The organism is Pseudovibrio sp. POLY-S9 (assembly GCF_001431305.1).
Lineage (GTDB): Bacteria > Pseudomonadota > Alphaproteobacteria > Rhizobiales > Stappiaceae > Pseudovibrio.
In genome coordinates, this window is sequence record NZ_LCWX01000238.1 from 57,741 (window position 1) to 104,873 (window position 47,133).

46 protein-coding genes and 1 tRNA gene are annotated in these 47,133 nt (G+C 51.9%); 17 read left to right on the plus strand and 30 right to left on the minus strand.

What is annotated here, in order from left to right; genetic code table 11:
* Positions 1 to 211 precede the first annotated feature (211 nt).
* Positions 212 to 1,147, plus strand: a complete 936-nt coding sequence (locus tag PPL9_RS26140) for a sugar kinase (RefSeq protein WP_057465457.1) — start codon at positions 212 to 214, stop codon at positions 1,145 to 1,147.
* Between the two features lie 45 nt (positions 1,148 to 1,192).
* Here the strand turns inward: PPL9_RS26140 and PPL9_RS26145 are convergent, their stop codons facing one another.
* Positions 1,193 to 1,885, minus strand: a complete 693-nt coding sequence (locus tag PPL9_RS26145) for a FadR/GntR family transcriptional regulator (protein ID WP_057465458.1) — start codon at positions 1,883 to 1,885, stop codon at positions 1,193 to 1,195.
* 550 nt (positions 1,886 to 2,435) lie between these two features.
* On the opposite strand from PPL9_RS26145, the gene PPL9_RS26150 reads away from it, so the two are divergent.
* Entirely contained in the window at positions 2,436 to 3,380 is a 945-nt protein-coding gene (locus PPL9_RS26150) for a 2-hydroxyacid dehydrogenase (protein ID WP_057465459.1), read from the plus strand.
* A gap of 118 nt (positions 3,381 to 3,498) precedes the next feature.
* On the plus strand, positions 3,499 to 4,521 hold the full coding sequence (locus PPL9_RS26155) for a LacI family DNA-binding transcriptional regulator (RefSeq protein WP_082597125.1): 1,023 nt from the start codon (positions 3,499 to 3,501) through the stop codon (positions 4,519 to 4,521).
* A 6-nt stretch (positions 4,522 to 4,527) separates the two neighbouring features.
* On the opposite strand, the gene PPL9_RS26160 is transcribed toward PPL9_RS26155, so the two are convergent.
* The 6 genes from PPL9_RS26160 to PPL9_RS26185 all read right to left on the minus strand — a co-directional run bounded on the left by PPL9_RS26160 (position 4,528) and on the right by PPL9_RS26185 (position 13,706).
* The gene (locus PPL9_RS26160) at positions 4,528 to 5,493 is read right to left on the minus strand and encodes an aldo/keto reductase (RefSeq protein WP_057465461.1); all 966 of its coding nucleotides are present in this window, start codon (positions 5,491 to 5,493) and stop codon (positions 4,528 to 4,530) included.
* Between the two features lie 127 nt (positions 5,494 to 5,620).
* Entirely contained in the window at positions 5,621 to 7,987 is a 2,367-nt protein-coding gene (locus PPL9_RS26165) for a HEAT repeat domain-containing protein (protein WP_057465462.1), read from the minus strand.
* 195 nt (positions 7,988 to 8,182) lie between these two features.
* Entirely contained in the window at positions 8,183 to 10,858 is a 2,676-nt protein-coding gene (locus PPL9_RS26170; protein ID WP_057465463.1) for an arsenate reductase (azurin) large subunit, read from the minus strand.
* Between the two features lie 10 nt (positions 10,859 to 10,868).
* The gene (locus tag PPL9_RS26175) at positions 10,869 to 11,465 is read right to left on the minus strand and encodes an arsenate reductase (azurin) small subunit (protein ID WP_193757822.1); all 597 of its coding nucleotides are present in this window, start codon (positions 11,463 to 11,465) and stop codon (positions 10,869 to 10,871) included.
* 12 nt (positions 11,466 to 11,477) lie between these two features.
* Positions 11,478 to 12,620, minus strand: a complete 1,143-nt coding sequence (locus PPL9_RS26180) for a cytochrome c peroxidase (protein ID WP_057465464.1) — start codon at positions 12,618 to 12,620, stop codon at positions 11,478 to 11,480.
* A gap of 12 nt (positions 12,621 to 12,632) precedes the next feature.
* Positions 12,633 to 13,706: a cytochrome c peroxidase gene (locus PPL9_RS26185; RefSeq protein ID WP_057465465.1), complete on the minus strand. Its 1,074-nt coding sequence runs from the start codon at positions 13,704 to 13,706 to the stop codon at positions 12,633 to 12,635.
* 273 nt (positions 13,707 to 13,979) lie between these two features.
* On the opposite strand from PPL9_RS26185, the gene PPL9_RS26190 reads away from it, so the two are divergent.
* Positions 13,980 to 14,747: a helix-turn-helix domain-containing protein gene (locus tag PPL9_RS26190; RefSeq protein ID WP_208986925.1), complete on the plus strand. Its 768-nt coding sequence runs from the start codon at positions 13,980 to 13,982 to the stop codon at positions 14,745 to 14,747.
* Positions 14,748 to 14,801: 54 nt separating this feature from the next.
* Here PPL9_RS26190 and PPL9_RS26195 read toward each other — a convergent pair whose 3' ends face one another.
* From PPL9_RS26195 to PPL9_RS26205, 4 genes are all read right to left on the minus strand, one after another.
* Positions 14,802 to 15,659, minus strand: a complete 858-nt coding sequence (locus tag PPL9_RS26195) for an ABC transporter six-transmembrane domain-containing protein (protein WP_057465467.1) — start codon at positions 15,657 to 15,659, stop codon at positions 14,802 to 14,804.
* Positions 15,660 to 15,740: 81 nt separating this feature from the next.
* The gene (locus PPL9_RS26200; RefSeq protein WP_208989646.1) at positions 15,741 to 16,535 is read right to left on the minus strand and encodes a DNA alkylation repair protein; all 795 of its coding nucleotides are present in this window, start codon (positions 16,533 to 16,535) and stop codon (positions 15,741 to 15,743) included.
* A gap of 17 nt (positions 16,536 to 16,552) precedes the next feature.
* A complete protein-coding gene (locus tag PPL9_RS33780; protein ID WP_208989647.1) occupies positions 16,553 to 16,888 on the minus strand; it encodes a hypothetical protein in 336 nt (111 codons plus the stop codon).
* On the minus strand, positions 16,881 to 17,210 hold the full coding sequence (locus tag PPL9_RS26205; protein ID WP_152986834.1) for a hypothetical protein: 330 nt from the start codon (positions 17,208 to 17,210) through the stop codon (positions 16,881 to 16,883). Before PPL9_RS26205 ends, PPL9_RS33780 begins: the two co-directional genes overlap by 8 nt.
* 72 nt (positions 17,211 to 17,282) lie before the next feature.
* Here PPL9_RS26205 and PPL9_RS26210 point away from each other — a divergent pair, with 72 nt between their 5' ends.
* The 3 genes from PPL9_RS26210 to PPL9_RS26220 all read left to right on the plus strand — a co-directional run bounded on the left by PPL9_RS26210 (position 17,283) and on the right by PPL9_RS26220 (position 21,590).
* Entirely contained in the window at positions 17,283 to 18,041 is a 759-nt protein-coding gene (locus PPL9_RS26210) for a WYL domain-containing protein (protein WP_057465469.1), read from the plus strand.
* Between the two features lie 112 nt (positions 18,042 to 18,153).
* Positions 18,154 to 20,376 carry an esterase-like activity of phytase family protein gene (locus tag PPL9_RS26215; protein WP_057465470.1) on the plus strand — a complete coding sequence of 741 codons (2,223 nt, stop codon included), beginning with the start codon at positions 18,154 to 18,156 and terminating at the stop codon, positions 20,374 to 20,376.
* Between the two features lie 323 nt (positions 20,377 to 20,699).
* Complete coding sequence (locus PPL9_RS26220; RefSeq protein ID WP_057465471.1) at positions 20,700 to 21,590, plus strand: hypothetical protein; 891 nt, start codon at positions 20,700 to 20,702, stop codon at positions 21,588 to 21,590.
* A 71-nt stretch (positions 21,591 to 21,661) separates the two neighbouring features.
* On the opposite strand, the gene PPL9_RS26225 is transcribed toward PPL9_RS26220, so the two are convergent.
* Together PPL9_RS26225 and PPL9_RS26230 are read right to left on the minus strand one after the other, a co-directional pair.
* Complete coding sequence (locus PPL9_RS26225) at positions 21,662 to 22,519, minus strand: alpha/beta hydrolase (RefSeq protein WP_057465472.1); 858 nt, start codon at positions 22,517 to 22,519, stop codon at positions 21,662 to 21,664.
* A gap of 192 nt (positions 22,520 to 22,711) precedes the next feature.
* On the minus strand, positions 22,712 to 23,185 hold the full coding sequence (locus PPL9_RS26230; RefSeq protein WP_057465473.1) for an ester cyclase: 474 nt from the start codon (positions 23,183 to 23,185) through the stop codon (positions 22,712 to 22,714).
* Between the two features lie 109 nt (positions 23,186 to 23,294).
* On the opposite strand from PPL9_RS26230, the gene PPL9_RS26235 reads away from it, so the two are divergent.
* Positions 23,295 to 23,651 carry a helix-turn-helix domain-containing protein gene (locus PPL9_RS26235; protein ID WP_057465474.1) on the plus strand — a complete coding sequence of 119 codons (357 nt, stop codon included), beginning with the start codon at positions 23,295 to 23,297 and terminating at the stop codon, positions 23,649 to 23,651.
* Here the strand turns inward: PPL9_RS26235 and PPL9_RS26240 are convergent.
* The 11 genes from PPL9_RS26240 to PPL9_RS26285 form a co-directional block, all read right to left on the minus strand.
* Positions 23,648 to 23,854 carry a hypothetical protein gene (locus PPL9_RS26240; RefSeq protein ID WP_152986835.1) on the minus strand — a complete coding sequence of 69 codons (207 nt, stop codon included), beginning with the start codon at positions 23,852 to 23,854 and terminating at the stop codon, positions 23,648 to 23,650. The genes PPL9_RS26235 and PPL9_RS26240 overlap by 4 nt on opposite strands.
* Positions 23,855 to 24,008: 154 nt before the next feature.
* Entirely contained in the window at positions 24,009 to 26,162 is a 2,154-nt protein-coding gene (locus tag PPL9_RS26245; protein WP_057465476.1) for a 3-hydroxyacyl-CoA dehydrogenase NAD-binding domain-containing protein, read from the minus strand.
* Positions 26,163 to 26,297: 135 nt separating this feature from the next.
* On the minus strand, positions 26,298 to 26,684 hold the full coding sequence (locus tag PPL9_RS26250) for a hypothetical protein (protein WP_057465500.1): 387 nt from the start codon (positions 26,682 to 26,684) through the stop codon (positions 26,298 to 26,300).
* Between the two features lie 227 nt (positions 26,685 to 26,911).
* Positions 26,912 to 27,493, minus strand: a complete 582-nt coding sequence (locus tag PPL9_RS26255; protein WP_057465477.1) for a Fic family protein — start codon at positions 27,491 to 27,493, stop codon at positions 26,912 to 26,914.
* Positions 27,493 to 27,708, minus strand: coding sequence for a hypothetical protein (locus PPL9_RS32135; protein ID WP_152986836.1), 216 nt, complete (start codon positions 27,706 to 27,708; stop codon positions 27,493 to 27,495). Before PPL9_RS32135 ends, PPL9_RS26255 begins: the two co-directional genes overlap by 1 nt.
* Before the next feature lie 251 nt (positions 27,709 to 27,959).
* Complete coding sequence (locus tag PPL9_RS26260) at positions 27,960 to 29,678, minus strand: ABC transporter substrate-binding protein (RefSeq protein WP_057465478.1); 1,719 nt, start codon at positions 29,676 to 29,678, stop codon at positions 27,960 to 27,962.
* A 74-nt stretch (positions 29,679 to 29,752) separates the two neighbouring features.
* Positions 29,753 to 30,034 (minus strand): DUF2160 family membrane protein, encoded by a 282-nt coding sequence (locus tag PPL9_RS26265; RefSeq protein ID WP_057465479.1) that lies wholly within the window; start codon positions 30,032 to 30,034, stop codon positions 29,753 to 29,755.
* A 13-nt stretch (positions 30,035 to 30,047) separates the two neighbouring features.
* Positions 30,048 to 30,800: a carbohydrate ABC transporter permease gene (locus PPL9_RS26270; protein ID WP_244273484.1), complete on the minus strand. Its 753-nt coding sequence runs from the start codon at positions 30,798 to 30,800 to the stop codon at positions 30,048 to 30,050.
* A gap of 149 nt (positions 30,801 to 30,949) precedes the next feature.
* Positions 30,950 to 31,837: a sugar ABC transporter permease gene (locus PPL9_RS26275; RefSeq protein ID WP_057465481.1), complete on the minus strand. Its 888-nt coding sequence runs from the start codon at positions 31,835 to 31,837 to the stop codon at positions 30,950 to 30,952.
* Positions 31,838 to 31,840: 3 nt separating this feature from the next.
* A complete protein-coding gene (locus PPL9_RS26280) occupies positions 31,841 to 32,920 on the minus strand; it encodes an ABC transporter ATP-binding protein (RefSeq protein ID WP_057465482.1) in 1,080 nt (359 codons plus the stop codon).
* A 10-nt stretch (positions 32,921 to 32,930) separates the two neighbouring features.
* The gene (locus tag PPL9_RS26285; RefSeq protein ID WP_057465501.1) at positions 32,931 to 34,013 is read right to left on the minus strand and encodes an ABC transporter ATP-binding protein; all 1,083 of its coding nucleotides are present in this window, start codon (positions 34,011 to 34,013) and stop codon (positions 32,931 to 32,933) included.
* 779 nt (positions 34,014 to 34,792) lie between these two features.
* On the opposite strand from PPL9_RS26285, the gene PPL9_RS26290 reads away from it, so the two are divergent.
* The 3 genes from PPL9_RS26290 (at position 34,793) to PPL9_RS26300 (ending at position 37,302) form a co-directional block, all read left to right on the plus strand.
* Positions 34,793 to 35,557, plus strand: coding sequence for a sugar phosphate isomerase/epimerase (locus tag PPL9_RS26290; RefSeq protein ID WP_057465483.1), 765 nt, complete (start codon positions 34,793 to 34,795; stop codon positions 35,555 to 35,557).
* 84 nt (positions 35,558 to 35,641) lie between these two features.
* The gene (locus PPL9_RS26295) at positions 35,642 to 36,673 is read left to right on the plus strand and encodes a hypothetical protein (RefSeq protein WP_057465484.1); all 1,032 of its coding nucleotides are present in this window, start codon (positions 35,642 to 35,644) and stop codon (positions 36,671 to 36,673) included.
* A 242-nt stretch (positions 36,674 to 36,915) separates the two neighbouring features.
* Positions 36,916 to 37,302 (plus strand): hypothetical protein, encoded by a 387-nt coding sequence (locus tag PPL9_RS26300; protein WP_057465485.1) that lies wholly within the window; start codon positions 36,916 to 36,918, stop codon positions 37,300 to 37,302.
* 36 nt (positions 37,303 to 37,338) lie between these two features.
* Here the strand turns inward: PPL9_RS26300 and PPL9_RS26305 are convergent, their stop codons facing one another.
* From PPL9_RS26305 to PPL9_RS26315, 3 genes are all read right to left on the minus strand, one after another.
* Positions 37,339 to 37,872: a methylated-DNA--[protein]-cysteine S-methyltransferase gene (locus PPL9_RS26305; RefSeq protein WP_057465502.1), complete on the minus strand. Its 534-nt coding sequence runs from the start codon at positions 37,870 to 37,872 to the stop codon at positions 37,339 to 37,341.
* Between the two features lie 109 nt (positions 37,873 to 37,981).
* On the minus strand, positions 37,982 to 38,827 hold the full coding sequence (locus tag PPL9_RS26310) for a fumarylacetoacetate hydrolase family protein (RefSeq protein WP_057465486.1): 846 nt from the start codon (positions 38,825 to 38,827) through the stop codon (positions 37,982 to 37,984).
* Positions 38,828 to 38,842: 15 nt separating this feature from the next.
* The gene (locus PPL9_RS26315) at positions 38,843 to 39,580 is read right to left on the minus strand and encodes an SDR family oxidoreductase (protein WP_057465487.1); all 738 of its coding nucleotides are present in this window, start codon (positions 39,578 to 39,580) and stop codon (positions 38,843 to 38,845) included.
* A 267-nt stretch (positions 39,581 to 39,847) separates the two neighbouring features.
* Between PPL9_RS26315 and PPL9_RS26320 the strand changes: the two genes are divergently transcribed.
* Genes PPL9_RS26320 through PPL9_RS26335 form a run of 4 tightly spaced genes read left to right on the plus strand, consistent with a single transcriptional unit; the run spans position 39,848 to position 44,059 of the window.
* Entirely contained in the window at positions 39,848 to 40,645 is a 798-nt protein-coding gene (locus PPL9_RS26320) for an IclR family transcriptional regulator (protein WP_057465488.1), read from the plus strand.
* A gap of 10 nt (positions 40,646 to 40,655) precedes the next feature.
* Complete coding sequence (locus PPL9_RS26325; protein ID WP_057465489.1) at positions 40,656 to 41,696, plus strand: aldo/keto reductase; 1,041 nt, start codon at positions 40,656 to 40,658, stop codon at positions 41,694 to 41,696.
* Positions 41,689 to 42,534: an amidohydrolase family protein gene (locus PPL9_RS26330; RefSeq protein ID WP_057465490.1), complete on the plus strand. Its 846-nt coding sequence runs from the start codon at positions 41,689 to 41,691 to the stop codon at positions 42,532 to 42,534. Before PPL9_RS26325 ends, PPL9_RS26330 begins: the two co-directional genes overlap by 8 nt.
* 1 nt (position 42,535) lies before the next feature.
* Complete coding sequence (locus PPL9_RS26335) at positions 42,536 to 44,059, plus strand: altronate dehydratase family protein (RefSeq protein WP_057465491.1); 1,524 nt, start codon at positions 42,536 to 42,538, stop codon at positions 44,057 to 44,059.
* An 8-nt stretch (positions 44,060 to 44,067) separates the two neighbouring features.
* Here the strand turns inward: PPL9_RS26335 and PPL9_RS26340 are convergent, their stop codons facing one another.
* Positions 44,068 to 44,928 carry an AraC family transcriptional regulator gene (locus PPL9_RS26340; protein WP_057465492.1) on the minus strand — a complete coding sequence of 287 codons (861 nt, stop codon included), beginning with the start codon at positions 44,926 to 44,928 and terminating at the stop codon, positions 44,068 to 44,070.
* A 117-nt stretch (positions 44,929 to 45,045) separates the two neighbouring features.
* Between PPL9_RS26340 and PPL9_RS26345 the strand changes: the two genes are divergently transcribed.
* Positions 45,046 to 45,981: a phytanoyl-CoA dioxygenase family protein gene (locus tag PPL9_RS26345; protein ID WP_057465493.1), complete on the plus strand. Its 936-nt coding sequence runs from the start codon at positions 45,046 to 45,048 to the stop codon at positions 45,979 to 45,981.
* A gap of 58 nt (positions 45,982 to 46,039) precedes the next feature.
* Here PPL9_RS26345 and PPL9_RS26350 read toward each other — a convergent pair whose 3' ends face one another.
* Complete coding sequence (locus PPL9_RS26350; protein ID WP_057465494.1) at positions 46,040 to 46,423, minus strand: VOC family protein; 384 nt, start codon at positions 46,421 to 46,423, stop codon at positions 46,040 to 46,042.
* A gap of 86 nt (positions 46,424 to 46,509) precedes the next feature.
* Here PPL9_RS26350 and soxR point away from each other — a divergent pair, with 86 nt between their 5' ends.
* On the plus strand, positions 46,510 to 46,974 hold the full coding sequence (soxR, locus tag PPL9_RS26355) for a redox-sensitive transcriptional activator SoxR (protein ID WP_057465495.1): 465 nt from the start codon (positions 46,510 to 46,512) through the stop codon (positions 46,972 to 46,974).
* Between the two features lie 81 nt (positions 46,975 to 47,055).
* Here soxR and PPL9_RS26360 read toward each other — a convergent pair.
* Positions 47,056 to 47,132 (minus strand) — tRNA-Met (locus PPL9_RS26360).
* Between the last annotated feature and the right edge of the window lies 1 nt (position 47,133).

Consider the following 47,133-nt stretch of genomic DNA (forward strand, 5'->3'; position numbering starts at 1 on the left):
AGAATTTCAATAAAATCAAAGAAAATAAGTGTAAGCAGCTAATTGCAAAATACCCTGAAATATCGGAAAATGGTCTACCAATTAGCTGCCACAAAACTCCCAGCGTCAGAATCTTTCCAGCATCATAGCAATCGCTCCGCTCGCAGGAAACTGAAAGGACTGGCCAATAGTGACGCATGCTGCCTGATACACTTTGAACAATGAGGACAAAATGACCGCAGAAATCATCAGCTTTGGGGAGCCATTGTTCGAGTTCAATCAGGTTAAAGAGTATAGCGGAGAAGGACCGGATTACCTGTCAGGCTTCGGGGGCGATGCCTCCAACTTCGCATGCTGTGCAGCACGTCAGGGTGCAAACGTCGCCATCCTGACCCATCTGGGCGATGATGTCTTCGGCAACAAGTTCATCGGTCTATGGGAGAAGGAGGGCGTTAAAACGCACCTTGTCGAGCGCAATCCGATTGCTCCGACAGGCATCTATTTCATCTCCCACGACGAGCAAGGCCATCATTTCAGTTTCGCCCGCAAAGGCTCTGCAGCATCGCAGGTCACACCAGACCAGCTGCCGGCTGATGCCATTCGTGCGGCCAAACTCTTCCACGTCACAGCCATCACGCAGGCCATTTCCACCAGCTCATGCGACAGTGTTTTCAAAGGCATCGAGATCGCCAAAGAAGGTGACACACTCACCTCATTTGACACCAACCTGCGCCTGAAACTCTGGGATCTGAACCGCGCTCGCGGCATCATTCACGAAACCGCACGCCTCGTTGACTTCATCATGCCAAGCGTCGATGAAGCTGAAGTACTGACCGGCCTCTCCGATCCGGACAAAATCTGCGACTTCTACCTCAATCTGGGTTCAAAGAACGTCATTCTCAAGCTAGGCAAAGAGGGCGCGATGTACGCAACAGCCTCTGAGAGAAAGCGCGTTGCAGGCAATCCGGTAGAAGCCATTGATGCCACTGGTGCTGGTGACTGCTTCTCCGGCTCTTTCTTCACCAATGTGGTGGCTGGCAAGTCGCTGGAAGACAGCCTCAAATACGCCAACGCAGCCGCAGCACTCACAACGCAAGGCTATGGCGCAGTCGCCCCAATCCCGACACGCAATCAGGTCGAGGCCTTCATGCAGGCCCGCAGTATTTGATAGTGAGATTGTGAGAGGGCTCGCAACAATTAAAGCGAGCCTTTTCTATTTGAACTGATCACCAAAGAAGCCAATGTGATTTCGCATCTCACGACGTGCACCTTCAACATCACGTGCTCTGATCGCGTCTAGAATAGCCTTATGCTCTTCAATCCCGTGCCGACGCGCAAACTCAGGCAGCAACGGGTACAGCCCCTTGCTCATGTTCATACCAACAAGGATTTGCGGCTTCATGACTTCATAAACAGCCGCTGCATATTCATTCTTGGCAGCTTTCACCACTGCAGAATGAAAACGCATATCACCATCAATGGTGCCGACAGAGTCCAGCCCATCGCTGTGGATCTGCGCTAACGCAGCATCCAGCTCTGCCATCTCTTCATCTGTCCAGCGCTCAGCAGCCAACGCCGCCATCTCGCCTTCAAAGGCCATTCGGGTTTCCTGACATTGAATAACATCACCAATGCCGGAAATCGCAAATTCTCCGAGTGTGGGCGCAAAAGGCGTTGGAGTGACGTGCTCCTTGATGACAAAGCTGCCAGAGCCACGCACAGTCTTGATGTAGCCCTCTTTACGCAGGCGCTCCATCGCACCGCGTACGACAGGACGTGAGACGCCATACCGCTCGCACAGCGCATTTTCTGTCGGAAGCTTAAGACCTTCCGGAAATTCTCCGGAGTCGACAGCATCTTTCATCTTGTCGTAAACCGCATTCGAGAGGTTTGCTGGACGGGCCACCACTCACACTCCAATTATTCTTGTTTTTTAAGCTGTTTGCAGCCTTGGAAGTTTATTAATTTACAACAGCCGCCCTAAGCTAACAAGTTTGCCACCCTAAACCGGACTCTTTGACGCCTAGCCTCTTAAGATGAATAAAATAGCTAATAAAATCAACTAGATATAAGAGTTCCAAAGGCCACTCCATAAGCGAACAACCATGTTCTCTAACCAGACTGCGACATTATGTAGTCTACTTATTTACAGCGCATCTTTCTAATATATCTGAGAGGGATTGTGGGATCTCTCCAAGGTTGGGGGTGTTATTATGCGTCGACTTCCTTTTAAGACTGTTCGGTGTGCGGCAACTGACTTCTGTGGCACCGTCGCTGTAACGAGTATTCTGGTAGGCATTCTCTATCTGATTTTCACGTTCACATGAGTCCGGCGGGTTTCCTGACACGTTGAAACGCAGGCATCTGTGGGGCAGTCGACACTCCCCACTGGCGAACGTCTGCAACTTGATGCATTCTTGACTTTGATGCTCAAGTAATCTTCAGATGACTGTCTTATGATCGATGTTCTTCAACTAAGCCCTTATGCGCCCAATGAAATCAACGAGGAGCTGGAAAAATGCGCCCCGCTTGCTCGCTATTGGGAACTTCAACAAGACGAAGAGCTGAGAGCTCGGACCTTGCCGAACATCCGCATCGTCGCAACCAAGGGCGATGTTGGCCTCTCCAGTGAGCTGATGGCAGAAATGCCCAACCTTGAGCTCATTGCAGTCTATGGCGCAGGTTACGATAAAGTTGACCTGAAACAGGCCCGCGATAGAAACATCATCATCACAACCACACCAGACGCCTTGACCGAAGCCGTGGCCGATCACGTCGTGGCCCTTGCTCTGGCATCCTCTCGCCGAATTGCAGAGGGAGACCGCTTTATCCGCAATGGGGACTGGCTCAACGGCAAATTAGGTATCGGCTACAGCCTGCGAGGTAAAACACTCGGCATCTTTGGATATGGACGCATTGGCAGAAAAGCTGCCAAAATTTTAGGCGACACATTTGGTATGCAAATTTTGTACTGTGATCGCAACGCAGACCCGAAACAAGATAAACAATGCCGGTCCTCTCCGTTGGAGTTGGCAAGCGAATCCGACGTGCTTGTCATTGCTGCATCTGGCAGCCCGGACACAAAAAATATTATAGATATTAATATATTAGAAGCTCTGGGCCCGAGCGGGCTTTTGATCAATATCGCCCGTGGTTCATTAGTAAACACTCAACATTTGATCACTGCACTTGAGAACAGAACACTCGGGGCCGCAGCATTGGATGTATTTCCAGATGAGCCCAATGTTCCCAATGAGCTGATCGCGTCCCCCTACACAACCCTGACCCCTCACCTCGCGAGTGCCACACTCGAAACAAGACGAGAAATGGGACGCCAAGTGATTAAAAATATTTCATCTTACAGGAAAAATGGAGAAGTATTTAACCGGCTAATTTTCTAACCTATACGTAACCCAAATAACATTTACATAGAAAAAACAAAAATATAGCTCACATGCACACGATTCAGGTGTTATTGTCGCTTGATAATTCAACTTACTTTATAAATAAAGCAAATTCATGCCTTTAAGAAAATCCAAAGTTACTGTGTCCGATATTGCGAAAGCAGCGGGAGTATCCGTTGCGACTGTCTCGAATACCATAAATGACACAGGTCGAATGACCGATGAAACCAAAGCTCGCGTAAAGAAAGCTATGCAAGAGCTGGGGTTTGTCAGAGATTACAACGCCGCCAAACTCCGGTCAGGCCGTTCGCGACTGGTCGGCGTTCTCGTGCCGGATATTTCAATTCCATTTTACGCTGAGTTCTGCACTTCACTGGAAGCTGCTCTCTCAGAGCACGGCTACCTGCCCGTTATCGCCAATGTCGGCGAAGACACCAAGCGTCAGCAAACCATGCTTGAAGAAGTCATCGGCCACGGCGTCGCAGGCATCGCAATCAGCCCGAGCGCAGGCACGAAAAGAAGTGACTTCGAGATCGCCAACACGCGCAGAATTCCCGTGGTCACCTTCTGCCGGGAAATTGAAGGTCTGGCGATGGACTACATTGGCTCCAACAATTATCAGGCTGCCCAGCTGGCCACGAAGCATCTGCTTGAGCAAGGCCATCGCAAATTCGCAATGATTGCAGGCCTGCAGGAAACCATGCCGGGCCGAGAACGCAAACGCGGCTTCTACGACGCCTTAAAAGCAGCGGGCATTCCTGAATCTGACATCCATGTTGAAGTATGCGGCTTTGATCGTGAATGCGGACGCATAAAAGCGCAGCAGCTTGTCTCAAACAAGGCTGAGTTCACCGCCCTGCTCTGCCACAATGATCTAGTCTCAGTGGGCGCAGCTGCAGAACTCAAGAAAGCAGGTCGGAACATCGGTGAAGACCTGGCCGTAGTTGGCTTCGACAACCTGCCGGAAGGTGAAGCATGGACTCCAGCACTGACCTCGGTTGAAAGCTACCCACGCACCATCGGAAAGGACGTTGCCAACTTACTCATCAAACGCCTTGATGGAGAACCGACACCAACCACCACAGAACGGGTAGAGCCGCATTTATTGGTACGCGACTCCTCCAGTTTTAAGGTCTAAGACCCCTTATTCAGGACGCGGCTCGTCCCAAAGGTTTTCCCAGGAGTACGGGCTGCCGGACAAGAAGTACTCATCGCCCGGAATAAAGCGATGGTTCTTGTCCAGATGCGCGATGCGAGACATGTCATGCTCATCAAGATCGCATTCAAGCGCTGCCAGGTTCTGCGCCAGACGTTCAGGATTACCTGACTTTGGCACAACGATAACATCGTTCTGGATCGCCCATTCCAGCACCACCTGAGATGTCGTCGCGCCATGCTTCTCGGCAATCTCTTCAATGACAGGATGAGCAAGAACAACATCCTGCTTCTGCGCGTCCGTCAGATCCGCTGGAACACCACGTCCAAGCGGAGAGTATGCGGTCAGCGCAATGTTGTTGTGCAGGCAATATGAGCGAAGATCATTCTGCTGAAGGAAAGGATGCAACTCCACCTGATTAACAGCCGGAACAACCCGCGCTTCCATAATCAAATCTTCCAGCTTTTGCGTGCTGAAGTTGGAAACACCAATTGTGTTCGCCAGACCATCATCAAAGCACTCTTCCAGCGCTCGCCATGTATCCATCAGCGGCACATCTTCAAGCGAAAAATAATCTTCTGAACTGGTAGGCTTCTTCACGCCCGTCTTCAGCGCCACAGGCCAGTGCATGAGGTAAAGGTCAAGATAATCCAGCTGAAGGTCCGCAAGCGTCTTTTCCAGCGCGCCTCTCACATCTTCAGGCTTATGAAAGCTGTTCCATAGCTTGGAAGTGATGAAGAGTTCGCTGCGCTTGATGCCCTCTTCCTTCATGGCATCAGCAATCGCCTGCCCAATCTCAGCTTCATTGTCGTACATCATCGCGCAATCGATGTGGCGATACCCAGCAGTCAACGCCGCACGAAGTGCAGGATAGGTCTTACCCTCTCCAAAGTTCACCGTACCAAGGCCCAGCATTGGCATCTTGTAACCGGTAGAAAGTGTCTTGGATCGCATGATGCCCCCTCCAAAAAAGAAAACCTGCCAGCGAACGCCAGCAGGTTTCCTTACAACGTATTCCGCACCAGATAAATACCGATGCCCATCACGAGATTTGGTTTCGCCTCATTTGAGAGCAGAAACCTCAAGCCACGTATTTGTTCAGCACTTCAAGAGCCGCCAGCTTGCGGGAAAGATCTCCATCCAGCCACTGCTCCATAGCACCAAGAACACTCTCCTGAGCATAGCAGCGCAAACACGTTGCAGCTCCTGGAATAAGAACGCCATTTTCCATCTGCGCAGCTTCGAAAATCTCATCCAGATTACTGGTATCTGAGTTTGCACTCACAAGCTCCAGCGCAGTCACTCGCAGGCGGCGACGCGGGCTTTTGAGATAGCTACGCACATCAATGTTAGTGTCAGGGTTTCCGGCCAAAACTTTCAGCGCTGAGGCAGAAACAGCGTCAGTTTTGTCCTTCAGGGCTGCCGTCACAACCTTCTCAGCTTCTGGATTTGAGGAGGTGCCAAGCAGCTCAACACGCATTGCACGCACAGCCACATCATTCTCTGGCGGCAAAGCAAGGATACGCTCGATGGCTTCCTCAGAAAGCTCAAGCCCATTCTCAACCAGATGAACGAGACTCTGACTAGCCGCGAACCGAACCTGCATCTGACGATCAGACAAAGCAGACACCAGCGCATCAATCAGTTCAGGCCGCTTCGCATCACCACATATGCGCAAGGCCAGCAAACGAATGTCCAAAGCAGGATCATCCGGACGACCTGGCACAACGCGCTTCTTCTCAATCAGCTCATTCGCAAGCTCAAGAAAGTGCATGTCTTTCTTGCCAAGATCGACAGGCTCTTCAGCCAGTTTCTCAATCTCGTCTTCAGTGTTCAGGATCGCACCGAGTGTTGAACCAGGGAAGGCAACAACATTGTCAGGCAGGTCTTCCACACTCTCAATAGCGCCCTCTGGCACGTCTTCAGCAACTACAGGATCAGCACCAGCAGTGACCTTAGCAACCAGCTCTTCAGCAGAAGGCTCTTCGGCAACAACCTCTTCCTCAGCGACCACTTCATTCGGCGCCTGAGGCTCAATCACATTGCCTTCACGATCAATCTGAATGCGCGGCTGCTTGCCATCACCCTTGCCATTGCTACCCAGATCAGACGGATCTTTTTCTTTTGCGCCGTCGAGAATATCCTGATCATGCGCTTCAGGCATCAGCTTACCCGAAACCGCCCAAACCAGCTGTACAGCAGCATTGTCCGCAAAATCGCCCTCACCTTCAGCCAGCTTGGCCAGAGAGTTCAGGGCAGCAAGACGGATTTCCTGTTCTGCGCTTGTCACCTGTTCTTGCAAAACAGCAAGTCCATCAACGCTCGGCTTCTCGCCGTGAAGCACGATAAACGCTTTCAACACTGCTTCTTCCTGACGGTGGACAGCAATCTCACTCAACAGAGCGGTCGCAGCTTCACTCTCAACCTTCGCAAGGACAGGCACAAGCGCGGCAACAAAAGCATCACTCGCACTGCGCAAAGAGCGTTCAATCCGCTCAATCAGCGCATCTGGTTTGGTGATATCAGAAGAAGCCATCCTCCCAAGCGCCATAATACGCAGGGTCTCCTCCTCGTCTTCAAAAGCAACCTTTTCAAGCTTTGAGTAGGAGAGTTTACCAGATGCTTTCAGTGCCAGACGACGCATTTGCGGCTCGCTGTCAGCCAGCAATACAGCCAGATCCGCTTCCTCACCACGAGCCATCAGCACTTCAGCCGCAGCAACCCGCACATCAGGATCAGCATCTGCAAACAGCACACGCAGGATCTCACCAACCCGCTCATCATTCGCAGAGGAGAGCGCACGCGCCGTATGCTCACGCACACGAGCAGACGCATCCGTCGCCAGTGAGGCCAGTTCAAGCAACCCGGCAACGCCCATCTCAGAAAGCGCCATGGTCACTTCCGGCCAAACTTCCTGACCGAATGGATCGCGGGCAGCTTCCAACAAAGCAGCAGCAGATGCTTCACATTTCAACGTGCCCAGCGCCAGAATGGACTTGCGCTGCACATCCAGCCAATCATCCCATTCAGCGCCGTAACCGTCCCATGCAACATCATCTTCGCAACGGTCTTTAGCCAGCTTTGTCAGCCATTCTTCCGCAACTGTCCCGCCAACAATTGCAAGTCCGTCAACGGCAGAAAGCTTCACTTCCAACACCGGATCGTTCTGCAAACTCCACAGCAGAACATCAGCATCCAGGCCTTTGCCTGCGCTGATCAGAGCTTCAACCGCATCACTGCGGACGTCTTCATCTTCGTCTCGCAGCGCTTCAGCAAGCGCAGCATGAGCAGTCGAAGTGCCAAATTTTCCAAGAATTTGAGCGGACAAACACTTTTCGCGCTCTTCGCCGTTTGCAAGCAACTCACACAAGATTTTCACGAGCTTATCAGTAGCTTCGGTCTGCTCCACTGCAAAATCCTGATCTAAATGCCTGATGGAAACCGTCATGATTGGCTTTTCTCCTCAAGCGTATTCCCGAGTAGTGGACTCCGGTGTTCGGGCAAGAATACGCAAAACAAAAACTTAAAGCAGATTGAAAACAAACTGACTTAAGGCCCACTTCTGCAAAAAAGCTCAACTCGCGAGCCCCTTGGCACAAGCGGGAAAAGAACTGGCGGGATAGCCCCGCCAGCTCCTGATTTCTTATGCAATATCGCGACGTGCGAAAGACATAGACCGGAAACTATCCTTATATGGGCTCGTGCCGATCTTCTTGATGCGACCAACACCCATCTTGTAGTTGTAGTTACCGCTGATCCAGTCCACCACGCGGCCAGACAGAGCATTTGCTGGCTGTGCAGTGTGCAGGAAGTCCATGTAAAGCATGCCCTTCTTCAGCGCCGGGGTAACAATTGCTACCGCAGTAATCGCGCCTTCAGTCAGCTCGATATGGCCTTCATCCATTAGTTTGGTAAAGGTGAAGTCATCGCCTTCAATGCCCACTGTGGTGTCTGTCTGAACCGGAATACGGTCAGAGAAGAGCATCACGTAGTCACCGTTCTCGATACCGCGCTCTTTCGCATCATCTGGGTGGATTTCAACCCAGTTTTCAGGCCAGCGCTGCACGATGTAAGGACGACGGCGGTCATCATAACCAGACTGCCAACGCTCGTTGATACGACCGGAAGTCACCCAAAGCTCATCATCCTTCGGCTTCATCCATGCCCAATAATCGGAGAACAGGCTCCATGGGCTCTTCTGGATGTTGCACTTACCAGTTTGAGAGTTGAAGTGAGTGAGCTTCTTGTTGTAGCGGTTGGAACCGGTTGGACCAGTCGCTGACAGTTCACGGGTCGTGTCATGCAAGCGCTGGGTACCCTCAAGGGTTCCATCTTCAAGCATAACAACTGGGCCCTGAATACCGTCAGTACCGAACTCAGCAAACTTCTCGTGAAGAGTCTTGCCTTCCTTCTGAGCAGCAACCTTCAACATAAAGAAGTCTTTACGGCTGCCACGTGAGAAGCGGGCTGCTTCTTCAAGCACTTCGTTGGAGTCTTTCCAATCGTAGCCTTTGAAGCCCATTTTCTTCGCGAGGTTCGCAACAATCCACCAGTCAGGTTTCGCTTCACCCGGTGCATCGTAGAATTTTGGATACAGACGCAGACGACGCTCACCGTTTGCACGGGTGAATGTGTCCTCACCCCAACCAGCAGCTGGGAAGACGATGTCTGCGAAACGTGCACCAATTGGATCTACGAGGTAGATATCCTGGTTCACAACAACCATGCCACCGCTATCTACACGCTTTTTCAGAGTGTCGATGATGGTCTGCTTGTCGTAAGAGCGCACCTGATTTGGGTTCTGAACAGTCAGCTCTTCAAACTTTGCAGCAAGAGACTGGGAACCACACATGGACTGAATCCAGGTGTTGCCAATCACGTGAGCAAAGCGGGTGTGACCACTCATCAGATACCGGTCGGTATCCATGGCGCGGCGACGACGGCCTGGCAGTTTCTCAGGAGACTTGTTGCGTGGGTAAGACCCACCCTTCAAACCACCACGCTGGTGACCACCAGCACGGCCAATGACCTGCCCCGGACGACCGCCACAGCCCGTGATAATACCAAGAGACGAAATCGCATTGGTGTTACCGGTGTTGTTGGACCAGTAGAAGCCTTTCTCGATCATGATGGAGGTCTTAGGACGGGATCCATCATCACGAGGCTTAGCCATCCACTCAGCAGCCTTGTAGATTTTCTCTACATCGATCTGAGCGGTTTCAGCAGCAGCTGTTGGTTCAAACTCATCCTGAGCCATCAGCCATTTAACGAAGTCGTCGTAGCCTTTGGTCTGGAATTTGCCCCAGGTCGTACGCCACTGCCATGGAGTGTTACGAGTACCCTGACCGAAGCCTGAGGAGCTCTCCCACTTGTTGTTGACCCAATCGCGGATCCATTCAGCGTCCTGCCAACCATTTTCGATGATCACACGAGCAATCGCGTTCACAACGAGAAGGTCAGTACCTGGCTGGATGTCGAGCCACAGACCACCATTCTTCTCCGCATAAGCCACACCAGCAGTACGGCGCGGGATCATGAAGATTGTCTTTTGACCGTTCTGGATGGCTGGCATAATCCAGTCAGTAAACAAAATGGTCTTGGACTCGTATGGGTCGGTACCGCAGATCATCAGAGTCTCGGCATCTTTCCAGTCCTGATAAGAAGGACCGAAGTTGTCGAAACCAGCATCACGGAAGCCCGGAGTGGACGTCACATCAGATGGAGTGTCGTGGAATGTGAAGTTCGCAGTGCTAACAGAGCGCAAAGCATACTTGGAAATCGCGTAGGTGTTTTCCATGTAGCCGTAGGAGAATGTTTTCACGCAGAAAGCGTTCTCACCATGCTTCTTGATAACGTGCTTACCAACTTCCGCAGCAATTTCCAGAGCCAGATCCCAGGTGACCGGCATCAACGTGCCGAACATGCGGATCATAGGTGACTTCAGACGATCGCGAGTTGGGGTCTGAGGGTTGTAAACCTTCTTCGCCAGCGCACCACCACGGATAGAAGAGTTACCATTGATGTTTACATGCTTGGTATCTTTATCCGGAATGATGATCACATGGTGAGGTTCGCCCTTGTGCAGCACAACGTTGTATTGGTTTGGAGCAACCCATGGGCCCAGCGGATCAACCGGGAAGTCGACGCCAAAGGCGTTTTCAGCGGCTTTTTCACCACCTACTTTTCCAGCCTTAACAGGCCAGCGATAGATCTTATAACCACACGCTACGATGCAATAATCACAAGCAGTGGAAAGAACATCAGCATCTACCGGAGGCAGCGGAATGTTTGTTCCAGGAATGTAGTAGGGAGTTGACATGATTTACTCCTCACCCTTTGAGATTGTCGTAGCGGCCATAGATCAGCCCGAACATACCAACAGCGTAAACGTCGTCGCCGTCCAGCTCGAGAAGAACCTGAGGCAAGCTCTGGTAAGCCTGGCCGGAGATGAAGATACCGTGACGGGTTAGGTCAAAGGTGGTCAGATGCAGTGGGCATGGACCCAGAGCCTTATCACCTTTCTGATAGGTACCCTGCAGCGGACCACCCTGGTGAGTACAGGTATAGTTAAACGCTACAATGTCCTTGTCAGAGCCAATACCGCCACCAGCTTCCTTGCCCAACTTAACAATCATGGACTCGCAATAAGCGCCTTCGTCCGGATAGTTAAAGTCGAGCGGTTCGTCTTCTTTCAGCTCAGAGAGCTTACAAATGAACTTGCGCTCATAAGTGGAGACCATCGCAGGCACCTTCGCAGAGGAAGGGCCAGATTTGAGAGCCACCATAACGGTGAAGGTAGAAATACCGGAAGTCAGCAGGAACTGACGGCGTGTCATTACACAACGCTTGCCAGTTTTTGCAATTTCCTCAGGGCCGTTCACGACCTCAATCATCTCAGGAGAGACGGACTTAGGTTGATGTGTCATCTCCATCTCCTCTTAATTCGTTACAGCCGGAAGCGGTTCATACTCAGGAAGATCAGGTGTTTCCATGAGAAGACGCTCGCCAGTGAAGCTTTCTACGAAGGCCACCAGATCAGCTTTCTCTTTGTCGGTCAGACCGAGAGGCTTAATCAGGTCGGTTTTCGTTGCAGCCCAGTCGTTAGTGCCACCACCTTGGTTGTAGAATTCTACGACGTCTTCCAGAGTTTCCAGCATGCCGTTGTGCATGTAAGGAGCGGTGTACTTGGTGTAACGCAGAGAAGGCACACGGAACTTGCCGAGATCAGCATTCTGCTTGGTCACGAAGTAAAGGCCCGGATCGTCCTTCCACTTGCGGTATTTCTCTTCCGTGGAGCCTTTTGCAAAAAGCTCGAAGCGGAAGGTGATTTGCGCAAGTTCATCGTCTTCCCAACCGTCATAAGCTGGAACGCCGAGGTTGTAGTACTTCTGGTTGGAGATCAGAGCACCATCATGACAGGTAGAACAACCAGCCTTGCCGGTGAACAGTTCCATACCGCGCTTCTGCTGATCACTCAGAGCATCATCATCACCGAGCATGTACAGATCAAACGGAGTATCACGCTGAACGATTGACCGCTCAAACGCAGCAATCGCCATATAAGCGTCACGCATCAGAGGGTATTCAGTACCGAACACATCGTTGAAGCGCTCACGATACTCAGGAATAAACGCAAGGCGCGCTTCCATCATGTCGTCTTCACCGTTACCGGCAACACCACCACGAGCAGCTGTACGGGCTTCTGCTTCCAAGGATTTGGAAACACCAGTCCAGAACAGGTTGCCGTAGTATGCAGTGTTCACGATCGTTGGTGAGTTACGCCAGTGAACTGTACCCGGATAGCCCAGAGAGATCTTGTCAGGGAAATCCCAGCCAAGCTCTGGTAAATGACATGCCGAACATGGCATCGCACCGTTACCGGACAGACGTGGATCGAAGAACAGGAGCTTGCCCAGCTCAACCTTTTCAGGTGTCATTGGGTTATCTGGTGGAGAAGGAGGCTCACCCAAAGGAGCCAGTTCTGCCGGGCGTTTTTCAGCCGCTTGAACACCAGCTGCAACTGCAACAATGGAAACACCAGCAAGTGCAATCACACTAATGTTTTTTTTGAATGTTGTCATTTTAGCAGCCCCCTAGTTCTTCTTGTTTTTCCAGTCTTCGATCAACTCGTAAGAGTAGTCGTCGGCTGTCCAAACATATTCAGGAGTATCGAAGCTGTCGCCAGACAAGGTCTTCAGGAACGCGACCAGATTGGCCTTTTCGCTGTTCTTCAGATTGAGAGGCTTCAGACGTGAGTCTTTGTTGACATCATCACCGCCACCCTCGTTGTAGAATTCTACAACGTCTTCAAGTGTCGCCAGCATGCCGTTGTGCATGTAAGGCGCAGTGTATGTCAGCTCACGGAGAGTTGGGGTCAGGAAGGAACGTTTGTTCTCTTCTTTATGATCCCGGATGAATGCACCCTGGTCTTCACGCAGGTTCATGTAGTTGTTAACGCCCATGAACTTCGCGTAAGTCACATAGGTGATGTGACGCAGTGGATCAGACCAGATATCAGGGTTGTTAGGAACACCGATATTGTGTGGCTGATCATCTGTGAAGCGGTTGCCGGTGTGACAGGAAGAACACCCTGCTTTGCCCATGAAGAGTTCATAACCGCGTCGTTCAGAAACGGTCAGCTCACCACGGTCAAACGCGGAACCTTGAGATGTAATGGATTTAAGGAATGCTTCTAAAGCACCGCGAGCACCACCGTTAGATGGTTCACCCTTACCCGCAGCTTTAAACATTTCAACGTAAACAGGATCTTGCTTCATGCGTTCCTGCATGATGCGCATATCCATGTTCATGATGTAGGTCTCTGTGATCATACCACGAGAGACATCGTTCAGGTTTGTACCTAAACGGCCATCATGCATCCAGGCTGCCCGGTGTCCGACATTCGCCAGTGTTGGCGTATTACGGAAACCTTCTGTACCTGTATATGCAGTAGAAAGCTTTTCGCCGTCTGTGAACCCCTTAGCTGGATCATGACATGTTGAACAGCTAAGGTTGGTGTCACCAGACAAACGGCTATCATAAAATAAGCGTTTTCCCAGTTCTACAAGAGCAGGTTTCTGCTCTATCTTTGCAACAGGCCCTAAATCTGTTGCGAATGCCGCAGTGCTTGTCATCAAAGCAATCGACATACTGACGAGAAGGCGCATTGTTACCCCCAGTTTGGCTGGGATGATACTAACAAGATTCGTTGTCAGGCAGCATCGATCCCCGAATACGCAGTATTTCTGCATGGAGCTGAACTGTTTTCATTGATTGCAATCAGTAGTTGGATTTAGGAGTTCTAAAGAATGATATTTTTTCACTCTCATCCGGTAACAAAATGTTGAATAAAAGTAATCCTTAGAATATTGATTTATATCAATGTCCTTGACTACAGGGGACTTTACGCCAAATCACGTAATAAGCGGGGAGCTTAACGCATGTCGGGGACAACCCCTCCAAAGATAGCGTCATCACCTGACCATCTTTCGTTTGAATGTGTTCAGGAATCCTGCGGTTTTAAGGGCGAGGAATGCCTCTGTCGCCCGATGCATCATCATTTCGAAAAAGCAGAATTACGTGCCGCCAGAACCATCGAGCTGAACGAAGGTGATCAACTGGCGCCAGAAGACTTTCCGGAACCTGTTGTTTTCGCAGTTCTCAATGGTGTGATCGCTGTTGAGAGCCACTTAAGTGACGGACGCCGCTCCCTACTCACGCTTCGCTTCCCGGGTGAGTATCTGGACATGAACCGTGCAGACCGTCACGCATCTGGTGAAGTGGTCGCACTTGCACCAACTTTAGTGAAGCTGGTTCCACGCAATGTCTTCGAAGAATTGCTGCTGCTGGATTCCAACCTGCGCCGCATCTACTGGCGCCGCGCGACGGATATCATGCACCAGCAGTTCGACCATTCCTCTGATCTGGGCAAAAAAACCCCAACAGAGCGCATGGCCTCCTTTATCTTTGAGCTACGCAACCGCATGAGCATTCCACGCTTTGTGGAAGAGTTCGCTCTGCCAATCTCCAGGCAATCCATTGCGGATTATCTTGGCCTGCGCGCTGAGACTGTAAGCCGTGTTCTGAAGAGCTTGGAGAAGGAAGGCGCTGTAAAGCTCATCGGCAAGCACAAGATTGCCGTTCTGGACTTCAAAGGCCTGCGCAAAATAGCAAATGGCGCACGTCCGCGCCTGTCAAACCATCGCTGATCTGATCACACGATTGTAAGGGCTGGTCACAGCGCCAGCTCTTCCTGCCCCAGCTTACTCTTCTTCTACATTATTTATTCGCGTAGTGATCTCATTCAGGCGTGTCAGGCTTTGCATCGTCATAGGCAGCATAATAGCCGCCTCCACGAACTCCCACGAGTAAGCCACGATAGAAAAGATCATGCCTGTACTCATGTCGGGTAGCCCAGCCGCCAGGATCAGATTGATCACAATAAACGCGATCTGAAACAGGAAAATCACGCCATAAACAATGGCCTCCGTGTCAGAAAGACGAACTTCATGCATCCTTAGCGCACGCAGATGCCTCCAGACACCACGCCGACTCCCTCGCTCAAGCGCATGCACCTGGTTCTCTGTCTCTGCATTTAGGGCGGAATTAAGTAAATAAAACCGGCTGTTAAACGCCGAGTAAGTAAGCAGCATCAGAACGACGACAGTAAACGCCGACGCTGACAGCCACAAATGGAAGCTAGTAAGCACCACCAGAGCGACAATAATCTGGATAACAGCTGAAAGTACTTCAGGTACTTCCCCTTCCAGATAGTCCACCAGCTCTCTGCTCATGTTCAGCCGCGCTGCTCGTTTCGAAACCGGCTTATTCTGATGCCTCTGATCCAGTTCCGCCCCTAAGTGGAGCCGGATTGTGCCGTAGGCGCGGGTATCATAAATCCGGCGCGCAACCGCGATCACCGTCAGCCCCACAAGAACACCGCCCATTACAATGACATTGTCGAACACCCCTTGAAGCAGGTCATCAATGGCAAATCCGATGAGCAACGGGATCAGTGCCATCAAAAAATTCTCTGCAAGAACACCTGCCCATGTAAGACAAATCCGATAAGGAAATGTCTTCACAAGGGTAGAAAGTCCAAGATGTCCTTCTAAACGCATGATGCCCTCAACACACAAACAATAGATTGTCATTTTAGATAATCTATTGTCGCACGGTGTCAAGGCCTGCTCATTCGGCAGTTAAGCAACCACCTCTTCAACACCAACCAATTCAAAGGACCCAATCGGCGTCTCAACTCCGTTCAGCAACACTGCCAGCCGATGTTCTCCCTCGTAATACCGACGTGTTGTGATTGGCCGAATACTGTGTTTGCCTGAAATACGCAGCGTCTGCCCAGCGCTCAACTCGCCTCTCCGCCACTTGAACACCTTTGGGGCCTGTGTCCCGTTCGCTTTGCGATGGTAGATAACAAAGTCCAGCATAAACGGAACTGCCTTCTCAGAGGCATTGCTTATCTCCGCAGAAAAGGTCAGTCCCGATCCATAAACCACCCGATCAGTATCCAACACACTGCGCACCACACACGTATGCTCTGCATCATACCCAAGCACAGCAAGGCTCGGCAGATGGGCCGCCTTCACATTGCTCCGCAACGCATGCCGCACCAACCGCAATCTACGCTCGGTTGGTTGCTCGAGCCAGCGTCCACAAACCTCTGCAGTTAAATCAGGGTGATCCTTGGAAATGTCATTCAGATGATTTGCAACAGACCGGCGCACATACTCAGTCTCATCATCTTTAAGCTTCTCCAACAATGGCAGGCACTTATCTGGGGCTTCAATAAAGCCCTTCAATCGCTGTCCCCATGGCAACCTTGGCCGTGTTCCCTCAGAAACAAGCCGCCGCACATGCGCACATTCATCCTCAGCCCACTCAGCAAGAAGCGTCATTGCCTCCTCTTCATAGCGTTCAATAAACGGACGAATAGCAAACTCAGCTGAAAAGCGACGCGTCATCTCTTTCATAGCAGCCATCGAGAGCTCAAACTTCTCTAGGCATAAAGCAGCACGCAATCGGAAAATGGCATTGTGACGAAGCCAGAAAGCCCGCTTCCATCATTCTCCCAGACTGGCTCATCCTCCATAGCCAACGGAGCCGAGAGCGTCGTCATCATAATCCGCAGCGCTTCGCTATAATCCTCAGGGAGATAACGGCGCAAGCAACGCGCCAGATGGAGCGAACGCTCTTTCAGCTCCAGTTCACTCAAACCATCCAGCGCTTCAGCTGTGAAACCAGAAGCAAGAAATGAGGGATGAACCCCTGCCAAAGCAGAGGCCATCCGTTCAATAGATGCTTGATTGAAAACCTCTTTAAAAGGCTCAGCCATAAGTACCCATCACACTAAAGAATTCCATTGCACCAGCTTTGCGCGGCTGATGTTCACGGCTCATATCAATCAAAGAAAAATACGCCTGTCCGGCTTCATGTTGACCAGCGGCGGCAAAAGCCTTTTCGCTTGCACTGCTATCCGCCCAAACAACAATATCAGCATAAGCACCATCTTCATGCTTCACCAATGAACGGCGAATAAACCCTTTATGCTCATTCAAAAACTCCGCCTGAAACCGCTCAGAAGCAGCAACAAGATCACTTTCACTCTTGCCCTCAGCAAGATGAAAGGGTGCAAACTCAATCACTTGGTTGGTCATCATTATTTTCCTTCAATATTCGGATGACCTGTTTGTATGGACATATATGTCATTTAATGACACATTTCTTTAATGAGCAATGAAACAAGCCGAGCAACCAGAGCAACAGCCTTAAAACGCCTTGATAGGCTTGAGCAAATTGAAGCATTGCTCAAATCTGGTGAGTGCCCCACAACGCATGATCTGGCAAAAGAGCTCGGCATTTCCCAAAGAACTTTGTTCCGGGATCTGGAACTGCTCCGCGAGCGAGGTTTACCTATTGAGGCAGATAAAGGTCGCGGAGGCGGCATCCGCCTTCAATCTCGCTGGGGTGTCGGCCGCCTCAAGCTGGAATACAAGGAAGCGATCGACCTCCTCATCAGCCTCGCCATCGCAGAGAACATGCGCTCCCCTCTGCTGCTGGCCAACCTCAAACCGATCCGCCGCAAGTTGATTGCATCCTTCTCTCCAGAGCTCCGCTCCCGTGTCGACACATTGAAGTCCCGCATCTGGATTGGCGAAACGGCCTCTCTTCATGTCTATGGATCTTTTGAAGAATTTGACAGCGAAGCAATAAGCCCTGTCAACGAAGCCTTCTTGATGAGCAGGTGCATCCATATTCAATACAGCGATCAGAACGGCAACCTTTCTCACCGAACCATCGAGCCACACTACCTTTTTCTGAGTTACCCGGTTTGGTACATTATGGCCTGGGATCACCTTCGCAGCGCCGTCCGCACCTTCCGTCTCGATCGCATAAAATCCGCCCAAATGCACGACAAAGGCTTCGCCCTAAAGCCCAAAAAGCCCTTCATAGACGCCATCGACGGCATCGAGCCCGCAACGCCTTAGTCGTTGATGTACCTTAGTCATCAAAGCTTCAACAAACATTCATAGGCCTGCCATGCGGTGCCCCTAACCAGAAAACACTTAACCGCAAAACTATTCTGACAGGGGATTTTTCATGCGCGTTCTTCGCACTTCACTCTTGGGCGGCATTTCCGTTGCTATGTTGGCAGCTGGCCTTTCTGCTGCAAATGCATCTGAAGCAAAGTTCTTTAAACGCATCGCGACCATGCCGGTTTACGAAACACTGGCGGAAGGCGTAGACCGTAAATCCGAAACCGTCGCAGAAATCATTGCTGCATCTGAAGACGGCAAAACCCTTGCTTTCACCGATGGCCCTCAGGAAGCAATCGTCTTCCTTGATGCAGCCAACCCAGCACAGCCAAAGCCAGCAGGGCGCACAGCACTGGGCGGCGAGCCAACTTCTGTTGCAATCTCAGGCAATTACACATTCGCAGGCGTCAACACTTCTGAGAGCTACACCGCTCCATCTGGCTATGTAGCCGTTATCAACACTGCAACAAAACAGATTTCAGCAAAGTGTGATGTAAAAGGACAGCCAGACTCCGTTGCAGTGTCCAAAGACGGCAAGTTCCTTACGATCGCCATTGAAAACGAGCGTGACGAAGACCTGAACGATGGTGCTCTACCGCAGATGCCTGCAGGTTTCCTCACCATCTTCGATCTGGACCAGAACGGCATGCCGAAAAACTGCGATACCGTGCGTATCGTGGAAATGACAGGCCTTGCAGCTGAAGGCGGAGATGATCCGGAACCAGAGTTTGCTTCCATCAACGGCAACAACCAAGCCGTTGTTACACTTCAGGAAAACAACCACCTCGCAATCGTTGACCTAGCTTCCGGCAAGATCACCAGCCACTTTTCCGCTGGTACCGCGACAGCACAAAACGTGCCGGTCAGGAAAGCTCGCGCCTCTGATGCGTCTGGATCAAAGATAGATATTCCCCGTGAACCGGATGCTGTGGCCTGGATTGATGATAATCGCTTTGTGACGGCAAATGAGGGGGATTACAAAGGCGGGTCTCGTGGGTTCACCATCTGGAACAAGGACGGCGCCATCGAGTTTGACAGTGGCAACCAGATGGAACATCTGGGCATGTCGCACGGGCATTACCCGGCCAAGCGTGCACACAAGAAGGGCACTGAGCCAGAGGGTGTAACCGTTGGTAAGTTCGGCGGCGAGACCCTGATCTTCGTGAACTCCGAGCGCGGAAACTTCGTAGCAGTGTACCGCGACACCGGCACCGAACCAGAATTCGTTCAGTTCCTGCCAACGCACATCGGCCCGGAAGGCCTGCTGGCGATCCCATCCCGCAATCTCTTCGTTGTTGCCAACGAGAAGGATAACGTGAAGGACAAAGTCCGCGCCCATGTCGGTCTTTATGAGTTTGGCGCGACCTCTGCTGAGTACCCGCAGCTGGTTTCCAACATCGACCCGGAAACCAACGCACCCATTGGCTGGGGCGCAATCTCCGGCATGGTCGCAGACAAAACCGATGCCAACAAACTCTATGCCGTCTCAGACAGCTTCTACGACAACGCCCGCATCTTCACGTTGGATGTTTCCAAACAGCCCGTTGAAATCACAGGCCACATGGATCTGACCGGCGGCACCGCCAAGAAGTACGACCTCGAAGGCATCGCCCTGCGCAAAGACGGCGGCTTCTGGTTGGCATCAGAAGGCAACGCGAAGAAGGAAATGGAGCACTTCCTGCTTCAAGCCTCTGCGCATGGTGTCATCGAAAAAGAGATCAAACTACCAGAGAGCCTCATCGCACAGGCAAAACGCTTCTCTCTGGAAGGCGTAACTGAGTTTGAGATGAACGGCAAAACTCTCGTGGCCGTTGCTGTACAGCGTGAGTGGAACGACGATCCAAAGGGCATGACCAAGATCGGCATCTACAACCCTGCTGATGAGAGCTGGGGCTTTGTGCACTACCCGCTGGATGCACCACGCAGCGCAGCCGGTGGCTGGGTCGGTCTTTCCGAAATCACATCTCTTGGCAACGGCAAGTTCGCAGTCGTAGAGCGTGACAACAAAGGCGGCAAGGAAGCAGCCATCAAGCAGGTTACTGTGATCTCTCTGGAAGGTGTCACCCCTGCCCCGCATGGCATTGAGCTGCCAGTGCTGACCAAGAAGGTTACTCTCGATCTTCTCCCAGCCATGTCCGCAACCAACGGCTGGACACCGGACAAGGTTGAAGGTCTGGCAATCACCAAAGATGGTCGCATCCTCATCTCCACCGACAATGATGGCGTGGACGATGCAAACGGCGAAACCCTCTTCTTCTCCATGGGTGATGCAACTCAGCTGAACTAGCCGATTGAAATTTAAGAGACAACAAAGCCCGGTCGAGCAATCTGCCGGGCTTTGTGCTGTCTCAAGGCAACAACGCAAAGCCGACGAACCTACTCAAAGCCAGTAGATATTACTACCTACAAACAATCTATGCGTGCTGTATCAAACAATACAGCCATCAACCAAACTAAATCACAACAATACAACCACCAATTACTATTGATTCTCAATAAACACGGTGGCCTCATGCCCATATCTAATGTAAATACAACACAAACAACTGTTCAAATTGAAAACAACGCAAGCCTCGCGCAAGTTAATACTAAAGCACACAATCCTCAAGCTTGAATGATTCCGCCTTAAAGGCAGAACCGGAACACAAAACAGGCTTCTACTACGCACCCTTCGCATCTGAGGATGTCTTACTTTTCGCAGCAGGCACCAATCAAGCCCGCAACACCGCTGGCAAGGAACCACGCCATATTATCGTGGCAAATGATGCTGCTAAAACCAAACTGGAAACGCTCAAGCAGCAGCTGGTAGAAAAGAACCAGGCTCAGGCCAGTGACATTCGCGAAAAGGCAAATGCAGTCATCTCGGAGTTGAACCTTGAGGGATTTGAGCTTCTGGATTTTGTATCATCAGATGCCTACACAGACATGCTGAAGCTGGCACAAAACTATTCCTTTGAAGCAGATGTTCTGCAGCAGGCAAACATTATCAGCAATGAGAAAACCGGCATTCTGGGCACGCTGAAAAGCGGTGAGAACAAAATCTACGTACTCGGCCACGGCGCTAACGGCTCTAACGAAATCTCCAGCAAACGAAGCGCCAGTGAGGAAGGCTATGAAACAGTTTCCTCAAAAGGGCTGGCTGAGCAACTCTCAAAAGGCGGTCTGGATAAATCATTCACCGATATACGCGTCGAAAGCTGCTACAGCGCAGATGCAACCGCACCAGAGTCATTTGATCCGGAAGAACTGAAACTTTCCTCCGAACCTGGCTTCATAGATGCACCAGAGGATCCAGAACTCGACGGGACCAAAGTTTTCCCTTTTGCGCAGTCCTTAGCGAATGAACTCAAGAGTGCTGGCTTTGAAAGCCCGGAAGTTGCCGGTTATCACGGCGCGGGAAAAGCCTACTCAGAAGATGCCCATAGATACCAGACACTCCACACAGACGATGCACCAGTGGCCAGAAGCTCTGATGTGCGGCAGATATTTATTCCGGTCTGAACCTACAGCTTTACAGAAGCCATCAGCCTAAGCGCATAAAGCCCAGCAAAACTCTTGGCCGGGCTTATTGCTTAGCCTTTACATTTTGCCAGCCTGCTCAAGATAGCATCAGCTTGAGTCCAGAGGATCGCACTCCCCTCCTCTGCAATCTGATGGAGCTCAGAGCAGCTCAGGCGCGTGGCAAGGCTACTGCCAAAATCAGGCGAATGCACCGGGCTCGTATCCTTGAGGCCATACCATAACTGCACCTCCTGCTTGATGTTCTCAACGTTGAATGACCAGCGCCCCATCGCAAGCCGCGTATCACGGGCATAGCCGGCTGCCCCCTGAGCAAAGCCCGAGGCAAGCGCATCACAATAAAGAGGTGCAAACGATGCTGAGGCATAAAACGCGCGGTCTTCTTCCCCGCTCATCCCCTCAATCATCTGCCACAGCCAGTCTGCTGTCGCCATGCCTGCAATGTCAGCCTCAAGACGGTCCGGATCATCGCAAGCCAAAGAAACCATACCCTTCAACTCATCAGGAAGCTTGGCAAACATATCGGGGAAAGCCAGCTCATCCTGACCGGACACAATCGCAACCCCATCAACAAGACCAGAAGCTGCCAGTGCCAATGCAAAGGGCGCCCCCTGCGAAAAGCCAATCGCAAACGCCTGATCGGCCTTCACAAAATCAAGCAGTTCTTTGATATCCTCTGCCCAGCTTTCAAAGCTTTTCTCAGGATCTGCACCGGACTTCCCCAATCCCGGACGATCAACAGAGAGGACACGCAGACCCAGATCCTTTGCGGTTTGCTCTCCAAACGGAATGGCAGAGGCCATTCCTGCACCCTGACACACAATCACGGGTCGCCCCTCAGCATCGCCCCATTCACTCCATGCAAGGGTGCGGTCACCGGGTAGATTTATTGTTCCTTCTTGCAGCTTCACAAACGTATTCCTCAATGCAAATTCAAAAACTAAATCAACAATCTAATTAGGCAGATGATCTCTTCCTGCCCTTAAAGCTGCATCTAACAAAACGGGTAATCACTGCAAGATCAAGCCAGCAAACAGATTTTTTCCCAGCCGCGTAGACGCCTCCTAAAAAGAAAGCCCGGGGAAACTCCCGGGCCTTATCGCTTAGTTCTTCGTAGCAAGCTGGGCGCTCAGCGAACTAAGTTCCTCAATATGCCAGAACTCGTGGATCTTGCCGTTCTCAATGCGATAAACCTCAAAACCGGCAATATCAAAGGCATTCCCATTAGCTTCAGCACCAAACAGCCCATCAGTGTTGGTGCCTTTGTAACGCCAATAGATCAGAACTTTGTCATCACCGATTGGCTCAACCATACCAAGCTCATGGCGGGAGTCCGGTGCGCCTGCTGCCAGGGCTGTATAGGTCCCCACTGCAAACTGCTTGGCGTTTTGTCCCTCACGGCCATTATGGTCCACCATGTCATCGGCATAAAAAGCTGCCAGTTTATCCGCATCAAACGGGCGACTGTCCGCAACCTCATAGAATTTGCTCAAAAGATCAGTCGCTTCAGTGGCACCAGCAACTGCGGTTGAAAGGGCAAGAGCTGCAGTAGCTACAGCAAGCTTCACTTTGTTCATCGGTGTGTTTCCCTTGTTTTCATTAGGCAAACCCCATATGAAAGCAAAGAAGCAGAACGTCTAGTACGCACTATTTTAGCAGCTAGTATATAAAAGGGTACTGCCCACCATGAGCGATGACAGCAAAGACACAGCCAGAGCATTCATCGGCTATGAAACCTGCCCTGTGCGCCGTACCTTGACTGTTTTGAGCGGTAAATGGAAGCCATTGATAATATACGAGCTTCTGCCTGCACCCTGCCGTTTCAACGAGCTGAAACGCAGACTGCCCGGTGTTTCTCAACGCTTATTGACAGCACAACTCCGCTCTCTGGAAGAGGATGGAATTGTCGACCGTAAAGTCATGGAAGTTGTACCACCGCATGTGGAATACTCCCTTTCAGAAAAGGGCAGATCCCTGCAGCCGGTCCTTCAGGCAATGGAAACCTGGGGCGAGAACGAGGTCAAAAACTTCCCGATCTCTTAATCCTTGCGCTCATAGTGATAGGTGATCTTGGGCTTGTTCTTGCCGAACAGGATCTTCAGGATCACAATGGGGATAGTGATGGCAATAACGGCCAGCATCAGGCCGGAAGCAAATCCGATAATGAGGAGGATAAATGCCAGTAAAGCCATCGCGAACAAAATCGCAATCACCCGCCCGGTTATATATTCCAGAAAATTCAGCATCACCATCTCCAACGGGCATATCTTCCAAAACCGGCGCCGGTTTTCGGTTCAGGATACGCAAATAAACATCCAAAACAGCACCGTTGCTATGTGCGCTGTTTTAGAGCTACCCAAAGGGTACACCACTAGAAGATGGCGATGCAACTGAAGAGAATCAAGCGTTCTCGTGCTTTTTCGCTGCCGGGTTATTCCCCCGCTCAGCATTCAGGTCAGCAAATGTTTTGCCAGAGGCAACCAGCTCCTCAAGCAGCTTCGCAGGCTGCCAGAAGTAAGCATCTTCCTGCGCATACACCTTGATATTATTGAGGATTTCCTCAAGCCCAATCTCATCCGCATACTGCATCGGGCCACCACGCCAACGCGGGAGGCCATAGCCGTAGATCAGCGTCATATCCACGTCCAGCGGCCGCAAGGCAATGCCTTCCTCAACCACCTTTGCAGCCTCATTCACCATGGCTGCCATGTACCGATCAAGGATCTGCTCTTTTGAAAGGTTTTGTGCGTTGATATGTTTTTCTTTGCGTTCCTCTGTCAAAATCTCGAGAACAGCAGGGTTTGGCGTGCCTTTCCGCGCACCTTCCTCATAAACGTAATAGCCCTTGCTGGTTTTCTGCCCAAACCAGCCTTGCTCACACATGCGGTCTGCAAATGTGAAATAGCGTTCACGTGGATCACGGGTTGGTGCTTTCCGCTTACGGGTTGCCCAGCCGATATCCAGACCTGCCAAATCAGCGACTGCATATGGCCCCATCGGGAAGCCGAACTCCAGCATCACCTCGTCCACCTCAAACGGCGATGATCCATCCACCACAACTGCATCAGCAGCTGCACGATAAGTCGCCAGAATGCGGTTGCCGATGAAGCCATCACAAACACCAGCCCGAACAGCAACCTTGCGCATGATCTTGCCAAGCTGGAAACCAGTCGCAATCACATCTGGAGCAGTCTTGTCCGCAACCACCACTTCCAGTAGTTTCATGATGTGCGCTGGAGAGAAGAAATGCAGCCCAATCACATCCTGCGGGCGCTTGGTAACAGCGGCAATAGCATTCACATCCAGATAAGAGGTATTGGTCGCCAGAACAGCACCGTCCTTACAAACCTCGTCTAGTTTCTGGAACACCTGCTTCTTCACAGTGATGTCTTCAAACACCGCCTCAACAACCAGATCCACGTCAGAGAGCGAGGCATAGTCCGTGCTCAAAGACAAGGCTTCAGCAAAGATCCGCTGTTCCTGCTCTGCTGAAAGCTTGCCCTTCTTAACGGCACCACCAGTATTCTTGGCAATCGTCGCTTTCGCGCGGCCTAGAGCCTCATCATCCCGCTCAATCAAGGTAACAGAAAGCCCGTTCATCAGCGCACTGGTCGCTATGCCAGCGCCCATAGTACCACCGCCGATCACGCCGATAGATTTCAACTCGCGTGGAGCAATGCCTTCAATTTCAGGAAGCTTGCCAAGAGCCCGATCCGCAAAGAACGCATGTGATAAAGCGCGGTGTTGAGCCGAGTTCTTCAGCTCCATAAACATCTCACGCTCTTTCGCCATGCCATCTGCAAAGCTGGTTTGACTGGCAACTTCAATGGCTTCAACGCATACCACTGGCGACCTCTGACCACGTGCCCGCTTGGCAACCGCAGCCTTGGCATCCTCAAACACTTTCGGCTCAACAGCCGCAGCAACCAACTCAGAGCAACGGCACAGCGGCGTTCCGTTGTCGATCACAGACCGCGCGAACGCGAGGCCTGCTGCAACCGCATCAGCCTTTTCGCTCACCTCATCCAGAATGCCAGCTGCTTTGGCAGCATCAGCACCAAGCTGCGCACCGCTCGGGATCATCTCCAGCGCTTTCTCGTAGCCCGCCAAACGCGGCAAGCGCTGCGTGCCGCCAGCGCCCGGAATGATACCCAGATGCACTTCCGGCAAACCAACCTTGGCGCCCTTTACCCCAACGCGGAAATGACAACCCAGCGCAACCTCAAGCCCGCCGCCCAGCGCAACACCATGAATGGCAGCAATCACAGGCTTGGAGCAGGCTTCAATGCCATCAATCACATCAGGCAGATGCGGCTCAGTGGCCGGGCGCTTAAACTCACGAATGTCCGCCCCCGCGATGAACACCTTGCCAGCGCCAACAATCACCACAGCCTTCGCCGCATCGTCTTCTTCAAACTGCTTGATACGCGCAACCAAATCCTGCCGGATCGCCAGAGACAACGCATTCACCGGCGCATTGCTCACGGTCATAACCGCAACATCACCACGCAACTCATAGGAAACCTGACCAGATGATTTAAATGAAGAAGACACTCGAAACTCCCTAAGGCAAAGCGCACTCCCGCGCTGCACAATTACTCGCAATTCCACGTAGTTTAACAGGGCACAGCAGGAATTCTAGTTGTAAAATACAATTCTAATATGCGGAATTTAAGAAGAGAAACTCGCCTACAGCGGCTCATCCAATCCATTAGGCAAGGAGATCCAGAGCACAGTTTGGGCATCTGGAGAATGGCGCGAAAGGTGGCCTTTGCCATGCGTATCCTCAATAAGCACAAACTCCCCAGCGCCGACTGTTCGAACTTCCCCGTCACTGGTTTCATACTCAACGGACCCATCAAGCCTCACAGTCAAAATCCGATCAGGCACACTATGCCATTCCACCTGTCTCATACCTGCTGGAATGTGAGAGAAACGGACGCGCGAAGCCGGATAACTGGCACTCACATCAAACGGAGTTGCATCAGGATGCACCGACACTTTCTGCGTCAGTATCTCAGCCTCACCAAAATGCGACTCCCCATCCGGCGTTGCGTAAATCCGTAGACACTTCACAGCAGCAGCCCCTTCAATCTGACCAAGATATCGCAAAATCTACCTACCATGCCGCAACCAGAAGACGAAACAAGTACTCCAGATAATACAATCCCCCTTCATAGCGACATCTCGGCATACCTTTTCAGGATGTCTCGCTTGGATTTTAAGGGGGAAGCATTCAAACGCAGCACATCGCTAAAAAACGAAACTGGTATGGTGTCTCCCAGGAAGCGAGAAGAATATATCTACGCCATCAATGCCATAATTGCTTGGATAAGCGGTCCATTGTTGCCGTAAAAACTAGCAACCATAGCTGCCATGAACTGATCAGCTTGAATTTGCTCCACGTCCATCGGAAAACCTGAAATTTCAAAGAGAATGCTCAGTAAGGTTAGCTGACAACGTCCATTTCCCTCTCGAAAGGGATGAACGGCATTTATTTCTGCAACATAATAAGCTGCACGCTTCGCAAATGTTATCGGGTCCTCAATCAGCGTGAGGTGATTTTCAGATGCCAGTTGAGCAAAAATCTTGACCATTTCCTGCTCAATAAACTCAGGATAGCAAAACCAGCTATCGCCTTTTCCTGTCCGAATTTCTCTCGGCTTCCCTGCCCAGTCATAAACGTCTTGGAAAAAATGATGATGGATTGCCTTGTAGTACTCATAGTCCAATTCACCAGCTGGTAAAGGTTCCTCAGAGCGTGTCAGGAACATAAGCTGCTCGAACTGATCCAGCTCACTTTGGTCGGTCAAATCTAGTTTATTTTTAAGAACATGTGTACCTGGATAGCATAGCGGATCTTCTATTGCATTATAACGGCTCATCACCTTGATTTCTTGCTAAAACTGCGAGAAATAGCTGAACGCAAAGCATCCCCCTTCAAGCCTTCGCTTTCATGAAGGGCAATCGTCCTCTCCCATTTCTTAGTCAAAGTCATACCTTCAACAAGCGCAAACCTTGATGCTTTTTTTTTGCCAAGCGGAGAGACAGAAATCCGTCCACTTACGGTCGAGCGTTTGATAATATTACTTTTCGTCATGCGCAAAGCTTAGCATAAACAATTAAAAAAATGCAAAAGCTGCTTTCTGTTACAACTGGTTAAAAAGATAAGAACCGAATCCCTCTCAATAAGAAGATACCAATTCGATCAGTGATCCAATATGTAGAATGTTCATTCCCAAAACAAAAAACCCGGCGCCTTACGACACCGGGTTTCTCGTTTAGTCTTGGAAGTGTATCCCCGAAAAGTGGATACCGGTTTTCGGACAAAGATACGCCCGAAAACGACGCTTACTTGGAAGCGTCTGCCCAGCTCTTGATCAGCTCGTCGTAGTCAACGGTAACCGGAGTTGGTTTTTCGTTAGCCAGTTTGGCTTTCGGTGCGCCTGGCTGGTTCAGCCAGAAATCGCGATCCTTAACTTCGTTGAGCTTAGGACCACACTCGCCCTGAACACCAGCACGCTCAAGACGCTTCAGAACTTTGTCCTGAGCAGCTGCAAGAGCGGTCATAGCTTCCTGAGGAGTTTTCGCGCCTGAGGATGCATCACCAATGTTCTGCCACCACAGCTGAGCCAGCTTTGGATAATCAGGAACGTTGGTACCGGTTGGAGTCCACTGTACACGAGCTGGAGAACGGTAGAATTCTACCAGACCGCCCAGATTAGGTGCACGCTCTGTGAAGGATGCATCGCGAACGTCACTGTCACGTACGAAGGTCAGACCAACGTGAGACTTCTTCAAAGAAGTTGTCTTCGCAACGGTGAACTGAGCGTAGAGCCATGCAGCTTTTGCACGATCTTCCGGGGTAGACTTCATCAGAGTCCAGGAACCAGCATCCTGATAACCCAGCTTCATGCCTTCTTCCCAGTAAGCACCCTTCGGAGAAGGAGCCATACGCCACTTAGGAGTGCCGTCTGCATTCACAACTGGAATACCCTCTTTCACCATGTCTGCGGTGAATGCGGTGTACCAGAAGATCTGCTGAGCAACAGAGCCCTGTGCCGGAACCGGACCAGCTTCAGAGAACACCATGCCTGGTGCTTCAGCCGGAGCGTACTTCTTCAGCCACTCGATGTATTTGGTGATGGAGTAAACCGCAGCAGGACCATCGGTTGCACCACCGCGCTCAACGGAAGAACCAGCTGGGGAACAACCGTTTACACGAATGCCCCATTCATCAACTGGCAGACCGTTTGGAATACCCTTGTCGCCAGCACCTGCCATGGAGAGCCATGCATCGGTAAAGCGCCAACCCAGGGATGGATCTTTCTTACCGTAGTCCATGTGGCCATAGACTTTTTCGCCGTTGATTTCTTTCACGTCGTTGGTGAAGAACTCAGCGATGTCCTCATAAGCGGACCAGTTAACCGGAACACCCAGCTCATAGCCGTATTTCGCTTTAAACTGAGCTTTGATGTCTGGGTTTGTGAACCAGTCATAGCGGAACCAGTAAAGGTTCGCGAACTGCTGTGTTGGAAGCTGATACAACTTGCCATCTGGGCCAGTTGTGAATGAGCGACCGATGAAGTCTTCAACATCCAGAGTTGGCAGCGTAACCGCTTTACCTTCGCCAGCCATCCAGTCAGTCAGGTTACGAACCTGCTTGTAGCGAGCGTGCGTACCGATCAGGTCGGAGTCGTTGACGTAAGCATCATAGATGTTCTCGCCAGACTGCATCTGGGTCTGAAGCTTCTCAACAACATCACCTTCACCGATCAGGTCGTGAGTAACTTTAATGCCGGTGATTTCGGTAAATGCTTTTGCAAGAACCTTCGCTTCGTATTCGTGGGTCGCAATGGTTTCGGAAACCACTTTGATTTCCATACCTTTGAAAGGCTCAGCTGCTTTGATGAACCAGTCCATTTCCTTCATCTGCTCTTCCTGAGAAAGAGTAGAAGGCTGGAATTCATCGCTCACCCACTTCTTCGCGGCTTCCATGTCTGCAAAAGCAGAGCTGGATGCGCAAATCATGGCTGCAAAGCCAACGGACGCTAAAAGCTGACGTCTCATATATATTCCTCCCGACTATATTTTATTGCACTGAAAGTTCCCCTAAACATCAGTGCGGAGAAAAAAGCTCAATCCTAAACCCAGCGGAACACGCAAAACGCATATGCCACACAGACCAACAGAGCCCACCAAAGGTTTGCGCTAACAAACCCAAGCCAAAACAGGCAGATAAACGCACTGCCCAGCAGCGAAACAAACAAGCGGTCGCCGCGTGTCGTCTCAAATTTCAAAATCCCATGCCGGGGTGTCCCCCCCGGCACAAACCATTCCCAAACCGCCATGCTGGAGATCAGCAGGCCAATGGTGATGAAGAAAATCGCAGTCGGCGACGTCCAGGCCATCCAAGAAAAATCCATAATCGCCTCCCTGTTAAACGCGGCCCAGGGCAAAGCCCTTAGCGATGTAGTTACGTACGAAATAGATCACCAGCGCACCCGGAATAATTGTCAGAATCCCCGCCGCCGCAAGTACACCCCAATCCATTCCGGAAGCTGAAACCGTACGGGTCATCGTGGCCGCAATCGGTTTAGCTGCAGTTGTGGTGAGCGTACGGGCAATCAGCAATTCCACCCAAGAGAACATAAAGCAGAAGAACGCTGCCACACCGATACCGCTTGCAATCAAAGGCATTAAGATCTTGCCGAAGAATTTCGGGAAGGAATAGCCATCGATATAAGCAGTCTCGTCAATCTCTTTTGGAACACCAGACATAAAGCCTTCCAAAATCCACACAGCCAGCGGCACGTTGAACAGACAGTGCGCCAGAGCCACTGCAAGGTGCGTGTCAATCAGACCGAAGGCGGAATAGAGCTGGAAGAAAGGCAGCGCAAACACCGCTGGCGGAGCCATACGGTTTGTCAGCAGCCAGAAGAACAGATGCTTGTCACCCAGAAACTTATAGCGCGAGAACGCATAGGCCGCTGGCAGCGCGACCGCCACGGAGATAACCGTATTGAGCGCCACATAGGTGATGGAGTTGATGTAACCGTTGTACCAGCTCGGGTCCGTGAAGATCACCATGTAGTTGGCGAGCGTCGGCTCATCCGGCCACAAGGTGAACTTGCTCAGAATCTCCTGGTTAGTCTTCAGGCTCATGTTGAAGAGCCAGTAGATCGGCAGCATCAAAAACGTGATGTACAAAGTTGGAACGAGGAAAGCATAGCGGCTTCCGGTTCTCTGTGCCTTTGCGCGGGTCCGGCTGCGTGGAGCCTGTCCACCAGCAGCAACACCACCATCAATGACTGCAGTTCCAGTTGTTGTCGACATGGTGCTTACTCCTCGCCTGCGTAGTGTTTCTTCTCAGTCCCAATGTTGTTCATCGCGGTGTAGAACACCCATGAGAACAGCAGGATGATGAGGAAGTAGACGAGTGACATTGCAGCAGCTGGTCCAAGGTCAAACTGACCAATCGCCATCTTCACAAGGTCGATACTCAGGAAGGTCGTGGAGTTACCCGGTCCGCCACCTGTCACAACAAACGGCTCGGTGTAAATCATGAAGCTGTCCATGAAGCGCAACAGAACTGCAATCAGCAACACACTGTGCATCTTTGGCAGCTGGATGTAACGGAACACCGCCCAGCGGGACGCCCCATCAATACGCGCGGCCTGATAATAAGCCTCAGGAATAGAAACAAGCCCCGCATAGCACAGCAGCACAACAAGGCTGGTCCAGTGCCATACATCCATAACAATCACGGTGGCCCATGCTGCAACAGGGTCCTGCGTGTAGTTGTAGTTGATGCCAAGAGAGTTGAGGAAATAACCCAGCAGACCAATGTCCGCACGGCCAAACACCTGCCAGATGGTACCAACTACGTTCCACGGCACGAGCAATGGCAGCGCCATCAACACCAGACAAACCGGAACGCCCCAGCCTTTTTTAGGCATACAAAGCGCAATGCCGATACCCAGCGGGATCTCGATAGCAAGAATGGAGAAGGAGAAAATCAGGTTGCGGACCAAGGCATCATGAAAGCGCTCGGAGCTGAGCAGTTCCTGAAACCATTCAATCCCAACCCAGAAAAACTGATTGTTTCCAAAGCTGTCCTGAAACGCATAGTTCACAACAGTCATCAATGGAATAACAGCGGTAAAGGCCACCAGCAAAAGAACCGGTAAAACCATGAACCAGGCTTTGTTGTTTACGGTCTTTTCCATGGATCAGGCCCCCTCGCTTACGAGCCAGCTGTCGGCATAAAGGTTCGTCTGTGTTGGATCGAAGAGAGCTGTCGGACTTTCCGGAATGCTCATGCCTTCGCCAACAATGGCATTCAGCGCAACACCTTCCATCTCACCACGCAGAATGCGGTAGCGGCCGATGTCTTCAACAGCGTTGACTTTCAACGGCAAACCTTCTCCGGCACCGCCGAGTTTCACAAACTCAGGACGGATACCAACCTCGGTTTTCTGGGCGACTTTCTTCGGATCGAGACCGCATGGCAGCGGCACACTGTGCCCACCAACACGCGCCATGGTTCCATCCACCTCACACGGCAGAATGTTCATGCCCGGAGACCCGATGAAGTAGCCAACAAAGGTATGTTGAGGTTTGCGGAACAGCTCATCAGGCGTTCCAATCTGCACAACTTCGCCGCCATACATCACCACAACCTTATCCGCGAAGGTCAAAGCCTCGGTCTGGTCATGCGTCACGTAAACCATGGTGAAGCCAAACTGCTTGTGCAGATGCTTCAACTGCGAGCGCAGAACCCACTTCATATGCGGGTCAATCACGGTCAACGGTTCATCAAACAGGATCGCGTTGGTGTCAGAACGCACCAGACCACGGCCCAGAGAGATCTTCTGCTTCTCATCAGCAGTCAGGCCCTGTGCCTTGCGCTTTGCCTTGCTCTCCAGATCAATGATCCGCAGGATTTCGTTGACCTTCTGATCAACTTCAGCTGCCGGAACACCGCGGTTGCGAAGCGGAAACGCCAGATTGTCGTAAACAGACATGGTGTCGTAAACGACCGGGAACTGGAACACCTGCGCAATGTTACGCGCTTCAGTCGACAGCTCCGTCACTGGCTTGCCATCAAACAGCAGCTCACCTTCAGAGGGTGTCAGCAAACCGGAAATGATGTTCAAAAGTGTTGTCTTGCCACAGCCGGAAGACCCAAGAAGCGCATAAGCACCGCCATCTTCAAAGGTCAGGTTAACTTCCTTCAAAGCGTAATCGCTTGGGCTTGTTGGGGTCGGCAAATAAGAGTGGCGAATGTGGTCGAGATCAATACGTGCCATGCTCGCCTCCTTAAACCGCTTCACGCATGAGAGACGCAACAGAGCGGCCCTCATCATCAAAAACCATGAAGTTCTTGGCATCCACATACACGTCGATCTTGGCATCCACGTCTACGTTATGAATGCCATGTTCCAGCGCCACCCAGCGGTGCCTCAGGCATGTCAGGTGGATGAAGCTCTCAGAACCGGTAATCTCGGAGACATCAACAACCGCAGGAAGACACACAGCATCTTCACTTGGGCGCTGCAGGTAAAGGTGATGTGGCCGGAAACCTGCTTTGTAATGCCCATCAGGAAGACGCTTCTCTTCTTCTGATGCCGGAATAACCGTGCCATTTGACGTGCGGAACTCGCCCCCGCTCTTCGTCAGACCCAGAAGGTTCAGCGGCGGATCAGAGAAAGTCTGCGCAGTAACGATGTCCTGAGGATTGCGGTAAACATCAATGGTATCACCAAACTGCGAAACCTGCCCCTCATGCAAGGTGGCTGTACGCCCGCCCAGCAACAAAGCTTCTGTCGGTTCTGTTGTTGCATATACAAACACAGCACCGCTTTCAGAAAAGATCTTCGGCAGCTCGTCACGCAGTTCTTCGCGCAGTTTGTAATCCAGGTTCGCCAATGGCTCATCCATCAGCACCAGATGCGCCCCTTTGACCAGCGCACGTGCAATAGCAGTACGCTGCTGCTGACCACCAGAAAGGTTCAGCGGTGTTCTGTCCAGATAAGGTGTGAGCTTCATCAAGTCCGCAGCTTTGCGCACTTGCTTGTCAACATCAGCCCCTTTTACTCCCGCAACGCGCAGCGGGCTGGCGATGTTTTCATAAACCGTGAGAGCCGGGTAGTTGATGAACTGCTGATAGACCATGGCGACGTCGCGCTTGCGCACGGAAACACCGGTCATATCCTGTCCATTTACGAGCACATGCCCTGCAGTTGGCGTGTCCAGCCCTGCCATCAAACGCATAAGCGTTGTCTTGCCTGACAGTGTTGGTCCCAACAATACGTTCAATGAACCACTTTCAAGACGCAAAGACACGTCGCGAATATGGTCCATACCGTCAACAGTCTTGCTGACGCCCCTTAATTCAAGCATGTTGCCCTCCCGGAACAGAAAGCGACCCAACTGCTTCCTGCGGTACGCGCTGCTTGCACTGCGGTACCTTCATATTCCTGACTGTAATTCCAAAAAACAACTCGGTGGTCGAGCTGAATCTCTTAGTAAAGGTCCCAGCCTTTTAAAGAACTGCGCCGCTTTGCAACGCTACGCATCTGTCAATTTTTCACGAGCCTCCCCGAACACTTTCAAGTTCTGCTTTCTTACGCAGCTCCGTCCCTACAAAGTGCCATTAGAGATCAAAATTAAACTACGTCCTAACCAACACGTCAATTTTCGTTTACAGTCGATTACGCGCATATTCGCGTAATTTCGAAATATAAGCGAAACCACTTAAGCGTCAATTCGAAAATTGATAAAACGAAACTCTCAGTTGTTATCCATTAGGATGAGAACGCACCCAGTGCGGCAGAAAATGTTGAAGATCTGTCATTCTTGCATCTGACAGCCTGAACCAATAACACGTTGAAAAGACTGCGCTGTTGACGCAAACTCTGATTTAATGAGCTAGCTAATATTTTCGCGGCGAAATAATTCGAACCTAAATTCCCTATTCAGATGTTCTCCACCGGGTGTGGTCAATTCATGAAACCACCTTGCTCAAACATCGATTCTGACAACCGCTTCCGGAGAGGATCACCTCTCCTCCCCCTCTTTCGCAAGCCCCCTTGCCCTTCAGGTAGATGCAACCCTATTGTCGTGTAGAGCAATAAAACCAAGGCAGCTAGCTTCGGTCGCTCTGGGAGGGGAACTGCATCATGGACTTTTGCCTACAGCTTTATAGCGCACGAAACTTCCAGCCTTGGAAAGAGGTTTTTCAGGAAACAGCTCTCCTCGGCTACACACAGGTAGAAGGTTTCGAGGAGCTCTATCCCACATTGGAAGCCGCTCAGACAGTGCGAGACCTCCTCGATCAGTACGACCTAGACATGCCCTCCGGCCACTTCGACCTCAAGGATCTGGAAGAGAACCTCGATCAGTGCATCAAGATCGCAGTCCTCCTCGGCATGCACACCATCTTCGCTCCTTACCTCACACCAGAACAACGCCCGACAACAAAGAGAGAATGGATCATCTTCGCCCACCGTTTGGAGCACATGGCCAACACGCTCAAGCATAAAGGCTTCCACTTCGGCTGGCACAACCACGATTTCGAGTTCAAACCTCTCCCGGACGGCACCATTCCTATGGAACTGATCATCTCAGAAGCTCCCACTGTGGAATGGGAGATCGATGCCGCATGGATCATCAAAGCAGGTCTGGACCCGCTGGACTGGATCGAAGCCCACGGCACCCGCATCACCGCAGTCCATATCAAAGACATCGCTCCGGAAGGCGAAGGCACAGATGAAGATGGCTGGGCAGATGTCGGCTTCGGCACCGTCCCATGGGGCCACATTCTGACGGCCTTGCAGGAAAAAACCCGAACCAAAATCTACATTCTCGAACACGATGATCCGAACAATTTTCTCCGCTTCGCTGACCGTTCCTTAACCTCACTTAAAATGCTTGAGGGTGTATAGGTAGTTTGCCATAGACACGCCTTTCCCTTGCATTAAGGCAAGTCGATTGTCTCCACCAAGGAGACGGCATAAGGGAGAGGTAGGATGAACAGACGAGAGTTTCTCGGAGCATCTGCCCTAACAATTTCCAGCGCCTATTATATGGGCATCGTTGCTGGACCTGTTTTCGCTGAAAGCGAAAAAACAAACTCTGTCAAAAACGCAAAAGTCACGTATTTTGACGCCCGTCCAGGCGCCCGCTCCAGAGACATTGGCTTCGATTCCGATGGCATGGTTTGGTACTGCGGACAGGCAGATGGCACACTCACACGTCTTGATCCTGACAACGGAGAACTCCACCCGGTCTCACTGGGCGAAAATGCAGCCCCACACGGCGTGGTGCTCGGCCCCGATAACGCAATGTGGGTCACCGAAGGCGGACAAAACGCCATCGCACGTGTTGATCCGGCAACAGACGCCGTCACCCTCATTCCGCTACCTGCCGAGTTCGCAGACGCAAACCTCAACACAGGCATCTTCGACCACGACGGCATCTACTGGTTCACCGGACAAAACGGCGTCTATGGCCGCGTTGACCCCGTCACACAAGAGATCGAAGTCTGGCCAAGCCCTCAAGGCCCCGGCCCTTATGGCATCACTGTCACACCGCAAGGTGATGTCTGGTACGCGTCCCTCGCCGGCAGTCACATCGCCAATATTGACAGAACCAATGGACGCGCCCGCATCGTGACGCCTCCAACAAAAGAGCAAGGCGCCCGCCGCGTCTGGTCCAACTCAGAAGGCAAGCTCTGGGTCAGTGAGTGGCTCTCCGGTCAGGTCAGCGAATACGACCCGAAGGCAGACACATGGCGCGCATGGCGTCTCCCCGGCAATGACCCACTGCCCTACTCGGTCTACGTCGATGAGAACGATAAGGTCTGGCTCACAGACTTTGATGCCGACGCCATCGTCCATTTTGATCCGGATACAGAAGAGTTCACCAGCTTCCCAAGCAACAAAGCAGACGCTGACGTCCGCCAGATGGCAGGACGTAAAGGCGAAGCATGGGGCGGAGAATCCGGAACAGACAGGATCGTGCGCATCCAGTTTGATGAAACCGAAACAACACCATCCTGAGTACAACAGGATCAGCAAAAAAGAGGGCGCTCAATCGGGCGCCCTTTCCCATTTAAAACCTGCAAATTTTAAGCAAAAAAAGGTGATTTGAGAAAAAAACCTGCGCTGATAAAAACCAGCGATCAGGAAGCATATCTAAGCCTGCCTAACCAAATCGGTACCTGTACTGAAACGCAAATTCAGTCCTGAATGGCAGATAAACAGCTGACCATCATCTCAATTTATCTCTGGAAAGAAGCAATATGAAGAAAGTGATTTTAGGCCTTGCTATTGCCGCATGCGCAACGCCTGCACTGGCTGGTGAAGTGACTTTGAACAACACTCAAATTACTGAGTTATTGACCGGCTCAACCATCAAAGGCATCCACTTTGCCGCTGAAACACGCCAGTACTTCTCCGAGTCTGGTCTCACCCTCTGGATCAAAGAAGGCGACGCAAAACCATCCGAAGCGCGCTACAAGATCGAGAACAATCAGTACTGCTCCAGCTGGACCGGTCTTTGGAGCAAAGAAGAATATGGCTGCTTCAACATCACCCATGATAAAGAGCAGGGCATTTACTACTTCATCAACGAAGATTTCCGCGCGCCATTTATCCTGAACAACAAGTTCCAGCTTACATTTGATTGATCTGCATTACGCTCCGGTTCTAAAGCGGGTTCCGTTTTAGAACTGGAATGCCATCTGGTCTTTGCTGGCACCGGTTCCGTGCGGAATACCCTCGTGATCCAGCAACCAGACTTTTGTATCCAGCCCGCCACCAAATCCAACCAGAGCACCATTCGCTCCAATCACCCGATGGCATGGAATAACAATCGGCAATGGGTTCGCATTGTTCGCCAGCCCCACAGCACGGCTCGCACCCGGATTGCCTAGCGCTTTCGCAACATCACCATAACTGCGCGTTTCCCCAAACGGGATCGCCGCAAGTTGCTCCCAAACGCTCTTTTGAAAGTCAGTGCCAATCAGCTTCCAGTTCAAAGAAAACTCTTTTAGCTCCCCTGCAAAGTAAGCCTCAAGCTGCGCAATCAAGTCCGCATAAGGCGTGGCATCTTCCACCCAGCCGTCTTCAACAAACCGCCTGCGTGCACTTTCAGGAAAATGAAGAAACTCCAGTCCACCAGCTTCTCCACCAATCAGCAAAGACCCAACCGGGCTTTCATAACTGCAATATGTGATTGGCTCTGAAACGCTGGTCATGAAAGTTTTCTCCCCCTGAAAACGCATAAAAAAACTCTCCACCACGATCAGCAGCGGAGAGTTCTTTAAAGCTTAGTGAAGGCGTCAGAGCTTAGCAAGCTCACGCTCCTCAATCAGCAGCGTAAGTAACCTGTTTTTGAACACCAAGACCTTCAATACCTAGCTCCATCTTGTCGCCCGGCTTCAGGTAGGTCTCTGGCTTCTGCCCCATGCCAACACCCGGAGGCGTGCCAGTGGAGATCACATCACCCGGCTGCAAGCTCATGAACTGCGACAGATGCGAAATCACCTTCGCCACATCAAACACCATGGTTTTGGTAGAACCGTTCTGATAGCGATGGCCGTTCACTTCCAGATACATGGAAAGGTTCTGCGGGTCTTCCACCTCATCACGGGTCACAAGCCACGGGCCAATTGGACCAAAGGTGTCAGCAGATTTACCCTTCACCCACTGGCCACTGCGGTGCAGCTGGAAATCACGCTCAGACAGATCGTTGACCACGCAATATCCGGCCACATGATCCAGCGCGCCTTTTTCGCTCACATACTTGGTGTGTTTACCAATCACCACACCCAGTTCTACTTCCCAGTCTGTTTTCACAGACCCACGCGGAATCTCGATGTCATCATTCGGGCCACAAATAGCTGAGGTCGCCTTGAAGAAGGTCACAGGCTCTTTTGGCACTTCCATGCCCGCTTCAGCAGCATGGTCGGAATAGTTAAGGCCAATACAGATGAACTTGCCCACATTGCCGACACAGGCACCAATGCGCGGATTACCTTCCACCACTGGCAGGCTGGTCAGGTCCAGCTCCGCAATTTTTGCAAGACCTTCCGCGCTGAGCGTATCTCCAGCAATGTCACCAACCACACCAGAAAGGTCGCGAATGTTGCCATCCGCATCCAGAACACCCGGTTTTTCAGCGTTCAGCTCACCATATCTAAGAAGCTTCATATCCTACCCATTTTCTTATACTGACCAACCGCCATCAATGGCGTGCGTCTGACCTGTTGTAAACGCGCTATCATCACTACCAAGGTAAACAGCCAGCGCAGCAATCTCTTCTGGCTTGCCAATGCGTCCCATAGGTTGACGCGCAATAAAATCTTTCATCGCTTGTTCGTAATTGCCCGTGGCCTTCAACCGGTCATGCAGGGACGGACTGTCGACCGTTCCCGGACAAATCGCATTACAGCGAACACCTTTGGTCACAAAATCCGCTGCAATTGCCTTGGTCAGGCCAATCACTGCTGCTTTGGAGGAGCAATAAACAAACCGGTTCGGCACCCCCTTCAACGACGACGCCACAGACGACATGTTGATGATGGAACCACCACCATTTTCCAGCATGCCAGGAATCGCAGCACGGCAGAGGCGGTACATCGCCTTCACATTCAGATTGAAAGAGAAGTCCCACGCATCTTCATCACAGTCGAGAATCGTACCGCTGTGTACGAAGCCCGCACAGTTGAACAAAATGTCCAACGGCCCTGTAACTTCCAGAGTATCACGTACATCATCTGCATTGGTCACATCCAGCCTCAGGCCGGTCACACCCTCAATCGCATTCAACTCTGTAAGCGCAGTTTCGTTGATGTCTGTTGCAAAAACCTTTGCGCCTTCAGCAGCATAGGCTTCTACCGTAGAACGGCCAATTCCCTGCCCTGCAGCGGTGATAAGGGCTGTCTTGCCAGTCAATCGTCCCATGTGTCCTCCCCCGGACTGAATCTCTCAAAATTTAGGCTCGGCCAAACGGACCTGAAACTCGGATTATTAGAGAGGAAGCACCGCTTATCGTCAAAACAAAAGGCAAGTGGCCCGTTGGCCCTCTCCCAAAGACCGCAGAAATCCGTCAGTTCACCAAATCACATAACGGCATAACTTAAATATAAAAACTTCTTTCAAATGTAAATTAGAAATTGACAAGGTCGAATTTTGCGTCAAAAAATATGCTCACATCAAACAGAGCTGATCATGGCAGACACACAGACAACGCAAGACAAAGCTGAAAAATACCGCGCTCCTGCTTTGGAGAAGGGACTGGATATTCTGGAACTGCTGTCCCAGTACGCATCCGGCCTGTCTCAGGCAGAGATCGCAAAAGCACTCGACCGGTCCCCCAATGAGATCTACCGCATGCTCACCACACTGGTGCGCCGCGAGTATGTATCGCGCTCCATAGAAGGCGACCGCTTTCAGCTCAGCCTGAAAATGTATTCCATGTCGCATCGCCACCCACCCGTCACACGGTTGTTGGAAGCGGCGGTGCCCATGATGCGCAAAACGGCCAAGGACGTTCACCAGTCCAACCACATCGGTATGGAGCATCAGGGAGAGATCGTTGTTGTCGCCAGCGTGGAAGCGCCGGGCAACTGGAGCTTCGTCCTCAAAACCGGCTCGGTCATCGGCCTCTGGAACACAGGCACCGGACGGGCAATCGCTGCCTTCCAGAAGCCGGAGATCCGAGAGCTCATGTACAACCAGCATGAGCCCGCACTCGGAGAACCGGAGATGAGCCTCGATGCATTCCGTGCCATTCTGGATGAAGTACAGGAACAAGGTTTCGTACGCATGCCATCCGCCAGCACAGTCGGCGTTACAAATCTGGCCTTCCCAATTCTGGGACCAGATGGAAACGCAGTCGCTGCACTCAGCTGTCCATTCATGGAGCGCATCGACGATTTCAAAGCACCGGGAATTGAAGACGTTCAACAAGCCTACGCTCAGGTAGCGAAGGACATCACCAGCATTTACGGCACAGTGCCAACATAAGGAAATTGCTATGGGCTTGGGAGGGAAGCTGGCTCATCGACAATTGGGGGGAACAGATCTGCAACTGCCAACATTGGGAATCGGCGGCGCAGCATTTGGTGGGCTGTTTGCAACAGCTCCTCGCAAAGAGTCTATGAGCACATTGGATCGCGCCAAAGAGGTTGGTCTCACCTACATTGACACCGCCCCTTACTATGGCTTTGGCCGCTCCGAACGTGTCATTGGAGATGCCGTGCGCAAGCACGACTACATCCTCTCCACCAAGGTTGGCCGCTTGCTGAAACCGGGCATGGCAGACAACCCGGCCCAGTTCGGCTGGCCAGACCCACTGCCCTTCCATCCGGCCTATGATTATTCGTATGACGGCATCATGCGCTCCTACGAGGCCAGTCTGCATCGCACCGGTCTCGACCGACTTGATATCCTGTTGGTGCATGATATCGGCACTGCGACCCATGGCCTGAAAGAAAACCGCCGCCATATGAAGGACCTGCAAGGCGGCATCAGGGCTCTTCAGGAGCTCAAGTCCTCAGGTGCTATTTCAGCAATGGGCCTTGGCGTAAACGAGACCGCCATTTGCATGGAGTTGATGGAGCAAGCCCACTGGGACGCCTTCCTCCTTGCTGGCCGTTACACCTTGCTGGAGCAAGCCCCTCTCAAGGATTTGCTGCCAGCCTGCACAAAGGCCCAAACCTCCATCATTCTCGGCGGCCCGTTTAACTCAGGCATCCTCGTTGGCGGCAACACCTGGAACTACGGAAGCGCACCGCCTGAAATTCTGGCCCATGTGACGGCACTGAAAGAATGCTGTCAGGAGTTTTCGGTTGATCTGGCTGCAGCAGCCCTGCACTTCCCACTCGCGCACCCAGCAATCGCCAGCGTTATTCCCGGCATGCGCAATCGCAGCGAGCTGGAAGATATCCTCAAATGGATCGCTGCCGACATTCCCGACGCCTTCTGGGCACGACTGAAAGAACGAGACCTTCTTCCCGCTGAAGCCCCGGTCCCATCTGGCAATCTCTTCTTCGAACAAGAGGTGAAGCATGCTTAGGATCGATGCCCACCACCATTTCTGGAAGCTTTCCCGCGGCGACTACAGCTGGCTGACACCAGACCTGAACGTCCTTTACCGCGACTTCCTCACCAGTGACATCCAACCCCTGCTCACACAGGCAAAGATGGACGGAACCATCCTCGTTCAGGCTGCAGACACAGTTGAAGAAACTCTCTTCATGCTGGAGCTGGCTGCAGCACACGACTGGATCCTCGGCGTCGTCGGCTGGGTAGACATGGAAGCAGCGAACGCGCCAGACATCATCAGTGAACTCTCCCAAAACCCAAAGCTCGTCGGCATTCGTCCGATGATACAGGACATTGAAGACGACGAGTGGATGCTGCAGGACAATCTGCACCCCGCCATTCAAGCCCTCATTGACAACAACTTGACACTCGACCTGCTGGTCCAGCCCCGGCACCTGCCGCACCTTAAAACCTTCCTCAGCCGCTACCCGGATCTGCGCGCAGTCATCGACCATGGCGCCAAACCGGATATCCGCAACAAGGCCATCGAGACGTGGTCCCAACACGTCAGCGACATCGCACGCACCTCCAACGTCTGCTGCAAACTCTCAGGTCTCCTGACTGAGGCCTCCGAAAACGCAGAGATCGAAGACATTGCCCCCTACGCCTTTCACATTCTGAAATGCTTTGGACCGGAGCGCGTCATGTTCGGCAGCGATTGGCCCGTCCTTCTCCTCGCGAATACCTATCAAAACTGGGTGGATATGGTGGAGCAGCTCACAGCTGATCTGCCACAGGCAGACTGGGAGGCCATCTTTGGTGGCACCGCTGCAAAGTTCTATCTCACCAAAACAATGGAAACTCTCTGAAATGTCGGCACCCATTCCAGCCAGCGTCAAACTTCAGCCAGCGGACAACGTCATCATCGCCACAAGAGCTTTGCAGCCGGGTGATAAGGCAGGCAATCTTCAGGTCCTCGACAATATCTCCGCAGGTCACAAAATCGCCGAACACGACATCAAGCAGGGACAAGCGCTGATCAAGTTCGGTCAGACCATCGGCTTCGCAACAACGGACATTCAGGCAGGCGCCCATGTGCACTCGCACAACATGGAGTTCTCTGACCCCGGCGTGCACCACAGCTTCTGCAAGGACTACAAACCAACGCAATATGCCGAGCACCCGGAAGAGCGTACCTTCCTCGGCTATCACCGCGAAGATGGCAGCGTCGGCACCCGCAACTACATAGCAGTCCTCACCAGCGTAAACTGCTCCGCCACCGCAGCTCACCGCATCGCAGATGCTTTCAGTGATGAAGACCTGTTGCAGTTTGAAAATGTAGACGGTGTCGCCTCCTTCGCTCACGGCACAGGCTGCGGCATGGCAGGCGACAATGAGGGCTTCGCCAACCTCCAACGCGTCCTCTGGGGCTACGCCAAAAACCCAAATGTCGGCGGCGTTCTGCTGGTTGGCTTAGGCTGCGAAGTCAACCAAATCGACTTCCTGCTGGATGCCTATGACTTGAAGCAGTCACCAACATTTCAGTTCATGAACATTCAGGGCATGGGCGGCCTGCGCAAAACCATCGAAGCAGGCATTGAAAAAGTCAAAGCCATGCTGCCGGAAGTCAACAAAGCCTCTCGTCAGCCAGCGCCACTCTCCAAACTCATGGTCGGCCTGCAATGCGGTGGCTCTGATGGCTGGTCCGGGGTCACCGCCAACCCAGCTCTTGGTTATGCGACCGACCTGCTCGTCAAATACGGCGGCACCTCAGTCCTTTCTGAGACCTCTGAGATCTACGGCGCAGAACACTTGCTCACCAGCCGCGCCGCAAACCAGAAGGTCGCCGAGAAACTGGTGGAACGCGTCCGCTGGTGGGAGGACTACACCGCCCGCAACAACGGCACCATGGACAACAACCCCTCACCGGGCAACAAACGCGGTGGCCTGACAACCATCCTAGAAAAGTCCCTCGGAGCTGTCGCCAAAGGTGGCACCACTGCTCTGGAAGGCGTGTACAAATACGGCGAGCCGATTGAAACCAAAGGCTTCGTCTTCATGGACAGTCCCGGCTATGATCCTGCTTCCGTCACCGGCCAGATCGCCAGCGGCTGCAACCTGATCGTCTTCACAACAGGCCGCGGCTCCGCGTTCGGCAGCAAGCCATCCCCCACAATCAAGGTCGCCAGCAACACATCACTCTTTGAGCATATGCCAGAAGACATGGACTTCAACGCAGGCTCCATCATCTCCGAAGGCAGATCCATCGAAGAAGTCGGCACAGAGCTTTTCGAGCTGATGATCAAGGTCGCCTCAGGCGAACACAGCAAGTCAGAAGCGCAAGGACTGGGCGACTACGAGTTCGTCCCATGGCAAATCGGCGCAGTGATGTAGCGGGATTACTACCCTCTGAACCTAGTCCGGTATTCGCGCGGGGTCATACCTTTCACCGCGCGAAACTGCCTGTTAAAGTTGGCCAGCGCCGAATACCCAACATTATGAGCAATCATTGAGACCGGCGCATCCCCGCCGGCAAGCTGTGCACACGCATCCCCAATCCGAATGCGTTTCAGGTACTCTGAGATTGTCTGTCCCGTATGCCGCTGAAACAACCGGTGCACTCCGGAGACACTCAGCGCCGCAGTCTCGGCTAGTTCTTCCAGCGTCAACACACGCGCATACTCGGAGTGAATGAGCGTCAACACCCTGTCGATGCGCTCATTGCCACCATCCGCACTGGAAAGCACAACCGGATCATGCGCCAGCTGCATCGCATATTCATCCTCTGAGAGTTCAGATAAAACCCTGAGAACGATAAACAAGCGCTCCAGAGGGTCTTCCTCAAAGAAACTCTTGATCTTGGGCACCACACGTCGCCGCGCTGCATCACTGAAGCTTAGCCCCGCCAGTGCCCGCTGAAACAGCTTCTTAACACCAGCCAGTTCTGCCATCTCGCTGGTAATTCGCTCAATCCACTCCGGCTCAAACCAGATAACCAATGCCTGATGCGGCTCACTCTCGTCAGGCCGACTGTTAGATGCCCACGTATGCGGAAGATTAGGTCCAAGCAGTACAAGGTCTGAGTGCCCATAGTCCCCTACATGATCACCTACATAGCGTTGCCCTTCAGAGTTCAACGTCAGGGTCAACTCATATTCAGGATGGTGATGCCAGGAGAACGGAATGCCGTCATGAAGACGCCGGTTCATCACCTTGAATGACCCGTCTTCAGACTCCGGCACTTTCTCCAGATATGACCGCATTTCACCCTCTGAACCAATAAGACGCCAGAATAGTACCAGTATCCGCTAGTTTAGAACAACTCTCACATACCAGAGTGAATAAACTTACAAGTTCATCGAAGGATCTGGGAGGACCAAATGGACGCTGAACTGCTTGCAGACAATCACTGGGGCTCAACCGCAACCGACACCCAGTTGAAGGACATCAAAAAGACGCTACCGCTGCGCGTCTTATCAGAAGAAGACTGGCAGCACTGGATCACCCGCGGCTACGTTATTGTGCGTCAGGCTGTCCCGCAGGAAAATGTGAAAAGGCTGGTCGATCTGCTTTGGGAGTTTGACGAAAAAGATTCCTCTGATCCATCGACTTGGTACACCCCACAACGCCGCGCACACAAAATGCAAGAGCTGAACAACGCAGGCATGCTGGAAATCTATAATCACCAGTACCTGTGGGACAACCGCATGCAACAACGCGTCTACGATGCTTTCGTAGACATCTGGGACCGGGAGGACCTTTGGGTCAGCATCGACCGCGCAAACCTCAATCCGCCCAAGAAAAACCGCGACGGCAAACCCGGGTTCATCCATTGGGATGTAGACACATCCCTGCGCCCTCAACCAATCAGCGTTCAGGGCGTTCTTTCATTAATCAAACAGGATGATGAAACTGGTGGCTTTCAATGTATCCCAAAGCTCTTTGAAGAATTCGATGAATGGGTCAAGACCCAACCAGAAGACCGCGACCCCAAACATCCAGACTACTCTGGCTTTGAGATCGAGAATATTGAAATGGAGCCGGGCGACCTGATGATTTTCAACGCCCTCCTCGCCCATGGCATCCGCCCCAACAACTCAAAAGACAAAGTGCGCATCGCCCAATACATCTCCATGTACCCATCTGAGCAAGCCAATGAGGGGCACAGACAAGACCGCATCCATCAATGGCGCAACATGGAGCCACCACAAAGAGCATCCTTCCCCGGCGACCCGCGAGATTGGGAAAAGAAAAATGCTAAAACGGCAGAACTGACCGATCTCGGCAAGAAGCTTCTCGGACTGGACCTCTGGTAAAACAAAAATAAGCGTTTCCTCATAATGGGGAAACGCTCTTGCACCGTAACTCATTGAGTTATGCGTAGCTGACGACCTCAAACTCGATGCCATCATCATCATCAAAGTAGAAGCGTCGACCTGGCTCATAGTCAGCATGGTTTCGGGTCTTGTATCCGCCCGCCAAAACTTTCTTCTCAACCGCATCCAAATCATCAACCACCACGCCAACGTGGTTCAAGCTGCCATGAGTGACGTAGTTGTCTTCTTGAGTGGCTTTGGTGTTTCCAAGGGAATAAACAGCGATATAGCTGTCGTCCGATCCAACATGAACGGTTGTTCCACCAGCCCGGGCAGCCCCCTGCCAACGCACATTCCAGCCAAACCAATCTGAAAGACGGCCCGCGGTCGCAACTGGGTCAGAAACGGTGATGTTGACGTGCTCTAAAAAACTCTTTGTCATCGCAATAGCCTTTCTTTTGACTTCTGATGACACCCTGTTTAGGAGTTCAAGTTAAGTTTAAGTCAAGCACTATTTTTGAGAAATTTATGCAGCACTCAGATGTCATGACAATCGGTGAGTTAGCCGACCGTACCGGCCTCACCACTTCCGCCATTCGTTTCTACGAGACCAAGGGAATTGTCACTGCCAGCCGAAATTCTGGTGGTCAGCGCCGTTTTATGCGCGCAGACATCCGCCGCTTATCATTTGCGTTAGTCGCGCAGGAGTTTGGCTTCACCATCAAAGAGATTTCAGATCAACTCGGGACTCTTCCCCCAGGCCGTGCGCCAAACAAAGCTGAGTGGCAACGCTTGAGCCAGCAGTTCAAAGTTCATCTGAATGAGCGCATTGCACGCATGGAAAACCTGAGAGCGCAACTGGAAGGCTGTATGGGGTGCGGCTGCCTATCTCTGGACAAATGCGAGCTCTACAACGCCGGAGACGCCGCCTCCAGCTACGGCCGCGGCCCCCGCTTCATCTATGGCGACAAGTCATTTAAAGATGAAAGCTAGGGTGCGGTAACCGGAGTTGTCGTGTTTCAAAATTTAGACAACAAAAAACCCGTCATCATGATGATAACGGGTTTTAATCTTTGGTTGCGGGGGTAGGATTTGAACCTACGACCTTCAGGTTATGAGCCTGACGAGCTACCGGGCTGCTCCACCCCGCGG

Coding starts and splice junctions, on each gene's coding strand:
- PPL9_RS26275 (WP_057465481.1), bottom strand. CDS start 31,837: ATGGAAAAGACCGTAAACAACAAAGCCTGGTTCATGGTTTTACCGGTT.
- PPL9_RS26270 (WP_244273484.1), bottom strand. CDS start 30,800: ATGCTGCCGATCTACTGGCTCTTCAACATGAGCCTGAAGACTAACCAG.
- PPL9_RS26255 (WP_057465477.1), bottom strand. CDS start 27,493: ATGAGCCGTTATAATGCAATAGAAGATCCGCTATGCTATCCAGGTACA.
- PPL9_RS26325 (WP_057465489.1), top strand. CDS start 40,656: ATGGGCTTGGGAGGGAAGCTGGCTCATCGACAATTGGGGGGAACAGAT.
- PPL9_RS26260 (WP_057465478.1), bottom strand. CDS start 29,678: ATGAGACGTCAGCTTTTAGCGTCCGTTGGCTTTGCAGCCATGATTTGC.
- PPL9_RS33780 (WP_208989647.1), bottom strand. CDS start 16,888: ATGGCTGAGCCTTTTAAAGAGGTTTTCAATCAAGCATCTATTGAACGG.
- PPL9_RS26205 (WP_152986834.1), bottom strand. CDS start 17,210: ATGACCAACCAAGTGATTGAGTTTGCACCCTTTCATCTTGCTGAGGGC.
- PPL9_RS26265 (WP_057465479.1), bottom strand. CDS start 30,034: ATGGATTTTTCTTGGATGGCCTGGACGTCGCCGACTGCGATTTTCTTC.
- PPL9_RS26335 (WP_057465491.1), top strand. CDS start 42,536: ATGTCGGCACCCATTCCAGCCAGCGTCAAACTTCAGCCAGCGGACAAC.
- PPL9_RS26215 (WP_057465470.1), top strand. CDS start 18,154: ATGCGCGTTCTTCGCACTTCACTCTTGGGCGGCATTTCCGTTGCTATG.
- PPL9_RS26210 (WP_057465469.1), top strand. CDS start 17,283: ATGAGCAATGAAACAAGCCGAGCAACCAGAGCAACAGCCTTAAAACGC.
- PPL9_RS26340 (WP_057465492.1), bottom strand. CDS start 44,928: ATGCGGTCATATCTGGAGAAAGTGCCGGAGTCTGAAGACGGGTCATTC.
- PPL9_RS26310 (WP_057465486.1), bottom strand. CDS start 38,827: ATGAAGCTTCTTAGATATGGTGAGCTGAACGCTGAAAAACCGGGTGTT.
- soxR (WP_057465495.1), top strand. CDS start 46,510: ATGCAGCACTCAGATGTCATGACAATCGGTGAGTTAGCCGACCGTACC.
- PPL9_RS26230 (WP_057465473.1), bottom strand. CDS start 23,185: ATGAACAAAGTGAAGCTTGCTGTAGCTACTGCAGCTCTTGCCCTTTCA.
- PPL9_RS26235 (WP_057465474.1), top strand. CDS start 23,295: ATGAGCGATGACAGCAAAGACACAGCCAGAGCATTCATCGGCTATGAA.
- PPL9_RS26285 (WP_057465501.1), bottom strand. CDS start 34,013: ATGCTTGAATTAAGGGGCGTCAGCAAGACTGTTGACGGTATGGACCAT.
- PPL9_RS26305 (WP_057465502.1), bottom strand. CDS start 37,872: ATGACCAGCGTTTCAGAGCCAATCACATATTGCAGTTATGAAAGCCCG.
- PPL9_RS26185 (WP_057465465.1), bottom strand. CDS start 13,706: ATGCGCCTTCTCGTCAGTATGTCGATTGCTTTGATGACAAGCACTGCG.
- PPL9_RS26280 (WP_057465482.1), bottom strand. CDS start 32,920: ATGGCACGTATTGATCTCGACCACATTCGCCACTCTTATTTGCCGACC.
- PPL9_RS26290 (WP_057465483.1), top strand. CDS start 34,793: ATGGACTTTTGCCTACAGCTTTATAGCGCACGAAACTTCCAGCCTTGG.
- PPL9_RS26295 (WP_057465484.1), top strand. CDS start 35,642: ATGAACAGACGAGAGTTTCTCGGAGCATCTGCCCTAACAATTTCCAGC.
- PPL9_RS26345 (WP_057465493.1), top strand. CDS start 45,046: ATGGACGCTGAACTGCTTGCAGACAATCACTGGGGCTCAACCGCAACC.
- PPL9_RS26330 (WP_057465490.1), top strand. CDS start 41,689: ATGCTTAGGATCGATGCCCACCACCATTTCTGGAAGCTTTCCCGCGGC.
- PPL9_RS26190 (WP_208986925.1), top strand. CDS start 13,980: ATGTCGGGGACAACCCCTCCAAAGATAGCGTCATCACCTGACCATCTT.
- PPL9_RS26140 (WP_057465457.1), top strand. CDS start 212: ATGACCGCAGAAATCATCAGCTTTGGGGAGCCATTGTTCGAGTTCAAT.
- PPL9_RS26240 (WP_152986835.1), bottom strand. CDS start 23,854: ATGCTGAATTTTCTGGAATATATAACCGGGCGGGTGATTGCGATTTTG.
- PPL9_RS26175 (WP_193757822.1), bottom strand. CDS start 11,465: ATGACACATCAACCTAAGTCCGTCTCTCCTGAGATGATTGAGGTCGTG.
- PPL9_RS26315 (WP_057465487.1), bottom strand. CDS start 39,580: ATGGGACGATTGACTGGCAAGACAGCCCTTATCACCGCTGCAGGGCAG.
- PPL9_RS26150 (WP_057465459.1), top strand. CDS start 2,436: ATGATCGATGTTCTTCAACTAAGCCCTTATGCGCCCAATGAAATCAAC.
- PPL9_RS26320 (WP_057465488.1), top strand. CDS start 39,848: ATGGCAGACACACAGACAACGCAAGACAAAGCTGAAAAATACCGCGCT.
- PPL9_RS26180 (WP_057465464.1), bottom strand. CDS start 12,620: ATGACAACATTCAAAAAAAACATTAGTGTGATTGCACTTGCTGGTGTT.
- PPL9_RS26300 (WP_057465485.1), top strand. CDS start 36,916: ATGAAGAAAGTGATTTTAGGCCTTGCTATTGCCGCATGCGCAACGCCT.
- PPL9_RS26155 (WP_082597125.1), top strand. CDS start 3,499: ATGCCTTTAAGAAAATCCAAAGTTACTGTGTCCGATATTGCGAAAGCA.
- PPL9_RS26160 (WP_057465461.1), bottom strand. CDS start 5,493: ATGCGATCCAAGACACTTTCTACCGGTTACAAGATGCCAATGCTGGGC.
- PPL9_RS32135 (WP_152986836.1), bottom strand. CDS start 27,708: ATGACGAAAAGTAATATTATCAAACGCTCGACCGTAAGTGGACGGATT.
- PPL9_RS26170 (WP_057465463.1), bottom strand. CDS start 10,858: ATGTCAACTCCCTACTACATTCCTGGAACAAACATTCCGCTGCCTCCG.
- PPL9_RS26350 (WP_057465494.1), bottom strand. CDS start 46,423: ATGACAAAGAGTTTTTTAGAGCACGTCAACATCACCGTTTCTGACCCA.
- PPL9_RS26165 (WP_057465462.1), bottom strand. CDS start 7,987: ATGACGGTTTCCATCAGGCATTTAGATCAGGATTTTGCAGTGGAGCAG.
- PPL9_RS26195 (WP_057465467.1), bottom strand. CDS start 15,659: ATGCGTTTAGAAGGACATCTTGGACTTTCTACCCTTGTGAAGACATTT.
- PPL9_RS26200 (WP_208989646.1), bottom strand. CDS start 16,535: ATGGCTGCTATGAAAGAGATGACGCGTCGCTTTTCAGCTGAGTTTGCT.